Consider the following 56819-nt stretch of genomic DNA (forward strand, 5'->3'; position numbering starts at 1 on the left):
AATATTTTATTCGTGACATAAAAACGCCCCCTTAGATAAACAGATTTTTATTTTTTATCTGTCTACCTAAGGGGGAGCATATCATTAAAGGGGGATTCTTTATTTAATAAACTTGTCCATCACATCTTTATATTTTGCAAATTATTCGTCTTTCATATTGCCATTCATCTGTAAAAGGAAGTTACCTTTTGCGTATGTATGAGAGAATAACATAGGAGATGAGTTTCCTAATTCATCGTAATATTTCTTAACTTTCTCTTAGTCGTCTTTCTTTGTAATTTCGAATAATCTACTGCCTTCATTTTCACCGAGCGCAGGTACGATAATACGTTTTCCTTCTTTTCGAAGATTACCAAATTCTTTTTCTGGAAGTCCAGTTGGATTTTCTGCTTGTAGACCAGCACTTTTAAATTCAGAGATAATTGAACCTACTGTTACTTTCGTTTCTTTTTTTCTTATTTTGATTCAGTAGGTGTTTTTTTGCATTGTTATTACCATCGCAAGCAGTTAAAGAAGCTAAAGATATACATAACGCACCAATTATTAATGTTTTCTTCAAAAAATCCTCCTTAAAGTTTATTTTATTTCTGTACAATCTTGTTTCGTTAAAAAATAAGGATTTTATTCATGGATGAAAGGAGATGAATAGCAATCAACCGTTGCTATTCATCCATCTTCTACTATATAATAGCTATAGTCTACAATAAGTGAATCGTAATTTGCGGTTTTTAAGACAATCGGTGAGAAAACGCTGAAATAAGCGGTATTAGTAGGAGGACACAAATGATTACAGTAAGTAACGTTAGTTTGCGTTTTGCGGATCGCAAATTATTTGAAGATGTTAACATAAAATTCACGCCAGGTAATTGCTACGGTTTAATTGGAGCGAACGGTGCTGGTAAATCAACATTTCTAAAGATTTTATCTGGAGAAATCGAACAATCAACAGGTGACATACATATTACGCCAGGTGAGCGTCTAGCAGTATTAAAACAGAATCACTTCGAATATGAAGAGTTCCCAGTATTAGAAACAGTAATTATGGGTCACACGCAACTTTACAAAGTAATGCAAGAGAAAAATGCCATTTACATGAAAGAAGACTTTAGTGATGAAGATGGTATGCGTGCAGCTGAACTTGAAGGTGAGTTCGCTGAGCTTAACGGTTGGGAAGCTGAGTCAGAAGCTGCAATTTTACTAAAAGGACTTGGTATTGGTGAAGATCTTCATGATAAGAAACTGTCAGAATTAACTGGGGCAGAGAAAGTAAAAGTATTACTTGCTCAAGCTTTATTCGGTAAACCTGACATTCTATTACTAGATGAGCCTACCAACCACTTGGACTTAAAAGCGATTCAATGGTTAGAAAATTTCTTAATGAACTTTGAAAATACAGTAATCGTTGTATCCCATGACCGTCACTTCTTAAATAAAGTTTGTACGCACATGGCTGATCTTGATTTCGGTAAAATTCAACTTTATGTTGGTAACTATGACTTCTGGTATGAGTCAAGCCAATTAGCTTTAAAATTAACACAAGATGCTAATAAGAAAAAAGAAGAGAAAGTAAAAGAGTTACAAAACTTCATTGCACGCTTTAGCTCAAACGCATCTAAAGCGAAACAAGCAACTTCTCGTAAAAAATTATTAGATAAAATTACATTAGATGATATTAGACCATCATCACGTCGTTATCCATTCGTTGGCTTCACACCTGAGCGTGAAATAGGAAATGACTTATTAACTGTTGAAGGTCTTTCTAAAACAATTGATGGCGAAAAAGTGTTAGATAATGTGTACTTCACTTTAAATAAAGGTGATAAAGTTGCATTTATTGGTCGTAACGATATTGCGATGACAACATTATTTAAAATCCTTATGGGTGAAATGGAGCCAGATAGCGGTTCATTCAAATGGGGCGTTACAACATCTCAATCGTACTTCCCAAGAGATAACTCTAAATACTTTGAGAACAGTGACTTCAACTTAGTTGATTGGTTACGCCAATTCTCTCCACAAGATGAGTCAGAAAGCTTCTTACGTGGTTTCTTAGGCCGTATGTTATTCTCAGGTGAAGAAGTTAAGAAGAACGTTTCTGTATTATCTGGAGGCGAAAAAGTTCGTTGTATGCTATCTAAAATGATGTTAAGTGGTGCGAACGTAATCACACTTGACGATCCAACGAACCATTTAGACCTTGAGTCTATCACTGCATTAAACAACGGTTTAATTGCATTCAAAGGTACAATGTTATTCACATCTCATGACCATCAGTTCGTACAAACAATTGCAAACCGCATTATCGAAGTAACACCAAACGGTGTAATCGATAAAGAGGCTACTTACGATGAGTACTTAGAAAATGAAGAACTTCAAAAACAAGTAGATGCAATGTATAAAGGTCAATAATAAATAGTTAAAACCCTCGCTTTCTTTATGAGAGCGGGGGTTTTGTTGAAAAGAAATACAATCTTCGCATTTAAATAAAGGGGGCTAAAATGAATAATTATTCAAAAATAACATTAACGATGGTAAGGGATTTTGATGTTGCACCAGAAGAAGTTTTTGAAGCATGGATAAACCCTGATATGATCAAGAAATGGTTTTTTACGTTGGAAGGGACGAATAAAATAACAAAAAATACTCCCGGGGTAGGCGGAAGCTGGGAAATTGTCGACCATCGTAATGGAAAAGACTATCGAGCAATTGGGGAATATATTGAAATGAATCGTCCTGAAAAATTAGCATTTACATTTAAAATACCACAGTTTAGTGAATTAGAAGATACAATTGTAGTTGAAATAATGGAGAAACAACAAGGATCTGAAATGACATTTTCACAAAATATTATCGTTCCACATGAGGAGAATTGGGCAAAATCCGATGTTGAAAAAGCACTTAAAGACTATCATGATGATTCTGAGCATGGATGGAATTTAAAGTTTATGGGGCTAAAGGAATTAGTTGAAACTGGAGAAATTAGTTATAAAGGATAAGTTTGTAGAAAAAGTGTAGTTTGAGCAAATATTTTAAACTACACTTTTTTTTATGTGAAATATGTACCAAAATTGGAGATAGATTAGTTTGCAAATGAGGAAATAAAGGATTATAGTTTGTGGAGTCAGAATTAGTAGATGAGCCCCTGGAAGAAAAAAGGAAATGTTACAAATTTATTATGTTAAATAGAAACCAAGGTCAAAATGTTTAAAAAGAAATAGTTGAATAAATAAAAGTTACAAATTATAATTACTAATATTCTTCATATAGTTAAACAAATAAAATCTATTTGAAGAAGAAAAATTGAATAGAGAGACAGACTTATACAAAATAAGCCTTGGATGATCAAAAGAGGTGGAGAGATGCAACAATTTTTATTAAAGAGTAAACGAGTATTAAATAATCATTTTGGATTTTTCATATTTGCCGTTATTTTACTTTGGTTAAAAACATATGCAGCATATGTGACAGAATTTAATTTGGGGATATCGAACACAATCCAAAAATTCTTACTGTTTTTCAACCCGTTAAGCTCAGCAGTTCTATTTTTAGGTCTAGCATTATTTGCAAAAGGGAAACGAGCTTACATTTGGTTAATTGTTATTAATTTGTTAATGTCTATACTTTTATACGCAAACGTAGTATATTATCGCTTTTTCAGCGACTTTATTACGTTCCCGACATTAACACAATCGAATAACTTTGGAGATTTAGGTGGTAGTATTTTTGCATTGCTACACGTATATGATCCACTATATTTCTTAGATACGATCATTCTAATTGTTTTAGTCGCAACGAAATTTGTAAATCCTAAACCAATCCGTGTTGCGAAGCATAAATTATCGCTAGTATTTGTAGCAGGTATTTTATTCTTTAGCGTTAACTTAGGTCTGGCAGAATCTGATCGTCCTGAATTATTAACTAGAACATTCGATCGTAATTATATTGTGAAATATTTAGGCGCGTACAACTTTACGATTTATGACGGTATTCAAAGTGCGAAAGCATCAACAGAACGTGCATTAGCTGATGGGGATAATATGACAGAAGTTAGAAACTATCTTTCATCAACGTATGCAAGTCCAAATCCTGAGTATTTTGGTAAAGGAAAAGGAATGAACGTAATTTATATTCATTTAGAGTCATTCCAAAACTTTTTACTAAACTATAAGCTAAATGGCCAAGAGGTTACACCATTCTTAAATTCATTTACAAAAGATGCGAATACGTTATACTTTGATAACTTCTTCCATCAAACAGGACAAGGTAAAACATCTGATGCGGAGTTCATGTTAGAGAACTCAATGTTTGGATTACCGCAAGGATCTGTTTTTACAAATAAAGCTCATAACACATATCAATCAGCACCAGCTATTTTAGGTCAGCAAGGATACACATCAGCAGTGTTCCATGGTAACTACAAAACGTTCTGGAACCGTGATGAAATTTATAAATCATTTGGTTTTAATAATTTCTTTGATGCGTCATACTATGATATGAACGAAAAAGATGTAGTAAACTATGGCTTAAAAGATAAACCATTCTTTAACGAATCAATTCCGTTATTACAAACGTTGAAACAACCGTTCTATACGAAGTTCATTACGTTATCGAACCATTTCCCTTATCCGATTGATAAAGCGGAAGCAACGATTGAACCAGCTAAAACAGGTGATTCATCAGTAGATACGTACTTCCAAACAGCACGCTATTTAGATGAGTCTGTGAAAGGATTCATGGATTACTTGAAACAATCTGGTTTATACGATAACTCAATTATCGTTATGTACGGTGACCATTACGGTATTTCAGATAATCATAGCGCAGCAATGTCTCAAATAATGGGTAAAGAAATGAACTCATTTGAAAATGCTCAATTACAACGTGTACCTTTAATCATTCGCGTACCGGGAATGGAAGGCGGCGTACAACATCAATACGGCGGAGAAATTGACGTTCTACCAACGTTATTACACTTACTAGGTACAGATACAAAAAATTATGTCCAATTCGGATCAGATTTATTATCACCAGAGCATAAACAAGTCGTTCCGTTCCGTAACGGTAACTACGTAAGTCCAACAGTTACTGCACTTAACGGCAAATACTATGATACGGCTACTGGAAAACCTGTAGAAATAACAGATGAAATAAAACAAAATGAACAAATGGTTCAAAAATCACTAAAATACTCCGACCAAGTTGTTAACGGTGACTTATTACGATTCTACACACCAGAAGGCTTCACTCCAGTAGATCGTTCTAAGTACAACTATAACCATCATGATAAAAATAAAACGAAGGTGAAGACGACTGAAGACGGGGAAACGAAATAAATAATAAAAAATCCTACTCGTATTCCATACGGGTAGGATTTTTTGTTTTAAGAGTTACTTTCGGATTTTTGGAGTGCTACTTTTTTAGGCATAAAACATGCAATAATCAAAGCTACAAAAGATAAGACTAACATAAATACGTAGGCATCACTTGAGCTGAAGATAGAAGATAATTTTGTTACTTGCATAGTTGATATGTTCCCGTTATTACTAGATAACTGTAAAGTATGTGAAGTTGACTGAATCGTATACACTGTGATGATAACTGCTGTTCCAATAGCACCTGCTAATTGGCGAATCGTATTATTTACTGCGGAACCATGTGAACCCAGTTCTCTTGGTAAAGCGTTTAAACCTGCTGTATTTAAAGGCATAGAAATGAAGCTTAACCCAATTCGTAGAATAATGGTACGAACCATTAAATACATATAAGTTGTGGATTCGGTCAAATCAATTACACCCCACATCGAAATAATGATACATATTAAACCCATAATAAAGAGTGGTTTTGCACCGTATTTATCAAACATTTTCCCGGTGATAGGTGATAAGAAGGCATTAATGACAGCTCCGGGTAATAGAAGTAGACCGGATTCGAATGCAGTAAAACCTCGTCCATTTTGTAAGTAAATCGGTAATAGAATTAAATCCGCATACATAATCATCGTAATTAGTATATTAATGATTGAAGTAAGAGTGAAAATTTTATATTTAAATACGGATAAGTTTAGTAGTGGATCGCCAGACTTTATTTGACGTAAACAGAATAGAGTTGTAACGATTATTCCGATGATAATTGTAGTAATAACAACTGGATGATCCCATCCTTTGCTTCCTGCACTACTAAATCCAAAGATAATACAACCAAAGCCAATTGTTGATAAAATGACACTTACGATATCTAATTTTGCTTTTGTTGTTTCAGCAACATTCATTAAATATTTTAGCGCGAGAATAATAACGATTAATACAAATGGAGCTAATCCAATAAATAACCATCTCCATGAAACATATTCAATGATAAATCCAGATAATGTTGGAGCGATGGCTGGCGCAAAAATGATGGCAAATCCGATAGTCCCCATAATACTCCCACGCTTTTCACTAGGGTATAAATATAAAATAACAGTCATCATTAGCGGCATAATAATTCCTGCTCCAACTGCTTGAATCATTCTTCCTGTTAACAGAATGCCAAAATTCACGGCACATGCACAGAGAACCGTCCCAATAAACAAAGAGAGCATCGAGCTAATAAATAGCTGCCGTGTTGTAAATCGTTTCATTAAAAACGCAGTAATTGGCACGAGAACACCATTTATGAGCATAAAGCCTGTTGATAGCCATTGCACTGTTGCAGCCGTAACATCAAATACTTCCATTAAATTACTCATCGCCACATTTAATAGCGTCTGATTCAATGTTGATAAAAAACAGCCGGCAATGAGCACAACTAATATAATTTTTTTATTTCTTTCTGATATTTCCTTTTGCATTGGTAAGCTCCTTCATTGTTTTCTTGATTTATCGACAATGTGTCGATAAAATTAATGGTAACAAAATAAATTTTCTTTGACCATGAACAGTTTTGTTGAAAATGTTCACTACTCGACATATAAGGTATGCACTGTCGAATAAGTAAAGAGAAAATCTATAAAGGAGTTTCAAAATGTCTACACCTAAAAAAGAAGATCCTCGTACAGTTCGTTCAAGAGAAATGTTTAAAAATGCTGTTTTTTCTCTCCTATGTGAGAATCCTAGTACTTCAAGTTTAACGGTTCAGAAAGTCGCAACAAAAGCAGGATTAAATCGGACAACATTTTACTTACATTATCAAGATATTCAAGATTTACTAGACCAAATCACAAATGAGATTTTAAACGAGCTTTCTAATAAAATTGTTGATTTAATACATGCAAAAGATTTATCAGATAAACAAAAGCTAACACAATTACTTGATTATTTATATATCCATCGAAATTATTTATTTATATTATTTAAAATGAATCAATTTGAGGAACAACTATTTTTATTTTTAAAGCAATTAATAGAAACGAGAAGAGAGAATACGAAAAAGGATTTGCCAGATGACTATGTTGCGGTTGATATTAAAACAGCCTCTTTGGTAGGTATCATCATGTGGTGGATAAGGAATGGACTTCACTTTAGTTCAGATTATATTGCAAATCAAATTTATTTCATGTATAAATAATGATTTTAAGGATCGGAATTAATGGAACTTTATAAAACAAAAGGTTCCGAGAAAGAAGGGGATAGTCATGAATTTTAAAAATGAAAAAGTAGCATTACGCTTAGAGGTTGTGAATTACCAATTTAATGATGCAAAAGACGAGTGTGATAGAAATTGATTAAGAGTAAAGGCGAAACTATCAGAAGAAAATAAAGTTTTTGAAACGATGGATCCTTTTTTACAAACATACGACTTAAAGTACATGATAAAATGGTTTGAATCTTTACCAAACCCTACATATAACGAACTAGATTTCATGGAACCAAATTTAGCGTTTGAATTTATGGGGGAAAAATCAGGGGAGTTTAACATTGTTATTCGTTTATCGCTGGAACTTAACCCCGCATGGTGTAAGGAAGAAGAGTACGAATTTTCTATCGGTGTAATGCAAGAGGATAGAGAGAATATTATTCGTTCTATTGAAGAGCAACAACTGAAATTCCCAAAACGATAAAAAAAGACTTGATAACCTACAAGAGGGAATCAAGTCTTTTTATTACATACGATTATCATGCCAGAAGTTTAATGGGAAGTGTTCGTTCTCATTATAGGCTTCTAATTCATATCCTTTTTCTTTCAATCCTTTAATTATACCAGGTATTGCTTTTACTGATTGTGGATGAATATCGTGCATAAGGATAACTTCTGTTGGATTTGTAGCACCATGTAGAACGTTTTCTACGATTTTAGCAGATGCAGCGTCTACTGGCATTTTGTTGTATCTCCAGTCTAATGAATCAATTGTCCAGTCCCAAACTTTTAAACCATTTTCGACAACTTTGTTGCGAAGGGCTTCATTTAATCCTGGCATTGAGCCGTAAGCAGGACGTGTTAATACTGGTGATTTTCCTAGAACACCAGTGATTAAGCCTTGGTCTTCTTTCATTTCATCAACGTAATGACCTTCTGTGTAAAGCTTCTTGTAGTTATGAGTCATACTGTGCATCCCAACATAGTGGCCTTCAGCATTTTCACGTTTTACAAGATCAGGGAAAGCTTTCACGTTTGAACCAATTAGGAAGAATGTTGCTTTTGCATTTTCACTCTTTAACATATCTAAAAGCTCAGCTGTGTATTTTCCAGGACCATCGTCAAATGTTAAGTAAGCGACTTTTCTAACTTGCCCGTTATAGTGCTTTGGAGCTTCTTTCGGAGCAAGGGACGTTTGAATTTCACTTACAAGTTGAACAGATTTCGCTTCATCCTCTGTACTTGCTAGAGCGATATGTGTTGATCCATAAGCAGCTTCGTATGTAAATAATACCCCAGCGCAAATCAACAGAGCCCTTTTCACTAAAGTTGTCATCCGAATTCCATTGTGCATAATTTTCCTACTCTCTATAAAAGTTCTACTCTACTATATTAGCAATTTTAGAGGGGGAAATGCAAAAAAACTTTTTTACAAACGCAAAAAAGTTTGTTAAAAAGTATGCAAGATTTCACGGTTTTGCAGGTTTGAAAAAATGAAACAAGAATTAAATGAATGGAACTGTATGTAAAATGGTTCATTCATGTTTTTTGTTTTAGAAAGGGAGGATAAGTATGAAAAAATTAGCTTGTTTACATGCTCATCATTCAAATATTGAATACATTGACCGAGTGTTGCAATCTTTTGAAATAGAAATACTCCATTTTGTAGATCCAATCTTATCACACAGACTAAAAATAGAACGAGAACAAGCACGAAATAATTTAAAAGATAGTATAAAGTATATAGCTGAAAGTGATATAGATACACTTTTAATAACTTGTACAGATTATATCACGTTATTAGATGAGGATTTCAAAATAGACATACCTATATTGAAAATTGATGAGCCATTCTTTGAAATGATTTGTCAGGTTGAAGAGCCACAGACAATACTATTTACAAATACCCGTACTGTTTCAGGAACAATGGAACGTTTAAGACTATACGCTCAGCAGAATAATAAATCCATACAAGTAAAAGTAGAAGTGATAGAGGGGATATTTGAGTTAATTATGCAAGGTCGCAAAGAAGAGCATGATGCTAAATTAGAACAGTATCTATATGAAATTATGAAAGATAGAAACGAAATGTTTTCAGTTGCACAATTATCAATGGTAGACGCTGCTACAATGGTAGAAAATATAATAGGAAGGAACATAATAAATCCGTTGAATGCGCTAGTGGAATATTGTATACAGAGTGTGAATGAACAACCGTGTGAAAAATAAAAAAAGGATGTTTTTTGTTTTAAAGAATATCAACAAAAATTTCACATACCGTATTTAAAAAATAAATATAGGAAAACCAAAAAATAATGTAGAATATATCGTACATACATATATGAAGTCAACATAAAACATAAAAGAGGTGGGCATATGTTACTTGAAGAAGTAATGCAGCAACTGGAAGAGTATGGGACAGAACAAACTCGTAAGACATATAAAAACCATGGGGCGAAAGAGCCGTTATTTGGAGTTAGTTTTGCGAATTTAAAATTGTTAAAAAAGAAAATAAAAAAGGATCATGATTTAGCAATTTCATTATGGGAAACGAAAAATATGGACGCAAGGACTTTAGCAACGATGATTTTAGATCCGAAGAAACTAACATCAGAACAGCTAAATAGGTGGGTTCAGGATGTTGATTATTATTGTTTAATGGACGTTTTTATGACAGCTATATGTACGTCGCCAATCGCGATAGAAAGAATGGAAGAATGGACAAAGTCTGATGATGAATGGATTGGAAGAGCTGGTTGGTCATTATTAGCGAATATTGCAATAAAAAATAAAACGTTAGACAATGACTTCTTCTTACCGTATTTAGAAGTGATTAAAGTTCATATACATAATGAAAAAAACAGAAAAAGAGAAGCAATGAATAGTGCATTAATTGCGATAGGGATTCGAAATGAAGCTTTAGAGCAACAAGCGATTGAAATTGCACGTGAAATTGGAAAAGTAGAAGTTGATCATGGTGCAACGTCATGTAAAACTCCAGATGCAGAACCATATATTAAAAAGGCACGAGAAAGAGCTGAAAAAAGGAAGGTAAAATAAGAAGGGGTAAGATTATGAAACCAATTGAAGCGGCACAAAACATAATTACATCACAATTTTCGAATTGTGATGTTGCTTTACTAGGGGGAAGTGTTGCTAGAGGAGAGGCTACGAAAACATCTGACCTTGATATTGTAATATTCGACCACAGTTTGTCATCTTGTTATAGAGAATCTTTCTATAGTAATGGGTGGCCTGTTGAAGTATTTGTACATAATTTTGAAACGTATAAAACCTTTTTTAAAATGGATTGTGACCGCGGGAGACCTTCTTTACCGCAATTAGTATTAGAAGGGTTTGTTTTAAAAGGGGAAGTTGAAATTGTTGAGCGGTTAAAAAGAGAAGCGAATGATCTACTAATGAAGGGACCAGATAAATGGACTGAAGAAACGATGAAGCAGAAGCGCTATTTTATTACGGATGCTTTGGATGACTTTATTGGTGCAACAAAGAGAGAAGAAGAGTTGTTTATCGCAAACTTATTAGCTGATTTAGTACATGAATATGTTTTGAGGGTAAATGGACAATGGCTTGGAAATTCAAAATGGTTCATTAGAGTGTTGAAAAGGTATGACGAAGTATATGCAGAGAAATTTGTTATGGTTTTCGATCACTTTTATAAAACAGGTGAGAAAAAGGAATTAATCGCTTTTATAGAAAAAACGTTAGAAGAGTATGGGGGAAGAATGTTCGAAGGATTTTCTATAGGGAAATGAGAAGGGGTAGCAAAATGAATTTACCAATCGTTCAATTAAGAGAACTATTACTAGATGATGTTGAAGATAGGTACAGGTGGTCATTAGATACAGAAGTAACAAAGCACTTAGTTGTACCAGATCAATATCCACCGTTCACTCGTGAAGATACGAGAAGGTGGATTGAAACGTGTATAAGTCGAAAGAATGGATATGAACAACGGGCTATTCTAACTGATAAGGGTATACACATTGGATGGGTAGATATTAAAAATTTCGATAAAACGAATAAAAATGCTGAATTAGGGATTGCAATTGGAAATAAAGAATATTGGGGTAAAGGATATGGAATGGCAGCTCTATACAGTATGTTACAAAGCGGCTTTTTTGAATTCGAATTAGAAAAAATATGGCTACGAGTAGACGAAGATAATTTACAAGCTAGAAAGAGTTATGAAAAAGCAGGATTAGTTTGTGAAGGAATAATGAGAAATGATAGATTACGTCATGGTAAATTCATTCATCGCTATCGTTATAGTATGTTAAAAGAAGAATATCAATCTTTATTTAATAGTCTATAAAAATATTATGTAAACTTAAAGGGGATAGGGAAAATGATTCGATTACTTATGAAAGAAGATGCAGAAAAATATTGGGACTTACGTTTACAAGCATTACAAGTAAATCCAGAGGCATTTGTAACAACTTATGAAGAGGCAATTCGTCAGGAAAATCCTATTGAGCGAGTTGAAGGTAATTTGACATCTACTACTATTTAATGAAGAAAATCAATTAATTGGAGTTGTCACTTTATTAAGGGAAGAGAAAGATGCCTATAAGCATAAAGGTCATATCGTTGCGATGTATGTAGATGCACAAAAAAGACGTAACGGACTAGCACGTGAATTAATTGCAAATGCAATTCAAAGAGCGAGAGAAATAAAACTTGAGCAATTAAACTTAGGTGTTGTATCCACAAACGAACCAGCAAAAAGATTATATGGATCAATGGGTTTTAAAACCTACGGAATTGAAAAGAGAGCTTTAAAGATGAATGGTGTATATAGTGATGACGAATATATGGTGTTGTTTCTTTAAAAGAAGGGGGTTATTATGAAAGATCTCTATTTAGAAAAAGATATGAACCCGCAAGTAGCCATTTTATATGCAACAGTTCTTGATACATTTAAACGATTGCAAAATTTAGTAGAAGGTACAGAAGAGGACGAACTATCCTTTAAAGGGTCTGAAAATAATGAAAATAGTATAGGGCAGCTACTTCAGCATTTAGCAGTTGTCGATTTACACTGGGTATATCGTTTAAGCGGAGAAGAAGTTCCACAGGGGCTTAAAAATAAATATGGGCCTATGTTGAATGAAATAGGGGAATTGCCAAGTTTAAGAAAAGATACATTGCAAGAATTAATGCAAGATTATGAAGCAGTGCAACGTATGTTTTATGAGGAATGTATGAAACTAACAGAAAATGATTTAACCCGGGAAGTGTCCTATGAAAAGGGAGAAAGTGCGACTATAAGATGGGGAATATGGCATATAGCTGATCATAATCGGTACCATCAAGCACATATAAATCGATTGAGAAAATTATACAAAGAACATCACTTACATATAATCCAAATGTAAGTGTGAAAAACTCCCCTTAATTAATAGATTAGGGGAGTTCATTTTAAATTGGCTTTTGTTTCTTTTCTTCCCAAGTTAACATCAAATTTTTATGGTAGTCTTTTGGTTGCTCAATTAAATACCAGTAAATTATATGCGCAATTGTTGGCTGCCATTTTTTATGGCGTATTCTTATATTTTCGTGATGAGTATAGTGAGTGGAAATTACAGTCGCTTTTGTTTCTGGGAAACCGCTGTATACAATATCTTCTATCTCATACCAATAAACTTTATTCCCATCTAAATCAATTATTATACCTTCATCATCCCAATAAAAAACGGTGTTCTCTCTTCTTTTTTTCAAAAGATAAAAACCATAGTATAAAAAAAGGCCTGGGATGATTAAGATTAGAATACCAAGGAAGAAAAACTCATCTATTAAAGCTAAAATACAAATGAAAAGAAAAGAAAGTCCTGCAGCTAACATCATTAAGGTGAATACCATGGAAATTTTATATGTTTTAATATGATCACATCCAAATAACTAATTTATTTCTTAAGTTAAAACTCTTCATCTGTACGATATGCACCGATCATTATGCATACAGCGGATATAAAATACATACACATTTCGATTAGCGTAATTCACGAAACGAATGCTGTAGCGATTCCTCTTAGTGTTATTTTAATATATTGTATAATAAATAAAAAGATTATTATTTTTATAAGTTAATATTCTGTTGGAAAATTTTGCATTCGAATAGATTGAAAGTTATTTAATAAAAAACTATTATAAGGGGTTTTATAATGAAAGCTATTGCAGTAGGGATATTGGCATCGTTTTTCTTTGCCTTTACCTTTGTGTTAAACCGGTCGATGGACTTAGGAGGCGGGAGTTGGATTTGGAGTGCATCATTACGGTATTACTTTATGGTTCCAATGCTGCTACTTATTGTTCTGTATAGAGGGAACTTAAAACAACTCTTTCAATATATGAAAAGTAATCCGAAAGAATGGTTGTTATGGAGTATTGTTGGATTTGGTCTCTTTTATGCACCGCTTAGTTTCGCGGGTGCGTTTGGACCGGGGTGGCTTGTCGCTTCAACTTGGCAAATTACAATAGTTGCAGGGATTTTGTTAACACCATTTTTTGCGGTAGACCCATTACATAAAAAACTTCCAATGAAGGAATTAGTAATGTCAGGCATTATTTTATTCGGTGTTGTTCTTATGCAAGTAGAACATGCTTCTTCTTTAGGGATTCGTGAAACCATTTTATGCGTAGTTCCTGTACTCATTGCTGCGTTTGCATATCCACTTGGAAATAGAAAAATGATGCAAGTATCTAAGGGTGAATTAGATGTCTTCCAACGAGTTCTCGGTATGACATTAGCAAGTTTACCATTTTGGTTTTTACTTTCTGGTTATGAAGTATCTACAAGCGGTTTACCGTCAAGTAGTCAAGTTTTTCAATGTTTTATTGTAGCGATTAGTTCAGGTTTAATTGCAACAGTATTATTCTTCTTTGCGACAGATCTTGTAAAAGATGATCCGCAAAAATTAGCAACAGTCGAGGCGACACAGTCTGGTGAAGTTTTATTTGCTTTAGTAGGAGAGCTGATCTGGTTATCGGCTCCAATTCCGTCTTCTTTATCGTGGGTTGGAATGAGTCTTGTAATTGTCGGAATGATACTTCATAGTTATGTAGCTGTAGTTGTGAAAAAAGAAGAAAAAATAACGGCGTAAAAAGATTGGCTCTTTTTCAATAAAGAGCTAATCTTTTTTCATGAGAAGGGATGGAGATAGAGTGTTACAACGTGTTGAGCATATAGAAATAGATCCTATAAAAAAAGTAATAAAGCATGCGACCGGTCTGAGTGAAGAAAGCTTAATTAAAGCAGTTTCAATGTATAAAAATGATCAGGCAGTGCTATATAAATATGGGAATAAGGGTTGCATAGGTATAGCGTTAATTCATACAAATAGAGCGAGAATGTGTCACATAGCTGTTGATGAAAAATATCGTAATCAAGGAATTGCACTTCAAATGATTAAAGAAATAATTAGGGAATATGAGTTAACATATATTGAGGCTGAGACAGATACAGAGGTAGTCGGATTTTACAAGAAATGTAATTTTAAGATTGAAAGCTTAGGAGAGAAATACCTGGGATTAGAGAGGTTTTATTGTTATTTAGAGAATGAATAAAATAAATAGCTCATCATTTGTGATGGGCTATTTCATATTAGTATAAATTAAGATTGCTAGATTGAAAGTTTTTCATTGCGTTCACTTTTTTATATTTATTTCAAATTAATATACCATAATTTAACTGTTTCCGATATGATAAAAACGATAGACGTATAGTAATCGGAATGATTAAGTTAAAAATTAAGAAAAATATGATAATATATGTATGTATTAGTTTAAAGCAAAATGGGGGAACAATCGTGAAAATGAATGAAATAGTGGCGAGTACAAAACTTCCAAATACAATCGAAACAATTACAAACGATTTAAAAACCTTAGGGATAGAAAAAGGAATGACAGTTATTGTTCATTCATCATTAAGTTCAATCGGTTGGATATCTGGTGGGGCAGTTGCCGTAGTAGAAGCGTTAATGAAAGTTGTTACAGAAGAAGGAACAATAATTATGCCAACCCAATCTTCAGATTTATCCGATCCAAAACATTGGTCAAGACCACCTGTACCAGAAGACTGGTGGCAAATTATCCGGGATAATGTCCCTGCATTTGACCCACGTATAACACCTACAAGGGCAATGGGAAAAGTAGTTGAATGTTTTCGTACATATCCGAATGTATTGCGCAGTAATCATCCGCTCAGTAGTTTTGCAGCATGGGGGAAACATGCAGAGGAAATTATAGCGAATCATTCACTTTCCATAAGTTTTGGGGAAGAATCGCCCTTACGAAAAATATATGATTTAGATGGATACATATTATTACTTGGTGTCGGATATGACTCCAATACATCCGTACATTTATCTGAGGTACGTACAGGTGCACGCGAGTTAATAAAGGTAGGGGCGCCTATTATAGAAGAAGGTGTAAGAGTATGGAAAGAGTTCGTTGAAATGGATTACGATTCTGACACGTTTGTAGAAATTGGAGTTGAATACGAACGGAAAGGAACAGTTACGCGTGGGAAGATAGGGAATGCGACTTGCCGTTTTATGAGGCAACGTGATGCAGTTGACTTTGGAACAGAGTGGTTTCGTGCGAAAAATCAGTAAGGGATGGTTATGATGAAAGGGAAAAAAGTATTAATTACGAGCGGCGGTTGCCTAGAAAAATGGGATCAAGTACGCGGACATACAAATTTGGCAAAAGGTACGATTGGAAGAATTATTGCAGAAGAGCTAATGACAAAAGGAGCAAATGTAATATATTTGCATGGCTATTTCGCTGAGAAGCCAATGGATGTAAATAACCAATTAGAATTGCATCCATTTGAGGGGATTATTGACTTACAAGATAAGATGAAGAGTATTATTACACATGAAAAAATTGATGCGGTTATTATGGCTGCTGCTGGCTCAGATTGGGTTGTCGAAAAGATTTGTGATCAAGATGGAAATATTCTTAATATGAACGGAAAGATTTCCAGTGACATCGCTCCAATTATTCATTTTCAAAAAGCACCAAAAGTATTAAAACAAATAAAGAGTTGGGATCCAGAAACGATACTCGTTGGCTTTAAACTGGAAAGTGACGTAAATGAAGCAGAACTTATTGAAAGGGCGAGTAAAAGGATGGAAGATGCGAAAGCGAGTGTAATGGTAGCAAATTCACCACATTCATTATATTCTCGCGGCGCTGTGCACCATGTTATTGGACAAGACGGTAATGTGAAGTTATGTAATGGGAAAGATGAAACAGCAAAAGAAATTGTCATTATGTTAGGGCACTTATGTAATCGTATCACTTCTATGTAAATTTAAGCTTTTAGAAAGAGATGCAGTCGCATAGTATGTAATGGAGTTAATATTAAATCAGTGAGGGAACTTATCCCTCACTGATTATTAAATCGAATTAATGGAATAGGCCATTAGCTGCTCGTAAATGTGTAATACATGTTATATGCATAATGAACATTTTGTGAGGAGTGGATTTTATGGAACATTTATTGAAGCAAGCTATTAAACTTAGAAATGAAAAGAAATATGCACAGTCTAGGGAGATACTTATAGGATTAACAAATTTTACGAGGGATGCAGAAGTACTATATCAATGTGCCTGGATACATGATGTAATGGGTCTTGAAAAGGATGCGGTTCCGTATTATGAACAGGCGATTGCGAACGGACTTGATGGTGAATCCCTTTGCGGTGCGTATATCGGTCTTGGCAGTACGTATCGTTGTATAGGGGAGTATGATAAAGCGATTACTGTATTAGAAGCAGGGATAAAGCAGTTCCCGGAAAATGACGTGATGAAAGTGTTTTTATCACTAGTGAAATATAACGTAAATGATCATGAATCCGCGATGAAATTATTGCTTGAAACGGTCGTAAAAGTAGAGGAAGTAAAAGAATTTGAACGTGCCATTTTATTTTATAAAGACCATTTAAATGAGGTTTTTGAATAGAGGAGTGAAAGCATGAATGTAACCATATCGCGGGATAGAACGAGTGTTTGGTTTGGGATCGTATCATTAATTATGTTGTCAAACTATTTATTGTATGCCCTTCCAATTGTACCAGCTGCTCCGAAAGAAGTCGTGCTTGGTTCGTTATTAGATTTTATGTTTGTAATTCCAGTCATCACATATTTCTTTATTATACGGAAAAGGTATTCGTTAACATATATGTTTCCTGTAGTTATAGCAGGATACGTGTTCGCAAGATTTATAATTCCTAGTGATTATTTACAAGCTTTTTCATTTGTTTCGTATGTAATAGTTGCTGGAGAAATTTTGTTCGTATGTTTTGAACTGTTTCTGATATATAGAATTATTAGAGTTCTACCTAAAATAATAAAACGATATAAAGAATATAGAAGTGGGTATTCTTCATTTTCTTATGCGATTGATCAAGCATTTGATGATACTATGAAAAGAAGTAAGTCAGTAAATATCATTCTTACAGAGTGTAAATTATTCTATTATGCTTTTTTATCGTGGCGTGTAAAAGTATCAGAAAGTGAATTCACATACACATATCATAAAAAGACCGGTGCAATAGGTGTTTATATCATGATTATTCATGCAACTTTAATTGAAAGTATCGGTTTTCATTATTTACTTCATCAATGGAATCCAGTAATAGCTTGGATTTTACTTATCTTAAACATATATGCGATGGTTTATTTTTTAGCTGAAATACAAGCGATGCGTAAAAATCCAATTATCGTTGCGGAAGAAAAAGTAATTATTCAAATTGGATTAGGAAAGAAAATCGTTATACCATTTACACAAATTGATAACATTGCGTTTTATAAAGGCGAACCTTTAAAGAAAGAGGTTCTTGACGCAACTGTTATGGAATTTATAAAGGAACCTCCAACTTTTGAAATAACGTTAAAAGAACCAATTAAAGCGCAGCTGTTATATGGATTTTCTAAAACAGTAAGTCGTGTGCATTTAAATGTGGATGAGGAAAGAAAATTTTATGATGCGGTTACTGAAAGGTTAAAACATATGAATGGTGGATAGTGAAAAACTCCTTCTAAATATGAAGGAGTTTTATTGTGTAATTGTAGACCGTACACTTCTTTATCGCTATATAAACGGATATAATTAAGACTAGAAAATAGCATAAGGGGAAACAAAAAATGAATAAATTACGAACGCCTAAAAGTGAAATTATAGAAAGAAAAATTCGGTATGACTCAACAATAATAGATCACAATTGCTTAATACTTGAAAAGAAATCTCAAAGTACCATGTTATTTCATGAGGTTCAGTATTCATTTACGATGAATACAAATGATTCGAGTTTAACAATCCCAAAAGGAAGTTACACCATTGCATACTACTGGGAAAATCGTCCGTACAATTTATACATATGGAGAGATAAGAACGGAATGTATTTAGGCGCTTATTTTAATATTGTAAAAAATACGCACATAACAGACGAACTAGTGTCATTTGAAGACTTAATTATTGATATTTTGGTACTTCCAAGTGGAGAATACTATATATTAGATGAAGATGAATTACCTGAGCCCTTAGAAAATTTTGAAGGTGGCTATGTGGATGAAGCTCTTTATGTTTTAAAGGAAGTAATTCAAAAGTCGCTTCCTCAAATGATTGTAGAGACAGAAATGGTGCAGCTAAAATAAAGTTTAATCGATTTGAAAAGAAAATACGTGTTTAATGAGAATGAGTAGTCTCAAGTTATATGATCTAACTTTTTGGATAAATCTAAGGTTAGAAGCATATTTCTTGGGATTACTCTTTTTTTGTAGGAATTTTGTTGCTTAGTTTTTAAATTGATTTTTAAATTTATCAAATAAGATTGACTGAATCAAGTTCAGTCGTTTATGATTGAATCAGATTCAGTCGTGGCAAAAAACATATTAGGAGATGACGTATGAAAAGAATATCAAAAGAACCAGATATAAGACGCCAAGAGTTAATGGATATTGGTTTTGAACTATATATGAAAAATGGTATGGGAGGATTTAGCATTAAGGATGTTGTGAATCGTGCGGGTGTAGCAACAGGGCTGTTTTACTATTACTTTAAATCTAAAGAAGATTTTGTTGATGAGACTTTAAATAGCTTCATTGTGAAAAATATGGAGTTAATCGAAGAAATACTTATTTCAAATGAACGGTCTGTAATGCAGAAGATGAAAGATTCTCTAGATATATTTTGGACATTTATTGAAAAATTAGCACCCTATAAAAATATGAGTTCGTTTCAGACGGAACAACATTTTCAACTGGAACAGAAATTATTCACACGAATGCAACCGTTAATTCGACAAGTAATTGAAGAAGGAGTGAAAACGGGGATTTTTTATACTGACAACTCATTATTAGCTTCTGGATTTATTTTATACGGTCTTAGCAGTATTGCCCATTCAGAAGTAAAGTTGAGTCTAGATACGAAGCAAGAAATGGTTAATTTAGTATTAACTACACTACGATACGATCAAAAAGAAGGTGAATATATATGAAGATTATTATTGATGGAAACAATATTTCGCAAGAGAAACTTACAAAATGGAAAAGAGAACGTATTAAAAAAGCATTAAATACATTAGGACATAAAGAGCCTGAAATAAATGATACAGACGCCATGATAAAAAAGCTAATGGAAGTAAAGATGGGATATTCATATAGTGAGATGTATGGTAAGTTGAAATCCAAACTTAGATTAAGTGGAATAGGTATGCGTATTTGTTCAGTTTTATCTGGCGATAGACGAAAATTTTCAAAAACAAGTATCTATTTAGACGGGATTACAGCAGAAGAAGCTATAAATGGAATTGATAGTTTTATGCTTGAACAATCACGTGAAAATAATCAAGTGAATTTATCAGCTTGTCCTGATCACTATGTACTAAGAACCTTTGGGGAAAATGAATTAGAGGTTATCGAAACTACAGGTAATTCTCCGTTCCCGGTTCAATTTTTCATTGTTTTTGGTGACGAAACGGGATTAAAAACACCTAGAGATAAGTCTTATCAATACCAATCAACAGGTGTTGCACGTATGGAAGATGGTACTATTATTGGTGGAGTTCGACATCAATTTAAAGATACTGATACTGGGATAGAAGTACGTCTAGTTGTTGAGTTCCCAGCACTTTGTCCTAATAGCCTTATTAACTCACATCAAATGCATTTAGCATGTGAGTTTTCTTATTGGTTACAGCGGATTAAGGACCATGAAAAATAGTAAGTGAAAAATACCTTTCAAATAAAGAAATATACTATTTTTATGAATATAAATCGAACTGTATTTCAAACAAACAGTAACGATGTTCAAGCAAATCATATGTGTCTTTTAATAAAACCCAGTTAACTTATCGAAAATACCTTTGGTTTTTTTATATAAAAAACGAATTTATTCATTTATATGAATCAGTTCAAGGAGGGGGAAGAAGTAGCAGAACTGTTATTCCTTTTATTAAAAGATGAGAAGCAACAAGAAAATAAAATCGTTGGTGAAATGATAGCTGATGCATATGCTTTAAAAAAATAGTGAGAAATAAAAAACTCGCAATTTTTTAAGCTTGCGGGTTTTCATCGTAAACAATTAATAAATATGGTAAAATTAAGAGGTAACTTATGGTACGGTTGGTTGTTCAATTATCACTTCTCCAGGTAGGAGGGGGGGTGATAATTCGTGAGTGAAATTGCGTTGCTGCTGCAAGGTGGACTGTTTCTCGTTGCATTGTTAACGTTTATTGTCGTCTTAATTGACAAGCTCAAAAAATAACAACCCACCTATGCCTATAGAAAGTGGGTTGTTGTGTTTGTACGAAACAAATAGGATAAATGAACAATCCAATCTGCTAAGTTACGTGGACTAGTGTGTAGCCGCACACTAGTCTTTTTTATTTATATACAGTTTTTAATTGTTTTATGTGATTGTATTGTTCTTTTCGTACTCATTATAACACAGTGTCTTTTCATGAAGAAAGGAGACCGTATGTTCTGGTATCAATTAAATAGAAGGTTTAGTTTCTTTAAACAGCCCGTCCATATATTGTTTTAAGTTTTCTACAAAAAATTCTTTTTTGTCTACATTATTTACGCCGACAATTGGTGATGGAAGAGCGTACCTTTTTTCTGATAAATGAACAACAACATCAAAAATATCAAATAGGCGAATGAAGCAGAACAGCCCGTCTTTATCACTAAGTAAAATAAAGTAATGGTTTTCACTCGTTGTATTTAATGTATTCCATAAAGAACTTTTGCTTAAGTCACGGACGATACTCTTTTCCTTTAATTCCATGAAATCGGCATTTAATAGAATGTTAGAAATATCAATCGCATCTGGATCGTCAAAGTAGCCATCAATTGTTTGTACAGCAAAAGTATAGGCCATTTTTAATACACTCATTTTATATTTACGGTTATCTAAAAGTAATTCACGTTGAATAGAACTAGCTACTTTTGTTACACGCTCTTCTTTCCAAATTTCATTGTGTAGTGAAATATCGTGCTTTTTACATAGTTTCATAATTAATGCATTGGAATAAAGTATTTCATCACTTACTTCGACAACATCCGTTTCAGCGGCTGCCAGCTCTTCACCGTGTTCATTCGTATAGAGAGGGGAGTCGATTTGTTTTTTCATTTGCTCAATCTTATATTGACTTAGCTTATGCCTAATTAAAGGACGGTCAACATTTGTTGTCATATGTTCATGACAGGAATCACAAATGGAGTTTGTGAAATAATATCCACATAATATCTCTGGTATGACATATTGTTCACTAAGTTCTTTCGTATTTTTTCTGCAAATGATGCATTGTGTCATATTTATCACCTTTACCTACAAATTTGTATGTAATCTCATTGTAGTGTATTTAATGGTATTTTGGAATATTGTAAAGGAAAATATTATGTAAAATTCATGTTTATTTTGGTACAATGAAAAGAAGTGCTAGTTTAAAGGAGGATGTTTTTTTGAAATCGAAAGTGCACTTTTGGACATTAGAAGTGCTGATGGTTGTAGGAATTATATTTATTTGCACAAAAATATCGTTTCTATTTCAACCGATTGGTATCTTCATATCAACATTATTTTTCCCAATTTTAATCGCGTTATTTTTATACTTCATTTTTAATCCATTGTTAGTCTTTTTGGAGAATAAAAAAGTACCGAGAGGTTTAGCGATTTTACTATTGTATCTTTTTATCATCACATTAACTGGAGTTGCTATTGGAGTAGTCGTTCCAACGATCTCACAGCAGCTAATGGATTTAGTGAAAAACATGCCGACTTATATAAAAGAGGGAAAAGTATACATACAAGATCTATCCCATCATAAATTATTTGAATGGCTATCTACACAAAACTACGTTTCCATTGAAACAATTGAGAAAAATGCAATTGAATACTTAAAAGAAATACCAAACACAATTACGTCGAGTGCAACGGCTTTATTTGGTATTATCACGAACGTGGCATTAGTTATTTTTACAGTACCGTTCATTTTATTTTATATGTTTAAAGATGGACATGCATTTCCAGGAAAAGCCGTTAGTGTATTACCAGAGTCTTACCGTGAAGAAGGACTTCGTATCATAAAGGAAACGAACGAAACATTATCTGCATATATTCAAGGTCAAGCGCTCGTTTGTATGTTTATTGGTGCCTTTACATTTACTGGTTATTTAATCATCGGTTTACCGTATGCTTTTGTTTTAGGGATTATCGCAGCACTTACAAATATAATTCCGAACTTAGGTCCTTTTATCGGAGCAGCACCAGCTGTTATTGTAGGTCTATTCGTATCTCCGATGCAAGCTCTGTACGTAATTATTATTGTAACAATTGTACAGCAGTTTGAAAGTAACATCATATCTCCACGTATTATGAGCTCGAAATTAAACATTCATCCGTTAACGATTATTATCCTTATTTTAGGGGTAGGGAACTTTGCTGGAATTATCGGAATGATTTTAGCGGTGCCTGTTTATGCAGTAACGAAAACAGTTGTTTCGAACTTAGTGAGATTGTTTAAAACGAAACGAAGTAATCGGAAATAGAAAAAATTAGGGAAGATACACCGCTGAAAAAGTGGTGTATCTTTTCAAATTTTTAGAGTGTATGAAATGCGTATTATTATATATTTTTTACACATCAAATTAACTGCAATGCATGTATAAAGTATTCCTGTTAAACTACGTGGAATCCCTCTGAACTATCCAAATCATTTCTTTACACCGCGTTATTAACATCATAATCGACTCCTTTCGTTTCTAATATAATTTCAAATAATTATAGGTGAGTGTAGTACTTGCTTCTACGATCACGAATTTCATCTATAATCTTTTTATACTGTTTCTCTTGTTTTACTTCATCTGCAGATATAGTTTCTTTTTGAATCGTAATGGTTAAAAAGAAAAGGTGAAACTTCATACATGAATTCCTCCTTTCAAATCGGAATTACAGGTGACTACAATAATGACTTTGTCGTTCTTTGACGTTGTCCATAGCCTGTTCAATTTGTCGGTCATGAAGCGTATCAGACTCAGATAGTTTGTTTTTTTGAATGGTAATCGTTAAAAAGAATACTTTGAATTTCATTGGATTTTACCCCTTTATAATTTATTTAGTAAAGACGATTGTAATAAGAGGACTGGCGCTCTTTCACTTCGTCCATAATGTTTTTGATATGTTGTTCACGTAAGATTTCAGCTTTAGTAAATTTTCGTTTTTGAATGGTGATAGTTAAAAAAATGCTTTAAATTTCATTAAGATATTGCCCCTTTATAATTTATTTAGTAAAGACGATTGTAATAAGAGGACTGGAGCTCTTTCACATCATCCATAATATTTTTAATTTGTTGTTCACGTAAAATTTCAGCTTTTGAAGGTTTACGTTTTTGAATGGTAATCGTTAAAAAGAAAGCCTTAAATTTCATTAGGATATTGCTCCTTTTAAAAAAATTTTAATACATTTGTGTATAATACGAACTTTTAATGTCCGTTATTTTATCCATAGTTTGTTTTAATTGTTGTTTACGTATGATTTCAGCTTCAGATAACGTTTTTTTCTGAAGTGCTGTCGTAAAAAAGAAAATATGAAAAGTCATAGACGAATTCCTCCTTTCGAAAAGGAATTACAGGTGATCACAATAAAGCACTTGGCGCTCCTTAACATCATTCATAGCTTTTGCAATTTGCTCATTATGAAGAATTTCAACTTTGGAAAGTGTATTTCTTTGAATCGTAATACTTAAAAACAATACGCTAATAGTCATCGAATGTTGCTCCTTTCTTTAAAAAATAATGTATGAGACTAAAAAATCGCACAAAAAAGCCACAGGAAGATATCGTTCTCCTATGGCTGGGCGTGAAAAAGCCACAGGAAAGTATACGACCTCCTGTGGCGAATTTATGAATTAATAGAAATAAAGTACGATTTTCAATTCTCCATTAGGGTGGTCGAATTCATATTTAATTGTCCAGAAAACACAGGTGCAGTTAACGCTAAAGTTAAAGCATGTAATTGTAATTTCATCATTTCCTTCGACCTCCTTTTAGAATATTTTTCTTACGTTAGTAAGTATATACAATTAATGGATAATTGTAAACATAAAAATTGAAAATTTTTAATTTTGATTAAAATGCGTATATTTTAAAGGGTTTTTAAGGGATACATTGTATAGATTGGATAATAAATAGAACTTGGGGGTGTCTAATGAACTATATGAATAGAATAGCAGGTGTTATGCTAACAATTTTATTAGTTGTTACCGCTTGTTCTAATGGGGAACAAATAAAAGAAATATCACGTATTGAACTTGGGGCTTTTAAAAAATATACGGGGACATACGTTGGAAATAATTCCGACGTTATTGCGATTGTTACAAACTTACCTGGTGGTGAAACAGTTCAAAGTTTAAATTTAGAAAATGAAAATATTAAAGTGGAATATGGTGCAAAAGAGAATGGAAATCTTACAGAAGAAATGATTGAGACGTATTGGTTTGATGGGAAGGATACGATGAAGAAGAATTTTCTCTTTAATGCTATTTATCTTGCAGTTTTAGTACCGAATGCGAAAGGGTATGAGTTTCAGATTGAAAATCAAAGTTTTGCATTGGAAAGAGAAGAACTTTTACCCATACTGTATAAAGAATTTAATGATTTGCCAAAGGATGATCTTATATGGAATAAGGGAATCGTAATGAACTTCTTTTACGGTAATCAAGAAAAAATAGAAAAGTTAGTTAATAATAAAGATTTTCGAAAGCAATTTTTTGATGAACATCCTGTGCGGGAATCTAAGTGATATGGAGGAAGCGATGGTTATTTAACGATTGAAAATACGGACATTCTTTAAAGGGAGTCATTCAGTATCGAATGATTCTTTTTTTGATGAAAATTATGGAAAAAATATAACGTTGTGATATGGTTAATCACATAAGTAATGAACCTAAGAACCTAAGGTGGTGAAATTGTGAAACCTACTCTAGAACAAAATAAATTAATATACTTACAAATTGCAGAAACGATTGAATCTGATATTTTAAAAGACATATTGCTTGAAGAAGAACAAGTTCCATCAACAAATCAATTTGCGAAAATGCTACAAATTAATCCAGCTACTGCAGCTAAAGGGGTAAATGTATTAGTGGATGAAGGGATTTTATATAAAAAGAGAGGGATCGGAATGTTTGTTGCAAAGGGAGCAAAAGAAGTCGTACTAAAAAAAAGACAAAATACTTTTATGACCGAGTATTTACCTAAAGTGTGGGAAGAAGCAAAAGTACTAGAAATATCAAAAGACGAATTGATGGACATGATACACAAAATTACGAAGGAGGGGAAAGAGGGATGATTGCACTTGAAACGAAAGATTTAACGAAAAAATATAAAAAGAAAGTAGCAGTAAATGAAGTAACGATTTCATTGGAAGAGCATAAAATATATGGTTTGCTCGGTAGAAACGGAGCAGGAAAAACGACACTATTAAATTTACTTGCAGGACAAATTATTTCAAGTAATGGAAGTGTATCTATATTTGGCGAAAATGTTTTTGAAAATAGTAAAGCGATGCAAAATATTTGTTTTGTTAAAGTGAAAGAAGCTGCATACCTAAATAATAAGGTTAAAGAGATTTTTAATTTATGTAATATGTTTTATAAAAACTGGGATCAAGAGTTTGCTGAAGAACTTGCTAGGAAATTTCAACTTAATTTGAAAGAAAAATACCATAAATTATCGCACGGAATGCAAACTGTTGTAGGAATTATTCAAGGATTAGCAAGTAGAGCACCAATTACTATTTTTGATGAACCAACTACAGGTTTAGACGCAGCACATCGTGAGTTGTTTTATAGTTTACTATTAGAAGATTACGGTGAGTATCCACGAACCATTATATTATCAACACATTTAGTAGAAGAAGTAACTAATATTATCGAAGATGTAATCATCATAAAAGAAGGAAAGCTGGTTGTTCAATCATCAGTGGAAGATTTATTACAACAAGGTCATATTATTTCAGGGAAAAAAGATAAAGTGGACGAGTTTGCAATCAATAAAAAAGTAATAAATCGAGAAGTTTATGGAAATAAGGGGATTGCTGTTATATGGGAAGAGCTTTCTAATGAAGATTATTACTCTCTTGAAAAAGAAGGGTTAGTAATTGATAGAATTACATTACAAAAACTATTTATTCACATAACGGGTGGTGAAGTGAAATGACGATGTTAATGAAGCAGTTGAAGTTACATATAAAATATCATTATAAAGCCATTCTTATCTTTTGGACTGTAGCATTACTTATAAAAGGGACAATGACGGCAACTGATTTAAAGGGAATAAAGGTAGCATTTTTACACGATATCTTTAATAATTCATCAATTGCAATCGTAATGTTTATTGTGATAAGTGTGTTTCTTATTCAACTTGATATTTTTCCTACAGTCGTCTCGTTTGGTGTCACTAGATTGCAATTCTTGATTGGTTCAATATGTTTTATTTTATTGCAATCCGCATTGTTTTCAGGTCTTCAAGTTTTATTTTTACAAGGTACATTTTATAAAACAGAACAGATAAATTTCGGATCATATGCAATTGAACAATTCTTTGTGCAGTTCATATTTTATAGTACATTAGCTTGTTTATTTCAATCAACAACAATTTTTCAGAAGAGATTTAATTGGTTTGGATTAGCTTTTAGTATTATATTTTTATTTGGATTGGCGAGTACAATGTATGCAGGAATAGGAATAAAAGAATTGGTATTTATTAATAGTAAAATGTTGCTAGAAATACCTAATTTCATATCAGTTTCGATTGTTCTTATTTTCATATATATTGTAATTAGCGCTCTATTTATTCGTAAGGTTTCGTTTGAAGATACGATATAAATTCAATTATTTCAAGAGAGAAGGAAGAGTAAATGGGAGATACTTCTTCATTAATAACCGTCTTTTTATGCATAGCATTGCTGATTTTTTGGCGTCGTTATCGCTCCATGCACAAGCCAATAAAGGGATCGGGAAAACGTATTTTATGGCCATTACTATTTTTAACACCAGGTATTGTATGGTTTTTAGGTCCCGTACATCCAGCTATATTACAAGTAATTATAGCGGTATTCATTGGTGTAATTTTCGCTGTGCCACTTATAGTTTTAACAAATTATGAGCGGAGAGATGATGGGAATATTTATACGAAAAAAAGTGCTGCCTTTTTAATTACTTTTATTGCACTTGTCGTTTTAAGATATGGTTCAAGACAATTTATTGTAGATTTAGATCATCAAACGATAGGTTTATTATTTTACGTAGTTGCAGTATCTTATATTATTCCGTGGAGAATTGCGTGTTATATAAAGTTTAGGAAAGTTTGGCGCGAGAATAGTAATCATGCGATATAAAAATAAAACTTCTCATTTGAGAAGTTTTTATTTTTATAGACTATTTGCTTGTAATACAAGTTTCGAAACATCTTTAGCTGAACCAATTTCAAATGCTCTCATATGAGCATTTACTGCACGTTTAAATTGCTCTGTTTGTGGAGTCGATCCTACTTCATCTTCTAAATCTTGAACATGTTCAAGTACAAGTTTTAAATCATTGTTAATAACTGTTACATCTGCTTGAGTTAAATTATCACCACTCATTGATTTCCACGTATTAATGTCATTATTTAATTGATTAAGTACATTTTGTATATTTTTTTAGATTGAGAAGAATCGGTAGTGCTATAGTTAGTAACGTCCGCTTTAGTTTGTTTATTAGCAAGTTCTTCTTTCTCTCTTTGAATATTAGCCGCTACAATTTCATCCTCTTTTTCAATGTATTCAGGGACTGACATGTTATGTTTTTGAGCCATTTTTTCAAAGTGTTCGAGAACAGTTTTATCTTTTGAAAATTCTATATCAGTAGGTTCATGAGATTGATATTTTACGCCATATTGTTCATAAATAAGCATATTCACATTTTTGCCGTCAGCCATTTTTAATACATTTTCTTTTGGTTGCTCTGTACTAGTCATCGTCTTTTTTTGTTCTGAGGCTGTTGATGTAGTTTTTGATTGTTTTACATTAGCAGTTTCTTTTGTCTTTTCTTCTGTAAAACCACTAAATGCAGTAAATAGAAAAAACAAATATATTGCGCTAGCAAAAATCATTTTCCATTTTGTTTGACTACGGTATCCGAGTATTTTATTAAACCATTTACGTTTGATTTTTTCTATTTGAATAGAAGTATTTGTTTGTAGAAGTTTTTCGATATCTTTCGTTTGTTCGGTTGGAATAAACTCGAATGTTTTATGTATGCTTTTAAACATCATAACAGCTTTAATTAAGTATTGGTCAATTGAAAGTGTATCGAATTCTTTCAAGTCATATATTGCTATACTTGAGATTTCTTTCGTTTTTGATATGAATTTGAACAGTTGAATATGCTCTTTATCAATAGCTGCATAACCCTCTTTACTAGTTACGATAATGGGGGAGGAAGTATATAGTTTAGCTATAGCTTGTTTTGCTAACTAGGTTTTTTTTCTTTTTTACTCAATTATGGTCCTCTTAAAAATAATGGGATTTAGTCCGACGTTCAGTATAACAAACATATGCAGTCGTTTTAATGAATTTCATGAAATAGATTTTGGTAACTTTCACCTGTTGTTATTGAAGAGGCGATGTTCTTGTTTTATGATTAAAAAAAACAGAAATAAAAGAAGTATACTAAGTGGAGGAGAAAGAGATGCGTACAATTCTACTGTTTTTACATAACATGCCCATTGATGAAATAGAGAGTATGAGAGAAAAGCATGATCCTTTATTCGGATTAATTCGACCGCATATAACAATTGTATTTCCATTTGAAAGTTCCATTTCGAATGATGAGCTGAAATCACATATTTTGAATTTGGCAAAAGGGATAGGAGAAATTGAAATTGAGTTTGCAAGTCGTATAACAAGTGTGAGAGACTATTTGTTTTTAGGAGTTGAAAAGGGGAAAGAACAAATAGAAAAACTACATGATAAATTGTATACAGGCCCCTTATTACGATTTTTAAAAAGAGACATTCCGTACATACCACATGTAACAGTCGGAAGAGAAAGTAGCCCTGAGTTAGCAACTGAAATAGCGAAGGAGATTCCTAGTTTTCATGAGAAGTTGAAGTGTGTAATAAATAGAATTAGTGTGGAACGAATTGGTAAGAACGGAGAATCAATTATTGAATTTGAAGTACCATTGCAAAAAAGCTGACAAAAGTCAGCTTTTTTATTTCATACCATGAAGTAAAGCACCAATCGCACCACTATAACCGCCGTCTCGTAAAAAGACTGGTATTTTGTTTTGATATTCTGTATAGCTACTAATAATATTTTGAAGATGTACGTTATTACATAGAGTAGAACCGATGTAAATGATATGGTCAATATTTTTCGCTTCGGCGAATTGAAGGCTTAATGCTGTGACGACTTCACCGACAAGTCCTTGAACGGTAGCGAGTATATCTGAACTACTATAATTTGAGTCTGTAATGGTCGCTTTTCCGAAATTGCTAGCAGTTAAGTTATTATCAATAGGGGAGAGAATCCCGCCATAAATATCTCCAACTGTAATATCTAGACTTTTTCTTGAACCAATTTTCGTAAGCGGAATCACATCTTCAAAATGATCTATATTTGTTAATAGTTTTGAAAGACCCATAATAGTACCACCGCCAACTCCAGTTCCACCAGCGCGAACGTATTGCTTGTCGTGAACGTAGTGAATGGAAGTACCTGTACCGATATTTGTTAATACAAAGTTGTTAATAGCACGTTTTTCTTCTTTTAGTATGTATCGTACTCCTGCTAAAGTAGCTTCAAACTCGTTTAACTCTACTATTTCATATGAACCTGAAAGTAGTTGTTCTAACTGTTTAGCTTTACCACCTGTAATGCATAATTGTGTAATTGAATTATTATTATGAAGCCATTCTTTAATTCTTTCTTGTTCATATGAATAAAATTTTTCAAAAACTAATTTGTTCATTTCGTTAAAGTAAGCAATTTTTGTTAATGTTCCCCCAGCATCAATACCAACAACATTCCGCATTTTCCTACTCCTTACTATGTAATATGTTTAATCAGCTTGATATATTAATAGCTTTTCAATGGTAACGATTGATTGACCGTTTACAGAGGCAATTCCTTTTCCAAGAATAAAACCTCGTCTGTTACGTGTTAATTCATAATGTAAGTCAAGTTTATCACCAGGATACGCATTTGCATGAAATTCCACCCCATCTAAAGAGGAGAGGAAACCAAGTCCTTCAGATTCACCTGTACTTACAAAAGCACTAAGTTGGGCAAGTGCTTCTACAATTAACATATGAGGCATGTAGTTTTGACTTTCATTAATAAACCATTCGTTATTTGTAATTAGTTTGTATCCTGTAGCTGATTGTGATTCTTTAACGTTTGTAATTTTATCAACCATTAAAAATGGATAGCGATGGGGAAGAGTATCTTTAATATTCATACCGTACCTCCAGGAATAATAATACCCCTGCTAAAGTTAAGCAGGGGAGTTACTATTAATTTTTAACTAATTCTTCTATTTTTTCAATAGAGAAAATACCGCTATTTTTAATGTTTTCAACTGCTTCTTGCAATACTACTTTATCTTGAACTAGTGCAATACGTACAAAGCCTTCGCCGTGAGGACCGAAAGCATGACCTGGTGTGACAACGACATTCGCACGATCCATAAGTGCATAAGCGAACTTTAGAGAGGTCCATCCTTTCGGAATTTCAGCCCAAACGAACATACTCCCAGCGGGTTTATCGACATTCCAGCCAAATTGGCGGAATCCATCTACTAAAGTATCTCTACGTTCTTGGTAAATTCCACGGTTTTTCTCACAAAAAGAAGCGCCGTGTCGTAATGCAGCGGATGCAGCTTTTTGAATTGGTAAAAACACGCCGTAATCTGTATTAGACTTAAATTGCGTAAGCGCACCGACGATTTCTTCGTTACCAATCATATAACCAATACGGCTACCAGCTAAACTATAACTTTTAGATAAAGAATTAATTTCAACGCCAACTTCTTTTGCGCCAGGTACAGATAAGAAGCTAATTGGCTTTTGGCCATCAAAATAAAATTCAGCATAAGCAAAATCATGGACAACGATAATATTATGTTTTTTCGCGAATGCGATTACTTCTTTAAAGAAATCTTCATGAGCCATTGCTGGAACTGGATTCCCTGGGAAGTTCAAAATCATCATCTTAGCTTTATTGGCAATTTCTTCAGGGATAACTTCTAAGTTAGGTAAGAAATCATTTTCTTTCTTTAATGGCATGTAGTAAGATGTTGCGCCGGCCATTTGAATTCCTGTTTCATAAGCCGTATATCCTGGATCAGGAACTAATATAATATCTCCCGGATTTGCAAAAACCATCGGTAAATGAACGAGTCCGTCTTGTGAACCCATTAATAATAAAACTTCTTTTTCAGCATTTAATATAACGTTATGAGTGTTGTTGTAATATTCAGTTACAGCTTCGTGAAATTCTTGTATGCCTGTTAATGTGTATCCATAGCTTTCTTTTTCACTCGCCGTATGTACCATTGCTTCTCTTACGAAATCAGCAGGAGGCATATCAGGATTCCCGATACTTAAATCGATCATTTTATGACCTGCTGCAATTTTCTCTTTTTTATAGGCCCCTAATTCACTAAATATAGAAGATTGGAATGCTTTCATTCTAGTTGCTAACGTGTAAGTCATCAAAACCCCTCCTAAAAACAGTGTTTTCTTTCTGCGTTTTTAATTATTCTGAAAACACATGTTTACATTTTATCATTTTTTTATGAAAATTAAAACGATTGACAATTTTAGAGGGAGGATTACACCATTATATATTTTTCTATAACAGTTATGATGTTTTATAATCTTTGTTTATAATATCTCGGATGTTTTGTATTAAAAAGAATACGAAAACTATACCAAGTATGCCGCTAATCCAATAGTATGAATTCGCAGTAGTATATTTTTCATAGAATGAAATAGCATTCCATAAAATAAGGATTACGGAACAAACTGTTGATATAATTAAAAAACTTAAGCTTTTCAAAAAGCACCTCACAATAAAAAAATTGTTAATCAATTTTATATTATAATTAAAGGATTTAAAAGGGTACATATTTTTATAAGAAAACATCTATAGTGGAAAACCGCAAAAATATATTTTGCGGTTTTGTAAAATACATATAGTTAATCACTTGTTTTTTTATAAGTACACATCTTTTCTACGTTTATAAAGTATACATTTAATTTATTATCGACAACTTTCAAAGTTTGATCCGATGTAAAAGAGTTACCATAATCAATGTGATATACATTAGAATTTTTCACAAACGAACCTTTATATAAATCTTCTTTTTTCTTTGTTGTTTGCATTTCTACTAAATTTTGAACAACCTTTTCTTTCTTTTCTTCTTTTACAATTGTTTCAAATTTATATAATACAGGACATTGACCGTTTTTGTTGTCAACAACTTCCCAAGAACCATATATATCGTTATTGCTGCATCCGCTAAGTAGGACGACTAGTATAGCTATTGTAAGTAGAAACTTTTTCATTTTGTGCTCCTTTCATACTATTGTTAATAAATGTGCGAATACGATAGGGATATTGTAATAAATAAAGTTTAAATTTTTTTAAAGAAATACTTAATTTCGCATAAAAATTTGGAAAAGCATAGTAAAAAATAAAAGGCATGAATCTAGCGTAATACTAGTATTCATGCCTAGCAGGATATATTTTATTATGCTTTTTGGGGGATAAAAGTAGAGGAAATAAGGACGATTAGCCCATTTAAAATATATATAGTAGCCATGATAAATGCTAAAGTAGCAGGTCCAAACACACTTTTGTCGAAAATAGAAGCAAAGGTTAAAGTTGTCAAAAAAACAACGGGAGTCAGCAGTAAAAATACGAAACCCGCCACAATCCTTCTTTTAAAGTTATTTTGAGATAAGGAAATGGCTAAAAAATTAAGGGCGCCAAACATAACGAATGAAAACAGAAGGGTAATTAATAATTGGATACCAGCAGACATTTCCACAGCTCCTTTTTGAAGAATCTATAATTTATTGTATTCGAAAGTAGTAGGGGATACTCCTTTAAAAATTGGAACTATACAAAGCATATAAATTTCAATCCTAGAAATTGAAAAAGAATGGAGCCATATTAAAATACTGGATCCATTCTTAAGAAGTATTAGTTTTATAAATTCGCAGATTGCGAAGGTTGTTTTTCATATTGTTTCTGTTTAGATAGGGAAATGAAAATAATTAACAATGAAATGACTCCGAAAATGAGAACCATATATTGTAACCCGATCGTATCTAAGAAGAAGCCAGTTCCAAGTAAGACAATTTGGAACATAACTCTCTCAAACATATTACGGAATGAGAAGAGGCGGCCGTGATAGCTTTTTTCTACTTTCGTTTGGAAAATTGTCGACATAATAGGGAAGAAACAGCCGACACTAAAGCCAAACAAACCAAACGATGTAAGAGCCATCCATTTTATATCGCTAAAGAACAATGAAAGGTGTGCAAAAGCGGTACAAATTGCGAAGAAATATAGTAACTTTTCAGGTTTGAAATGATCAGATAAACGTTTAATAACGAAGGCACCTAACATAAATGCTACACCTTCAATTGTATATATGAATCCTTTAATCGTTGGATCGTGTTGCATTTCGCTAATGTTAATAACCATTAAATTGAATCCAGCTATAAATAATAGAGGGATAATACTTAATATAAGTGCTGTAAAAGCAATAGGAATTCCTTTTAAAATACGAAATACTTCCATAAAGCTATTATCTTTAGCTGATTGTTTACTTGATGTAGTTGACTTTTTATCTTCAAATTGTAGGAAGAAAGTTGAGAGGAATAATAAAGCGTATGCTGCCATTGAGAAGGCATACATATACTGTAAACTCATTACAACTAAAAGAATTCCACCTAGTGAAGTACCCGCAATACGAGCGATTGTACCAACATTCATATGTACACCGTTCATCTGTAATAACTCATGCTCACGAACGATTAGAGGAATTACAGATTGTAATGCAGGGAAATAAAATGCAGCTGAAATTTGAAGTGCAATCATAAATGCAATCATAAAGGCGATACTTTCATATTGAATAGCGAAAAACATAAAAATAACACTTAAAACCCGACCGAAGCCAGCATATAGAAGAACTTTTTTCTTTTCATACTGATCGATGACACGGCCAGCCATAGGACCGACTAGAACTCCTGCTAATAGTCCGATAAATAATATAACTGATTTCATGAAATCAGAAGGGACATATTTTTGCATAAATTCCAGGTTACCAAGTATACCAAGCCATAATCCTAGACCAGCAATAAACTCCCCAATTAGAACAATCCAAACGTTTTTGTTACGCCACATAATATAAAACCTCTCTGTCTTTTAAAATGAAAAACTCGTATATAAAACCTCCTTATTTATATAGTGTTTTGTACGAACTTTTTTAGAGTCAGAGTCTATATTACGTGTTTCATAAATGGATTTCAATATTTTTGATTTGTTAAAAATTTGATTTTTTAATTGAAGGAATAAGTAAATCGAAATGTGAAAAATTATGATTAAATACTAATTGAACGTAAGAATAAATATAGAGAAAATAAAAAAGCGAGAACGTATATACTACGTCTCGCTTTTTTGAAATACAAAATTAAACAACAAATTTACTTAGCAACACTTATGATCTTGTCCAATAGCTAAACCGCTAAAAGATAGTGGACCAACAACATTTGCACTTGCACCACTAGTAAGGTTTTCTACAGTTAATGAATATTCGTGAGTCCCGCAGCTAACATTTTGATCTATAGCTTGAAATGTTTGCGCGTAAAATTGCTCAGAATCTGTAGATTCAATCCCTACTTGAGCGTTGAAGATTTCTGTATTGTCACGGAAAATTCGGAATAAAACTTGTGAAATCTCAGTTATACCTTCAACTCCAACTGTAGCAATTAATTCAACTCGATTATTACGTGCATCTCTTCTTGAAATTTTTAATTTAATATTTGCTAGAATTGCTTTTTCTGGGGAATGGGGAATTACAAAAGTTGTTTCACCGGTTTTATTTAAAGGTTGAGTAGCTTGGACATATACTATAAGATTTTAAGAAAATTAAGGAGTAATGTTGAATAGAGGGAGATAATATAAAAGCATCAAGAAAAAATCCCAATTATGAGAGTCATTTTTTGATGCCTTTCATACTTTAGGCAGAATATTCTTCTTTACGCACTTCAAAGAATTCATTACGGCGTAAGTGATTAAAAATCTTTTCCGAAACCGCTTCTTCTTGAGATATTAAGAAACGATGATCAAAAGCATAGAAAGATTGACCTTTAATTAGTTTTACGTAGTATATTTTACACGCCTCCTTTAAATTAGGATTCTTAAATACTTTATATTATGATGACCTATCTGGTTGTTAATAATACTTAAAGTTTCAAAGAGGAGAAGTATAAATTCAAAAAACATTGAAATAGCTTACAAATCTGTAATGTTTTTGTCACTTTTTCCGATAGTTAAAATTAACCAATATCTCCTATACTACAAATAAGTTCCATAAAACAAGGGGGTGGAAAGATGGAGGAAGTAATTGGAGAAGTTGTAGCAGGGATTTGTGAATTTGTAGTCGAAGTTACTGCGGATGTTTTAGGGAGTTTAGTTTCCGGAAATGATGAAGAGAAAGAAGTATTATGAAATTTTGTAAAGAATTTAAAGACGAATAACGTGTAAAGGCTGATTTCTAAAGGGAAGTCAGCCTTTATATTTTTTACATTATATTAATATTATTTAAATATTCATTTGTTATGATGTTAATGAAAACAATAAAGGAGCTGATCGATATGAATGTACTGAATTCTGGATTTGATGTATCCGATTCTCGTACGATTGTGGCGAATATAGATGAAAAGGAATATCACTTTATTTTTCGTGAACATCCACTAATAGGAAAGGTTATAGCGCTTTCTGACAATGGGAAAGAATATGGTTTAATAGATAAGCAAATCGCTAGTAGGGACAGGTTTATTAGATCAGAACTTACTAAGTTGCATCATTTCAACATAGATATACTTTATGATACTCCAGGATGGATAGGGGTTGGTATGGATCAATTTGGATTGTATGCGAGAGAGGCTACTTATAAGGAAGTGGAAGTTCTTATGAAGTTAAAGGAGGATATAAATTTTTTAGACATAAATGTATGCACTCTAATGTAAGAGATGTTTTTCAAGGTTACGGGATAAGTTCTCGTAACCTTTTTTGTTTTGTAATTAAAAACGTAAGAGTTATGTTTTGGGGATACTAGTATTCTTATACAAGGAATGGAGCCTAAAAGAGGATTTGAAATTATATAAAGAGAACTTATTAATTATATGAATACTTATAGAAAGAAGATGATAAAAATGAGTAAAGAAGAGCTTGTGAAACAACAATTTGGTAGTAATGCAGAAAAGTATGTGAAAAGTAAAATACATGCAAATGGACCGGATTTACAATATGTAGTTAAGCAAGTTGAAGCTCGTCATAATACTCGTCTTCTTGATATTGCTACTGGTGGTGGACATGTTGCTAATTTGTTAGCCCCAATGTTTAAAGAGGTAGTCGCTCTTGATTTAACAGAAAAAATGTTAGAAAAGGCAAAAGGTTTTATAATAGGGAACGGACATGAAAACGTATCTTTTGTAGCAGGACATGCAGAAAGGTTACCATTTGCTGAAGAATCTTTTGATACAATTACATGCCGAATTGCAGCACATCATTTTGTTGACCCTTCGCAATTTATTTTTGAAGTACATCGAACGTTAGAGGATGAAGGATTATTTATATTAATTGATAATGTTTCACCAGAAAATAATGAGTTTGATACATTTTATAACTTTATCGAAAAGAAACGTGATCCAAGCCATGAACGAGCTTTGAAAAAAACAGAATGGATTACTTTATTAGAAAAACATGGTTTACAAATGCAGTCATGTCTTACTTTTGACAAAAAGTTTGATTTTGACTGGTGGTGCAATATGATGGATGTGCCTGTGCAAAAGCGTCTAAAGTTAACAGAATGTATGATGAAAACATCAAACGAAATGCAGGAATTCTTCAACATTCACTTTGATAATAATAAAGTAGAGTCGTTCTATACTGAAATGGCACTGTTCGTCTGTAAAAAAAGTTCAACATTAAAAAGATAAATTTCTTGCAGACTTTCTGAAGTACGATATACTTAGTACAGAGAAAATGAGAATTGAGGAATAGCAATAATGATTCGTGTACGTATTGAAGGAACTGAGGAAGAAATGCTTGAATTTTTGCAAAGAATGCCTGATATTCCTGGGTTTGAAAAAACACATATGAGAGAACCGAGAAAAGGGAATAATCCGAAATATGATTCAAGCAAAAGTGTACTAGCATATTTATCTTATAAAAAGATTGAAGTCGCCAATAAATAATAAATAGGCGGCTTTTTTAATTATCTCTTTTTCACCGCCTTGTCTTTTTCGCATAATAATGATAGTAGATTATGCTGGAGAGGGGTGAGGAAAGTTAATAAAAAAATAATCTTTTTCGGAGATTTTGGAATTGATGATGCAGTAACGTTAATTTATGCGAATAAAACATGCAAATTAGATATTATAGGTATTGTTGCAGAGTATGGAAATGTATCAAGAGAAATTGTAACGGAAAATGTGTATTTTTTAGAAAAATACTATGCTACAGAAGTGAAGATTATTGAAGGTGCCAGTAGACCGATGACAGCTGAAGAACCTTTATTTTTCCCTGAAATTCATGGAGATCACGGTTTAGGTCCAATTATTCCACCGAAAATGAGAATTTGTAACAGCGAGAATTTTTGCGAATTGATTAAATTAATTGGGCCTTGTCCTGAAAATATTATTATTGTGGCGACGGGACGATTAACGACACTTGCAACATTATTTTTATTGTATCCAAATTTAATGAATCGAGTATGTTCCTATTATATAATGGGCGGTGCTTTTCTATTTCCAGGTAATGTTACACCAGTATCTGAAGCTAATTTTTACGGCGATCCAATTGCGGCAAATATCGTAATGAAATATGCGAAGAATGCTACTATATATCCGTTAAATGTAACGCAAGCAGCACTTATTACTCCTGAAATGGTCGATATTATTGATAAAGAAGGGACAGGACAGGCGAAACTTATTAAACCAATGATTGATTTTTATTTTGAAAATTTTTATAAAAAAGAATATCCAGGTATTGCTGGGAGTCCGATTCACGATTTACTTCCGTTCATTTCTTTTATAAATGATGATATTTTTGAATATAAAAAATCATCAGTTTGGATTAGTACGACGAACGATGTAACGAGAGGTCAAAGTGTTGCAGATTTTAGAAAAATAGCTGAGCCAACGACGTTTGATAATCGTCCTATACAAAGAATTGCCGTTGGATTTAATTATCAAGCGTTTAAAGACGAATTTATGAGAACAATATTGAAGCCAGATTGTCCTTAATAGGTTGAGCAGATTAGAATGATTTTCATAAGACGAATAACTTACGAAAAATGAAACATAACTAATGGTAAGCAATTGTTTCAGATTATATTTTTATAGGTTAAATATATAGGAGGTAATGATATGATTTGGTATTTAATCGTCGGTGGTATATTAGGATGGTTTGCAAGTTTAATCACTGGAAAGGATGTACCGGGCGGTGTAATTGGTAATATTATTGCTGGTATTATCGGTTCTTGGCTTGGTTCGTTATTACTTGGAAAATTCGGTCCTGTTATTGGTGGCTTTGCGATTATTCCAGCTTTAATCGGTGCGATTATTTTAATCTTCATCGTGAGTTTTCTGTTGCGAGCAATCCGGAAATGAAGATAGGTGGACTGTTTACATTTGTAAGCAGTCCATTTTATATGTTATGCTACTGTTATACAATCAGGAGGTGTCAGCATTGAAATCATTCACAGTAAATTTCCATCAAGAAGATAATGCAAAAGCGACAACAGTACATAAATTAAGTGAAGAGGACTTCAATAAAGCAACAGAAAAAGGTACTCGTCATCTATTTGATTTAGATACAAACGTTGGCTTCTTCGTATTCTTTGATGCAGAAGATGCAGAAGGAAATGATCAATACTTAATGTTACAATATGAAGGAGATCATGAAGAACCAAGTGCTTGCTACGGATTTGATTTAAAACTATACTATCAATTTTTAGCATTATACTTAAATGATCTTGAATTCCAAGGTGAAACAAATGAAGAAGAGGAAGAGTATGGTCCAATTCATCATTTAGCTCACTTACTTTACCATATCGTTGAAGACGGTAAATCAATTGAAGTGTAAAGATACATATTTTGAAGCTGTCCTTGATTAGGACAGCTTTTTTATTTATATGTCGTGCCTTTCAGGAACTGTGGCCGATATAGGTTGAGAATAGAGATTCATTTTGGAGAACTGCTTTATTTCTTCCGTGTTTCAGTGGTAAAACTTCTGATATAATTAGCGTAACTAAATTAATGGAGGCTATTATTATGCCCGTAGATGTAAAACATTTTATTAAAGTAGCAGGATTAACTGTTATCACGTCATTAAGTGGAGACAATACATTCGCTCACAATTTCGAAACCGTAAAAAGTATTTTCACTACATATGTAAAGAAGTTAAGATTAACCTTTTAATGTAATTTTTGTAATTTGAATAGACGCAATATTTAGGGGAGATAATTTGTTTACAATAGAAAATTATACAAATTCTTTAAAAAAAGGGCTTGAAGAAAAATCGATTGATTTGATTCGAAATATTAGAGAGACACTTCGGTTTAATTATTATGAAGGGATAGATATAATAGATTTCACAGCTTTTGTTCAGTCATTTGAAATGTCAATTGTCATGTTTTCGATGGATAGAGGAGCAAATGAAGTTTTTTATGAAGGAATGGATAGCGGTGTCTTTTCTGGTAGTCACGATTTGATAGATGATGTGGAATATTATAAATTCCATGACGAAGAATCAGACGAATTTTGGGAATTTTATGAAGAAAATGATGGGGAGTTATCAGAAATTGAAAAGAAAGCTATAGTGGAATGGTTTGCTATGTGCTGGAACAAAGCAGGTGGTACGAGTGTTAAATTACCGTCCTACTTTAGTTTTCATGATTATGATGAATGTTTTGATTTACATAACAACAGATGGATTTCTGACGGCGGTAAATGGTTTGATTAAACTTCAGAACTCCATAATATTGAACCAGCAGGGAATGAGTATTCACTGCTGGTTTTTTGCATTTATAGGAGTTTTTGTGACAGTTTAATTTAAGTTATTAATGAAGGATATAAAGAGTATGGAAAGAAGGTGTATACAAGGAGATGAATAAGATGATTAATAATACAATTCCAAGCTTTTTGAAGCTTTTGGAAAGCGATGATATAGGATTTCATGATTTGAACAAATATTATGATATGTATCCAGAAGCATTCGAAGAATATTTTAATTATCACTGTCCTAAGACAGAAGAACGTCTTTCTAGTGCGATTAAAAAATATCCTGAAAAACTAGAAGACATTCGTATTATTTCGGAAACTTTACCATCTATTATTCAAGAAATGAGTGAGGAGTATCGCATTCAATTTGGTTTTAATATAGATTTAACTTTTCATCTATTTGTAGGTGGATTTGGTTCCAATGCATTTGTAGAAAGAGATATTATTGGGGATATATTTTTTGCGGCAGAAAAATTATCTCCTGAAAGGGAGCATCTTCGTGTTATCGTTGCCCATGAAATCGGACATATATATCACAATTTCGTATTGCAAGAGAGTGGAATGGATTGGACTAAAGCACAATGGACTGATGCAGCGGTTAGTTTATATCGTGAGGGAGTCGCGACATATTTATCGCAAAGAATAGCTAAAGGATTAAGTAAATCAGTCTATTATTCATATGATAATGATGGAGACGATTGGTTGTTTTGCTATGAAAAACATAAAGGTCAAATTAAGAAACATTTTTCACAAGATTATGTTAAAGGATGGACAGATGAAAAAGAGAAAGAATGGTTCCGTTTATCAGGGGGGAACTATTTCGGATACAACCGACTCGGTTATTTTTTAGGAACATCATATATAGAGTATATAGTCCATACTTTCGGAGAAACCGATACACTTACTTTTTGGAGCAAAAATAATTTAAAGAGCAGTGTTATGGAATGGTTGCAAAAGTGAATATGTTGAAGAGGGAGGCTGAAAATGATGAAAGTATATATGAAAGTGCTTATATTATTCCTAACTTTAACGTGTGTAGCGGCTTTAACCGCGTGTAATACCGCTGAGGAAAAGAAACAAACTAATTCAACATCAGAAAATAGTACGGAAAAAAAGAGAGATACGTCAGAAACGGATAAAAAGAATGAGGACACCGCTCAAAAAAAAGAGAAAGAGTCTGTGCAAAAACCAAAAGGTGAAGATTCGGTAAAACCTTCAACGGAGTCTAATACGAAAAATACAGTACTTAATCAAAAATCAATTAACCATGTAAAAGATTTATTTGAGCAAGCGAAAGTAGGTAAAGTACCTAATGTTCCGTACGCGGCGCATACAGGTGATATAGAAGAAATAGAGCAGGCGTGGGGGAAAGCTGATAAGACTGATCAAGCGGGGAACGGGATGTATGCAACTTTTACAAGTAAAAATGTGGCATTTGGCTTTAACAAAGGATCACAAGTATTTGACGTTCGATCGTATCATTCAGAACTCAAATCGATTACGTTACAAGAAATCGAAAAGGCTTTAGGAAAACCAGCGTCTGTTAAAGTAAATGGTAATGACAAAATATACGTTTATAAAGTAAATGACCAATTTGAATTGAAATTTATAATTCCGAAATCGACTGGTAAAGTGCATCATATTTCTGTGTTCTCACCGGAGGATAGCATAAATAATATGGCAGGTTAAATGAAGAGCTGTTCCTATAGGGACAGCTCTTTTGCTTTTGTTCTCTCTAATGACTGAACGAAAGCTGTTTGAATGATACCGCCAATTATTAATAAGAAAGCACAAATATAAAATAGAGTACTACCGCTTAATTTACTTAATAGCAATGCACCTACAAAAGGCCCGCAAGTTCTTGAAATATCCCAATGTATACCGTATATAGAAAAATATAATCCGCGTTTATGACTTGGAGCGATTTGTGAAACGAATCGTAGTAAGTGATTCAAAGCTATACTTTGCCCAATCACTAAAAAGAGCAATGTGAAGAATAATGACCATATTGTTGTGGAATAACCGTAGCCAATCGCAGCTAACGTATAGCAAGTATAGGAAATAATAATGATTTTAGGCATAGAAAATCGTTCTGACCATTTCACAAGGAAAATTTGGAGCATAACTTCCATGACTGCTTTACAAGTTGAGATAAACACGAGTACAAATAGAAAATTTGGAAATACACTTTCGGCGAATATACGATAATTCGATTCGGTTTGAGCGTAGAAAAAACTAATCGGTAGCGTAGAAACCATAAGTCCAAACACAGCATAATGTTTCGAAATAAATTGTTTTGGCGAATATACTTCTTTAGTTTTATTAACGTTTTTCATGAGTGGAACCGTTTCAGGAAGCTGCGTCCAAACGAGAACAGCATAAAACGTTAGAGCTACACCTTGCAAAATAAATAAATATTCAGGGTGACTAGTATAGAAAAAGGCACCAATTAATGGTCCGATTACAGAGCCAATCGCTCCAGTAGTATGCAGAACAGCAAATATTTCTGCCTGTTGTTCTTCCTTCGTTAAGTCAGCGATTTGTGCGCGCTGTGCCGGAATATATAAAGAACGACCAATACCATTAACTACATACAATAAGGCGAAAAAGGCGACCGATTCAGCAAAAACAAATCCGCTTACGGCAAAAGCTTGTAAAAGTAATCCGAGTAACATTATTTTCTTTCGGCCGTATTTATCTGTTACACCCCCAGCGATTAATGTAAACACAATATCAGCGAGAGGCTGTAATCCGAAAAGAAGCATTGTAACTATGACATTACCATTTAAAGCCTTATTAACATGAACAATAAAGATGATAGCTAACATTGCTTCAGTCGTTCGGACTAACAATTCACCGAACAATCGAATGAGAATAGGCTTATTATAACGTTTTAAAAGATACTTCATTTTTATTTCCTCCTTTCTATATTGAAATGATAAGATGGAAGCTAGAAATGAAAAAGGGTAGAATGAAAGAGGAAGATTTTTCATCTTTTAGGGGGCGTTTTATGACTGTTTTGGAGCAATATATGCACCTTTGGCTCCAGTATGGAAAAGGGAGAGCAGAGGGAGAAAAATTTGAAATAACAATACAAAATATATCTGAAACATTATTTTGTACAGAGCGAAATAGTAAACTCATCATCAAAAAATTAGAAGAATTAAATTGGATTATGTGGTTTCCAGGCAGAGGGAGAGGGAATCGCTCAAAGTTGTTATTTCAAAAACATCCACTTTCTTTAATTTTAGAAAGAGGAAAAGAAATAACGAGGCAAGGGGACGTAAAAAGCGGAAGTGCATTTATTGAGAGATATATCTCGTATTTTCCATTACTTCAAACGCAATTTCAAACGTGGATTGATTCGATATTCGGTTATCAAGTCGAAAGGACATCTAAAGGGAGAAGAGATGTGCTGCGTTTGCAAGTCCAAATGAACCTAGATATTGCATTAGACCCTGTATACGCAACGATGCGTTCGGAATGTCATATGGTAAAACATATATACGACACATTAGTGTATGTAGACGGAAATACAAACAGTGTAGAGCCAAGACTTGCGTTTTATTGGGAATATGATGACCAGAAATATATATGGACCTTCTACTTACGAAAAGGTGTTAAATTTCATAATAGAAAAGAACTAACCGCTTATGATGTTGAACAGACATTTAAACGATTTATGAAAGTGAAAAATAATCCGCATGCTTGGATGTTACAACACGTTGAAAGTTTACATATTCTTGATGACTATATTGTACAGATTCGTTTATCTACAGATAATAAGGTGTTTTTACATTCTTTAAGTACAGAACAGTGTTCTATTGTAAATGAAGATGGAGACGGGAAGTTAATTGGTACTGGACCGTTTCTGTTATGTGAAAAGAATGAGGATGTATTCATATTAGAAGGAAATGATTTATATTTTCGCGAGCGACCATTTCTGGATCGAATTGAATTATGGAATGTAGAGCACAAAGTTAATACGTACGATATATTAGCGAAAGCACGTTTTAAAAATATAGTAAAGCGTCATAAAGAACTATCTAGACTTGAGTCGAATGTAACTTACATTACGTTAAATACAGTAAAAGAAGGACCTATGCAAAATGCGATGTTTCGGAGAGCTTTATATAAAATTATTCATGGTAATAAAATTGTTGAAGAATTACAGGGAGAGCGTGGGGAAGTAGCGGATGAATTAGTACTCATAAAGAACGGTACAATTCAAATTAACAGGGATATACATACACTTATTAAATGCAGCTCTTACCGTAATGAAACACTGCGATTATATACATTTACAGGGAAAGATCACGTTGAAGATGCACATTGGATACAAAAAGAATGTGCAAAATACGGAATTAAAATTGATATTGAGTTTCTTGAACAAGAAGAATTATTGCAAATGAGTACGATACAAAAGGCCGATATAATGCATGATAGTGCGACAATTAGCGAGCGCATTGAAGATAGTTTACTATATATGTTTCTTACCAAAAACAGTTTTATAAATCAGCATAGTAATATAAGCTTTAACAAAGTATTGCGGCCATATTTTACAGAAAATCAATTAGAGAAACGGGTGACACTGTTACGCGATATTGAGGGCACACTGTTACGTGAAATACATATCATTCCTTTATATCGTAATAAACAGCGAGTAAGTTCACACGAAAAAATACAAAATGTAATGATTAATTCACAAGGCTGGATTGATTATTACGATATATGGTTTAAAGCTTGAAAAATATAGGTTCTCACGCATTTTAAAGAGATGTGTGAGGACCTTTTTTGTAGGTAAGACAGGTTTGTTTCACACATTGTTATGCCACTTGTGATAGAAGTTCGTTTACAACGTAACAGTGTTATGTTACATTGTTATCAGGAAGGAGTGTTATACAGTTGAGTACAGATTTAATTTCAAAAAAAGATTTATTAGAACTAACTGGTATTTCATACGGACAGTTATATAGGTGGAAGAGAAAAAGTTTAATACCGGAAGATTGGTTTGTACGAAAGTCAACGTTCACAGGTCAGGAAACATTTTTTCCGAAAGAAAAGATATTAGAACGTATTGATAAAATTCAAACGATGAAAGAGGATTTATCACTAGATGAATTAGCAAATATGTTTTCACCGAGCGTGACAGAAATTCATTTAACAAAAGATGATTTGTTACGTAAGGGTATTGCATCAGAGCCAGTTTTACAATTCTTCATAGAACAAACGAATAAAACAACAGAATTTCAATTTGTAGATATTCTTTATGTGTATATGTTAGAAGAACTACTTCAATCAGGAGACGTTAGTTTAGAAGAGGGGAAAATGGTCTTACAAGTATTACGTGAAAATTACGAAGCGATTAAACATAAGAATTGTGACTTAGTTATTATTCGGAAGTTAGGGATTTCTACATGCTTCTTAGTATCAGGCGTTGAGGATTTAATTTTTGAAAAGGGAACAAAGATTGTTTTACGTGTAGCAATTATGAAATATACCGAAGCATTAAAAAGTAAACTGTTGTAGTGGAGGAGAAATAATGCGTACAGAAAATTTAATTATAAACGGATATGGTTCATCAAACGGTGGAGAGTTTCATAAAGTGCAACTAAATGGAAAAGGAACTGTTAACGGAAACGTTGAATGCGACCAATTTGAATGTAATGGTTACGGAACTGTTACTGGTGATTTGAAAAGTGGCAATGCGAGAATTAGCGGATCAGGCAAAGTTGATGGTACAGTTAGCGCAGAAATGATGCGAATCGATGGGAAAGCGACAATTACACAAGATGTAAAGGCGAACAGTTTAAAAATTGCAGGAAAAGGTACGATAGGTGGAAATGTCACCGGTGAAGAATTTAAAATCAATGGGCAAGCGACGATTGATGGTAATTGCGAGGTTGATGTTTTTTCTTCAGAGGGACAGTTCACGGTAGGTGGTTTATTAAGCGCAGATGAAATTAATATTAATATTCACGGTACATGTAGAGTGAAAGAAATTGGCGGACAAACGATTAAAGTAGGACATAGATTGAGTACTTTTAGTAAACTTTTTAAAACAGTATTTGGCTTGCAGTTAGAGGCTGAATTGTTAGAAGGTGACAATATCGATATTGATTATGCTCACATAAAAACGGTAAGGGGAAACAATGTTGTAGTAGGACCGAACTGTGAGATTGAACTTATTGAATATACTGGTGTTCTTACTGTTGATAAAAGTGCAAATGTAAAAGAAATTAAGCAGGTTTAAAGGAAGGGAGAAATGAGTATGGGACATCAACATAGCCTTACTGTAAATGGTTCTGGTAGTTCAGCAGGCGGAGATTATAACAAAGTAAAGATACGCGGCGAAGGAACAATTTCTAATGATATGAGTTGTAATGAATTTAAAACGTACGGCACGAGTGATGTACGCGGTAATATGAAAGTTAAAAACTATGTCGTGTATGGGGACAGTGAAGTACAAGGAAACGTAGATGCGGAATGTATAAAAGTATATGGCAATACACAAATGCATGGTGATGCTCATATTGAAAAAACAAAAGTAAGAGGTATGATTGAAGTAAAAGGAAGGTTTTCAGGTGATTTCGTAGATGTGAAAGGTGCTTTAAATGTGAAGGGAGATATTGAAGTAGAAGAATTATCACTAACTGGTGGTCTTGAAAGTGATGGATTACTTAATGCTGAAAATATTGAAATCTCAATTCGTTATGAAGGAAGTAAAGTGAGAGAAATCGGTGGGAAAAAGATTACAGTGCGTAAAAAATCGAGATTTATTCCTTTTACAAGTCATGCAGGAAGTCTTCAAACATCAATTATTGAGGGTGATGATATTTATTTAGAACATACAATAGCAGACGTAGTAAGAGGAAATCATGTTATAATTGGCCCTGGCTGTGAAATTAGTGTAGTAGAATATCATACTAGTTTTAATCAGAAAGGTAATACAGTCGTAAAAGAACATAAACAAATATAAGTAGTATGAGGGAGAGTAAAGTTATGGTTGAGAATAATAATAAGCTCGGCTTTGTTGTGGCGGGCTTATTGCTAGGTATTTTAATGGCATCAATGGATAATACCATTGTCGTAACAGCGATGGGAACAATCGTTGGTGACTTAGGAGGCCTTGAAAACTTTGTATGGGTCGTTTCTGCCTATATGGTCGCAGAAATGGCAGGCATGCCGATTTTCGGTAAACTATCAGATATGTATGGTAGAAAGAGATTCTTTATTTTCGGTTTAATCGTCTTTATGATTGGTTCGGCACTTTGTGGAACTGCTGAAAATATTACACAGTTAGGTATTTATCGTGCTATTCAAGGTATTGGCGGCGGGGCACTAGTGCCGATCGCATTTACTATCGTTTTTGATATCTTCCCTCCAGAAAAACGCGGGAAAATGGGTGGATTATTCGGAGCAGTATTTGGTTTGTCAAGTATTTTCGGGCCATTACTTGGCGCATATATTACGGATTATATTAGCTGGCACTGGGTGTTTTATATTAACTTACCACTTGGAATTTTAGCACTTATTTTTATTACATTCTTTTATAAAGAGTCACGAGTTCATAGAAAGCAAAAGATTGATTGGTTTGGCGCCATTACTTTAGTTGGTGCAGTAGTTTGTTTAATGTTTGCCCTAGAACTAGGCGGACAAAAATACGATTGGGATTCTAGCTTTATTTTAAGTTTATTTGCTGGGTTCGCTATTTTAGTAATTGCTTTTATTGTTATTGAACGAAAAGTAGAAGAACCAATCATTTCATTTGAGATGTTTAAACAACGTCTATTCGGAATGAGTACCATTATTGCGTTATGTTACGGGGCTGCATTTATGTCAGCAACTGTATATATTCCGTTATTCATTCAAGGTGTATACGGTGGCACTGCAACAAACTCGGGATTATTACTTTTACCAATGATGTTAGGGTCAGTCGTAACAGCGCAATTAGGCGGATTTTTAACGACAAAACTTAGCTATCGAAACATTATGATTATTTCTGCGGTTATTATGCTACTTGGATTATTCTTATTAAGCACGTTAACACCAGAAACAAGTCGTGTATTATTAACGATTTATATGATTATTATCGGATTTGGAGTCGGTTTCTCATTCTCTGTACTAAGTATGGCAGCTATTCACAACTTCGGTATGGAACAGCGCGGATCTGCGACTTCAACGAGTAATTTCATTCGTTCATTAGGAATGACGCTTGGTATTACAATCTTCGGAATGATCCAAAGAACAGGTTTCCAAGATCAATTAGAAGAAGCGTTTAAAGGGATGAGCGGAGGAATGAATACAAACGCTTTAGGAGATTCAAGAGCTATTTTATCAGAAGCGGCGAGATCTCAAATTCCGCCGCAAATATTAGATAAAATTATTGACGCTCTTTCTAGTTCAATCGTTCAAACATTTATGTGGGCGTTAGTACCAGCAGGTTTAGCATTCATATTCATTTTCTTTATGGGAAATGAGCGTATGGTATTACAGAAAAAACAAAAGAATAAAAAGAGTGAAGTATCAAAAGCGTAATGAAAAAGCTCCTTTCAAATTGAAAGGAGCTTTTTCGTATGTACGGATTCAGATTAGCCTTCGATAATTTCGTATTCTTCGTCTGCTAATAATAAAATTTGTGTTTTCTTACCTTTGTTTTGAACTTCGATTACATCGTATGTACCTAAGTCTCTTAGTTTGCTTTGAGAAGCGTTAACCATAACTTCCATAGAATCAATTAAGATATCTTCTTCAATGTATGATTCAGGCAATGCCATATCTTCAGTTTCTAATACACATGCGTATAGATTTTGTAAGTTTTCAGCAGTTGGGTTTTGTTCCTCAACATCAATGATGTTTTTTACTGCTTCCATATTTTCTTCTTTTGCTTGGTACACTTTAATTTTAGCCATTGTTTTAATCTCCTTTATAACGTAATCGTAGAGGCTACACCTCATTATAACGCTTTTTCATTGAAAGATGAAATTGTTATATGTATTTATAGTAAAAATTATGTGTTATTACTTATTATTGGCGTAATTTTATGAGTAGGCAACCATATTCCTACGTTAAAGTTATATTGTCCAAGCTTTTCTCACATTCCGCTCATATTATATGTATTAGATAAAAACATATAGGGAAGGGATGGAGTGAAAGTGGGTTGTGGGTCGAGACGAAATTGTCAATGTGGTCAAAAAAGCATATGTGAATTTCTGCAAAGTCTAGAACCGTTTACTAAAGTGGAGAGTATTGTAATAGCTGGAAACGAAATTGTTGTATCTTATTTTCTTTCATTTAATAAGAAGAATGGTATCGTATCCTTCGTACAAGAGGGTAATGAGGTTATTTTTGTAGATTGCTCTAGGATTGATGCAATTCGAATAGGGAAAATTTGTAGTTGTAAAACGAAAGTTAAATTTATTGAAGAGGATTTTAGTCTACTTGGAAATGTTTGCCCGCAATGTTTAACGGAAGGAAGTACACTCTTTTTTGACTTTCACAATCCAGAATTGAATTTATCACTACAAGCAAAAACAATTGATGCGCCTAGTTGTATGGAGTTTACAGATGAACTTGGGAATGTCGTAAAGCAAATTACTATAGTCGGTGAAGCGATTGTTTCTAAAGATTTTGTTCAAGTGCCAGAACTATTAAACTTTCGATTAGTTTTATCTGATACGGCTGCGAATCCTTTAAAGTTTGGAATACTGTTCATTAATTTCCCTGATCTTACTTTTATTATTCTTTTCGCATCGAGTGGATATCTCAACATTTCGAACTGTTTGAAAATCGAGAGTGGAACTGGAAATGCTGAAATAGAAGAGATGAAAAAGATGGTAACGAATGACGATAATACGTACACATCAATTATTCAGGTGACTAAAATATATAAAAATGGTGCTACAGAATCCTTTACTTCTAAGAAGGAGATATAACGTATTTATATTGATTAACCCTCTTACAAGATAATGAGGGTTTTTACATATACTAGGTGGATTGAAATAACGCAAAAATCACATAGTTAATATGAATGTTAGAAGTATATAGAGCGGTTAGTTGTACGATTAATTGCTATGTGTAAATTCCTATCATGATACGTTCTTTTACAACAAATTATGAAGGTATCCATAACAGTTAAACTAAGAAACATTATTTAAGTATTACTAAATGTAATGAAAGAGCTCATACAATTTTTGTAAAGTAATTAAGAAAAGGGCCATTGAAGTAGCCCTTTTCTTAATTATGAGAATTGCTAGTGGTAGTCATTATTGAGTTTAAATAGTTATTTAAAATTGAGTAATTTATTTACTAAATTCTTTTTGAGCGGCCCTATAACTTCCGATGATATTTTGATAACTTGGAAGATGCTTAGCAAGTAAAGCTCCAAAGCCCTCAATATCATTTCGCCAGTCGCGCTGTAATTCAGCTGCAACGCTAAACCAGTTCATTAATTGGACTCCCCCATGAGCCATACGCATAAGAGTGGCATCAGCAACTTGTTTATTAAAAGTTCCAGATGCATCCGTTACAACAAATACCTCATACCCTGCATTTACAGCTGATAGAGCTGGGAATGCAACACAAACATCAGTAACTACGCCGGCGATAATTAGCTGTTTTTTACCTGTTGCTTCAATAGCTTTTACAAACTCATCATTGTCCCATGCGTTAATTTGTCCTGGACGCGCTATTTTAGGCGCATTTGGAAAAAGTTCAATTAATTCTTGCATGAGTGGGCCATTAGGGCCATCTTCGAAGCTAGTTGTTAAAATAACCGGTAAATCAAAAAACTTAGCGGTATTAGCAAGAGCTAAAACATTATTCTTGAACTCATCAACACCATAGTCACGCACTAGGCTAGAAATCAGACCAGTTTGATGATCTACTAGAAGAACAGCGGCATCACTTTTTGAAAGACGAGAATAGAAATCAGACATTTTATAATCCCCCTTAAAAAGCTTATTTATAAATTAATCTTACAGTTATTTATCTTGATTTGGTATGCATGCAAAAATTTATCAACAAATAGAATTTATTAAAATATTGGGATGTATGTATTTTTATATTGAGGAATTATAAATTTTTCGTTTTGGGGAACAATGTATTAATTGAGTGGATAGCTATGTGGTAAGGTCCTAATGCTATCTATTATTTGTGAATAGTAATGTTTTTACCTGTAAATAGAAAATGAGATATGAGGACTAAAATGAATCTGAAAATAGCAATTCTTGATTGGAAAATCATTTCAATGTAATTAGATGTTATAATAAATTTGCATTTACGTATAATTTATAATTATTTGATATTTGAGTTTCATAGACATTTGCTTAGAGAATAAATAAGTGTGTATAAGAATACTAATAAAAGTTAACTCATGAAAATGTTGAATCTAGTTGATTTTAAAGAAAGCGGGAATGTAAATGATATATGAGGCAAAAATACATACAAGAAAAAAATTAGTTTCTATGTTCGAGGATTTTAATAATGTTGTTCTACTTTCTTATTTACAAGGACATATGGGCACCGCTTGGGTGAACGATCTTGAAAATCCGACAGTAGCGCAAATTACGGTAGGGATTTTTACATTTTACGCTGGGGATCCAAATGCAAAAGAGACAGAAGAGTTATTATGTAACATCCCTGAAAGAATTTTAGTAATCGTAAATAGTGATCAATGGAAAAAGCGTTTAGAAATATTCCATGAAAGAAAAATAGATAAGTTTTTACGATATAAATTTAAAAGAAATCCAGAAGTGTTTAATCATACAAAATTACAATCTGTTATATCGGCACTTCCAAAAGGATATGAATTAAGAAAGGTAGATGAGCATATCGCGAATAACCCATCATTACACAAGGTTTCTGAAGATTTTATAAGCCAATTCCGTTCAATAGATGATTATGTAAATCGAGGTATAGGTTATAGCATTCTGTATAAGGGAGAAGTCGTATGCGGTGCGTCATCATATAGTATTTATGATGATGGTATTGAAATCGAAGTTGCTACTGACCCAAATCATAGAAGAAAGGGACTGGCAACTGTAGTTAGTGCAGCCTTAATATTGGATTGTTTAGAAAAGGGGAGGTATCCAAACTGGGACGCAGCGAATAGTACTTCTGCCAAACTAGCAGAAAAGTTAGGGTATGTTTTTGATAAGGCGTATGATACTTATTTTGTGAATAATAGGTAAATGAATGGTGTGTGTACAAATTATACAACGTAATAAAGCTAGCCAACCTTATTAAATTAATGTTTATTAGACTTATTTTCTATAATCGCAAATATAAACTATCCGAAGGTGATTTTACCAAAGTTAAAGGCATTGAAACAGATGTTAATTAATGAAGTTAAGGGAAAGAATGACAATCGGATTGGTTCTATTAGAAGAATTGATAAATTTGAAAAAAAGAAACAATATCAATGGTAAGATTGAGGGAGTTCGCAAAATTTGGGAATAAAAACCGAATTTTTTAAGTCGGTTTTTATTTTTTACTAATAGAGTACGACCAATATTGATTTTTTGTTGTATAGATAGTATTAAATGAAAAAAATCCTATTCCATTACTTTTGAATATAATTAACACATCAGTTCCTACTTCCACTATGAGGGTTCAGAAATTCTCTTTTTGTATAGGTAGATAATCATAAAGGCTCAATATATTTAGTTTTGTGTGTTTTAACTATCCAAAAATTGCTATTTTTTTGTAAATGATGAAAGTAACTATTACAGGAACCCACGCATTAATAGAATAGATACATATACAGTATAGAGAGTTAAAAAACTCCAAAATATTGTATAAAGGAGATTATAAAATATGAGCGAACAATGCCCAATTAATGTACCATGTCAGGTAGATGGACAAACTCAAACACCATTAAGTGATGCAGCTGCAACACCAATTCTTACTCCAGGAGCACCGATTGTAAAAATACCAGTTGTGTTAGCAGAAAGAACAATTCAAATTGTTGTAGAATCTGATATTTCATTAGATCCTCCAGCAGTTGAAATTAAACGTATCTTAAAAAATGCATTTTTAACACAATGTAAGTTAGTTCCTGTAGCATTTACTCCAGTACCAGGTACAAATTATCGCCGAGTTACAAGAGCAAAATTATTTGTACAAGGATATATTCGTAAAAACATTGAATATGCAAATGATGAGTGTAATGGAGTTCTATATGACCGCATTGCTAATGTTCCATTTTCTGGTTTTGCTGATTTAACAGCTGGTGATTTTCTATCACAAGCTATAGTAGCTGCTTCCTCAGATACTACTTCTCACTTTATTAATCCTAAAAATGGTGATCTACCACGTTTAGACAAATACTTCTTCGAAAATACAGTTTTTTACAATGAACAACCGTATTGCGAATTAGTCAGCGCTCAATTTTTCGAATTAGACTTTTCCCCTTGTCCAACAGAATTAAATGAGCCATTTGAAACTCTTCGTGAAAAAATTGTATTAGATCTTACTTTAAAAGTTTTACAAGTACAACAAGTACAAGTATAAAACTAAAAAAGCATTGTCTTTATTAAAAAGACAATGTCTTTTTTATTATTATAAAACATATATAATGATGAAATGGTCGCGTACAAATACCAGATTTATATGGATTTCATCAGATAGGGGGATGGTGATGAACAAGCCATGGGTTGATAAGGAAATATGGAACAAAGTATACAAATGGAAAATGCTGAATGTTCAAGATGATTCGCGCGAGATAAGAGAAAAAAAGGAAAGTATAGAAACTGAATCAGAGAAAGAAGGTATAGCAATTGAATTAGAGAAAGAAAGTGAAGAAACTGAATCAAAAAAAGAAGATAAAGTAATTAAATCAGAGAAAGAAAGTAAAGAAACAGAGTCAAAAAAAGAAGATAAAGCAATTGAATTAGAGAAAGAAAGTGAAAAAACTAGATCAGCAAAAGAAGACAAAGTGAATGGATTAGAGGAAGAAGAGGTGGAAATTAAATCAGCAAAAAATGAATCAAAGAAAGTAAGTATAGATTCAGGATCAAAAATAGAGACCTCTGTGCGTTCAATAGTAGTGAAAACTCCATTTTATATTATTTCGGATGTGACTAGTTTTATAAAATTCCCTAATATGAATGTGAGGAACCAAGAAACATTTGTCTTTCGTAATGAAAAAGATGCAAGAGGACGGGAGCTGGATACTAAGCTATTAACTACAGAACAACATTATCATGAAGAAGTTTATTGTAATTTAGTTTCTTCAAACCTTCATGAAAAGAGAGTGCTTTTAGAATTTCCTAATCAAAAAATCAAAGGTAATACTGAAGAGAATTGGATAGGAACATCTTCGTGGATCCCTATACACGGTATAATTTTAGAGAAGGAAGATGAAGGAGGAGTAAATAATTATATACCTGCGAAATTACCAATAGAAATAGGGAAGTATAAAGGTGAAATTAATTTACGAGAAAAAGTGGTATTTAAAGAAAAAGTTATAGAAATAAAAGAGGTGTCACAGGAAATTATTTTAACAAAAAAAGAATTCTTATTGCCAAAAATAATAAAGAAAGGAAATAATCCATCTATAATTGAAAAAGGGAGCTTACTTGTAGAAGGTTATATTTCTCAATGTATTGAATTTATATCGGAACGAAGTACACCACATAATAACGCGTATCAATTAATGCAAAATATTGTATTGGAATTAACTGTGGAATTATTACAAGAACAGGAAGTGTGGGTGCGGATTAAATAAATGATCATCTCCATTAATTAGTTAAAAATTTCCTCAGGAATATGTAATAGGGAAACTTAAAAATAGTGCTAGCAAGTTTGTAAACGAGCTAGCTAATAAGCGTTTGGGAAAGATGTGAAATACAACTGATGGAGCGATTTAAAAAACTAGGTACTTAAATTGATGAAAGGCATAAATCTTTATTAAAACATGTGGTGTAATACAAAGTGTATCCACTCCTATTATAGAAAACTCACAACTTAAATAGTAATACATGTTTATCATAATTTTTTAAACACCAATTATATTTTTTTAGAATAATTGGATGGACAACCTCTTGCGTAGTATCGACTTCAGTAAAACCGTATTTTTTATAAAAGCTTTTTAATTCTTCGAAAGGGAGACAGAATACATATTGCATATGTGATTCCTTTGCTGTTTGCACTAAAAATGAAACGAGTTCTCCTGCTAATTGTAACCCTCGAAATTTAGGTGCTATGAAAATACCACCCATTTCCATAGTCTCTCCATCGATTTGGACTAAACGACCTACACCTGCATACTCATTGTTATATGTAATGATTGCAACTTTATCCCGCTTTAAATCACTTGGTAAAAATCCTATTGATTCGTATTGCTTATTAATCCATTCTAAATCTTTAGAAGTAGCTAGTTGTA

Annotated in this window: 68 protein-coding genes and 5 pseudogenes (1 of these 73 running past the window's edge); 48 read left to right on the forward strand and 25 right to left on the reverse strand. The window is 33.0% G+C overall.

The window, feature by feature from the left end; genetic code table 11:
- Window positions 1-141: 141 nt before the first annotated feature.
- Window positions 142-559, reverse strand: a pseudogene (locus JDS80_RS32345) (stress protein).
- Between the two features lie 224 nt (window positions 560-783).
- Here JDS80_RS32345 and JDS80_RS15815 point away from each other — a divergent pair.
- The 3 genes from JDS80_RS15815 to ltaS all read left to right on the forward strand — a co-directional run bounded on the left by JDS80_RS15815 (window position 784) and on the right by ltaS (window position 5333).
- Window positions 784-2409 carry an ABC-F family ATP-binding cassette domain-containing protein gene (locus JDS80_RS15815; RefSeq protein ID WP_000633869.1) on the forward strand — a complete coding sequence of 542 codons (1626 nt, stop codon included), beginning with the start codon at window positions 784-786 and terminating at the stop codon, window positions 2407-2409.
- Between the two features lie 89 nt (window positions 2410-2498).
- Window positions 2499-2996, forward strand: a complete 498-nt coding sequence (locus tag JDS80_RS15820; protein WP_199639216.1) for an SRPBCC family protein — start codon at window positions 2499-2501, stop codon at window positions 2994-2996.
- Between the two features lie 363 nt (window positions 2997-3359).
- Window positions 3360-5333 carry a lipoteichoic acid synthase gene (gene ltaS / locus JDS80_RS15825; RefSeq protein ID WP_199639218.1) on the forward strand — a complete coding sequence of 658 codons (1974 nt, stop codon included), beginning with the start codon at window positions 3360-3362 and terminating at the stop codon, window positions 5331-5333.
- Window positions 5334-5380: 47 nt separating this feature from the next.
- Here the strand turns inward: ltaS and JDS80_RS15830 are convergent, their stop codons facing one another.
- Complete coding sequence (locus JDS80_RS15830; protein WP_199639220.1) at window positions 5381-6829, reverse strand: DHA2 family efflux MFS transporter permease subunit; 1449 nt, start codon at window positions 6827-6829, stop codon at window positions 5381-5383.
- Window positions 6830-7002: 173 nt separating this feature from the next.
- Here JDS80_RS15830 and JDS80_RS15835 point away from each other — a divergent pair, with 173 nt between their 5' ends.
- The gene (locus JDS80_RS15835; RefSeq protein ID WP_199639222.1) at window positions 7003-7545 is read left to right on the forward strand and encodes a TetR/AcrR family transcriptional regulator; all 543 of its coding nucleotides are present in this window, start codon (window positions 7003-7005) and stop codon (window positions 7543-7545) included.
- Window positions 7546-7612: 67 nt separating this feature from the next.
- Window positions 7613-8038 (forward strand): annotated as a pseudogene (locus JDS80_RS15840) (WapI family immunity protein).
- 42 nt (window positions 8039-8080) lie between these two features.
- On the opposite strand, the gene JDS80_RS15845 reads toward JDS80_RS15840, so the two are convergent.
- Window positions 8081-8908, reverse strand: coding sequence for a peptidoglycan-N-acetylglucosamine deacetylase (locus JDS80_RS15845; protein WP_199639224.1), 828 nt, complete (start codon window positions 8906-8908; stop codon window positions 8081-8083).
- A gap of 218 nt (window positions 8909-9126) precedes the next feature.
- Here JDS80_RS15845 and JDS80_RS15850 point away from each other — a divergent pair, with 218 nt between their 5' ends.
- The 6 genes and pseudogenes from JDS80_RS15850 (at window position 9127) to JDS80_RS15875 (ending at window position 12953) form a co-directional block, all read left to right on the forward strand.
- Window positions 9127-9783, forward strand: a complete 657-nt coding sequence (locus JDS80_RS15850; protein WP_199639226.1) for a hypothetical protein — start codon at window positions 9127-9129, stop codon at window positions 9781-9783.
- Window positions 9784-9930: 147 nt separating this feature from the next.
- Entirely contained in the window at window positions 9931-10614 is a 684-nt protein-coding gene (locus JDS80_RS15855) for a DNA alkylation repair protein (protein WP_199639228.1), read from the forward strand.
- Between the two features lie 14 nt (window positions 10615-10628).
- Window positions 10629-11330 carry a nucleotidyltransferase domain-containing protein gene (locus tag JDS80_RS15860; protein WP_199639230.1) on the forward strand — a complete coding sequence of 234 codons (702 nt, stop codon included), beginning with the start codon at window positions 10629-10631 and terminating at the stop codon, window positions 11328-11330.
- 14 nt (window positions 11331-11344) lie between these two features.
- Complete coding sequence (locus JDS80_RS15865; RefSeq protein ID WP_199639232.1) at window positions 11345-11890, forward strand: GNAT family N-acetyltransferase; 546 nt, start codon at window positions 11345-11347, stop codon at window positions 11888-11890.
- Between the two features lie 33 nt (window positions 11891-11923).
- Window positions 11924-12407 (forward strand): annotated as a pseudogene (locus JDS80_RS15870) (GNAT family N-acetyltransferase).
- 15 nt (window positions 12408-12422) lie between these two features.
- Entirely contained in the window at window positions 12423-12953 is a 531-nt protein-coding gene (locus tag JDS80_RS15875) for a DinB family protein (RefSeq protein ID WP_199639234.1), read from the forward strand.
- Between the two features lie 43 nt (window positions 12954-12996).
- Here the strand turns inward: JDS80_RS15875 and JDS80_RS31255 are convergent, their stop codons facing one another.
- Window positions 12997-13422, reverse strand: a complete 426-nt coding sequence (locus JDS80_RS31255; protein ID WP_242477366.1) for a hypothetical protein — start codon at window positions 13420-13422, stop codon at window positions 12997-12999.
- A gap of 317 nt (window positions 13423-13739) precedes the next feature.
- Here JDS80_RS31255 and JDS80_RS15885 point away from each other — a divergent pair, with 317 nt between their 5' ends.
- The 11 genes and pseudogenes from JDS80_RS15885 (at window position 13740) to JDS80_RS31470 (ending at window position 21349) form a co-directional block, all read left to right on the forward strand.
- On the forward strand, window positions 13740-14678 hold the full coding sequence (locus JDS80_RS15885; protein WP_199639236.1) for a DMT family transporter: 939 nt from the start codon (window positions 13740-13742) through the stop codon (window positions 14676-14678).
- Between the two features lie 61 nt (window positions 14679-14739).
- Window positions 14740-15141 carry a GNAT family N-acetyltransferase gene (locus JDS80_RS15890; RefSeq protein ID WP_199639238.1) on the forward strand — a complete coding sequence of 134 codons (402 nt, stop codon included), beginning with the start codon at window positions 14740-14742 and terminating at the stop codon, window positions 15139-15141.
- A 248-nt stretch (window positions 15142-15389) separates the two neighbouring features.
- Window positions 15390-16190, forward strand: coding sequence for an AAC(3) family N-acetyltransferase (locus JDS80_RS15895; protein ID WP_199639327.1), 801 nt, complete (start codon window positions 15390-15392; stop codon window positions 16188-16190).
- A 12-nt stretch (window positions 16191-16202) separates the two neighbouring features.
- Window positions 16203-16892, forward strand: a complete 690-nt coding sequence (locus tag JDS80_RS15900) for a phosphopantothenoylcysteine decarboxylase domain-containing protein (RefSeq protein WP_199639240.1) — start codon at window positions 16203-16205, stop codon at window positions 16890-16892.
- Window positions 16893-17071: 179 nt separating this feature from the next.
- Entirely contained in the window at window positions 17072-17545 is a 474-nt protein-coding gene (locus JDS80_RS15905) for a tetratricopeptide repeat protein (protein ID WP_199639242.1), read from the forward strand.
- A 12-nt stretch (window positions 17546-17557) separates the two neighbouring features.
- On the forward strand, window positions 17558-18610 hold the full coding sequence (locus tag JDS80_RS15910) for a hypothetical protein (protein WP_199639244.1): 1053 nt from the start codon (window positions 17558-17560) through the stop codon (window positions 18608-18610).
- A gap of 119 nt (window positions 18611-18729) precedes the next feature.
- Window positions 18730-19239 (forward strand): ribonuclease FAU-1 family protein, encoded by a 510-nt coding sequence (locus JDS80_RS15915; protein WP_199639246.1) that lies wholly within the window; start codon window positions 18730-18732, stop codon window positions 19237-19239.
- Between the two features lie 251 nt (window positions 19240-19490).
- Entirely contained in the window at window positions 19491-20081 is a 591-nt protein-coding gene (locus tag JDS80_RS15920; protein WP_097830462.1) for a TetR/AcrR family transcriptional regulator, read from the forward strand.
- The gene (locus JDS80_RS15925) at window positions 20078-20806 is read left to right on the forward strand and encodes a hypothetical protein (RefSeq protein ID WP_199639248.1); all 729 of its coding nucleotides are present in this window, start codon (window positions 20078-20080) and stop codon (window positions 20804-20806) included. The genes JDS80_RS15920 and JDS80_RS15925 overlap by 4 nt, the downstream gene beginning before the upstream one ends.
- 192 nt (window positions 20807-20998) lie before the next feature.
- Window positions 20999-21112: pseudogene (locus tag JDS80_RS15930) on the forward strand (alkanesulfonate monooxygenase); the annotation flags it as partial.
- A gap of 144 nt (window positions 21113-21256) precedes the next feature.
- Entirely contained in the window at window positions 21257-21349 is a 93-nt protein-coding gene (locus tag JDS80_RS31470; RefSeq protein ID WP_001289319.1) for a putative holin-like toxin, read from the forward strand.
- Window positions 21350-21577: 228 nt separating this feature from the next.
- On the opposite strand, the gene JDS80_RS15935 is transcribed toward JDS80_RS31470, so the two are convergent.
- Window positions 21578-22399 carry an HNH endonuclease gene (locus tag JDS80_RS15935; RefSeq protein WP_199639252.1) on the reverse strand — a complete coding sequence of 274 codons (822 nt, stop codon included), beginning with the start codon at window positions 22397-22399 and terminating at the stop codon, window positions 21578-21580.
- Between the two features lie 149 nt (window positions 22400-22548).
- Here JDS80_RS15935 and JDS80_RS15940 point away from each other — a divergent pair, with 149 nt between their 5' ends.
- On the forward strand, window positions 22549-23634 hold the full coding sequence (locus JDS80_RS15940; protein ID WP_071746287.1) for an AI-2E family transporter: 1086 nt from the start codon (window positions 22549-22551) through the stop codon (window positions 23632-23634).
- A gap of 232 nt (window positions 23635-23866) precedes the next feature.
- On the opposite strand, the gene JDS80_RS15945 is transcribed toward JDS80_RS15940, so the two are convergent.
- The 6 genes and pseudogenes from JDS80_RS15945 to JDS80_RS15970 all read right to left on the reverse strand — a co-directional run bounded on the left by JDS80_RS15945 (window position 23867) and on the right by JDS80_RS15970 (window position 24852).
- Window positions 23867-24007 (reverse strand): YrzI family small protein, encoded by a 141-nt coding sequence (locus tag JDS80_RS15945; protein ID WP_071746286.1) that lies wholly within the window; start codon window positions 24005-24007, stop codon window positions 23867-23869.
- Window positions 24008-24034: 27 nt separating this feature from the next.
- Entirely contained in the window at window positions 24035-24175 is a 141-nt protein-coding gene (locus JDS80_RS15950) for a YrzI family small protein (protein WP_000669808.1), read from the reverse strand.
- A 25-nt stretch (window positions 24176-24200) separates the two neighbouring features.
- Window positions 24201-24343 (reverse strand): annotated as a pseudogene (locus tag JDS80_RS15955) (YrzI family small protein).
- 26 nt (window positions 24344-24369) lie between these two features.
- Window positions 24370-24513 (reverse strand): YrzI family small protein, encoded by a 144-nt coding sequence (locus JDS80_RS15960; RefSeq protein WP_071746263.1) that lies wholly within the window; start codon window positions 24511-24513, stop codon window positions 24370-24372.
- Window positions 24514-24540: 27 nt separating this feature from the next.
- Entirely contained in the window at window positions 24541-24684 is a 144-nt protein-coding gene (locus tag JDS80_RS15965; RefSeq protein ID WP_098890406.1) for a YrzI family small protein, read from the reverse strand.
- A gap of 27 nt (window positions 24685-24711) precedes the next feature.
- Window positions 24712-24852 carry a YrzI family small protein gene (locus JDS80_RS15970; RefSeq protein ID WP_002147210.1) on the reverse strand — a complete coding sequence of 47 codons (141 nt, stop codon included), beginning with the start codon at window positions 24850-24852 and terminating at the stop codon, window positions 24712-24714.
- Between the two features lie 440 nt (window positions 24853-25292).
- Between JDS80_RS15970 and JDS80_RS15975 the strand changes: the two genes are divergently transcribed.
- From JDS80_RS15975 to JDS80_RS15995, 5 genes are all read left to right on the forward strand, one after another.
- The gene (locus JDS80_RS15975; protein WP_071746261.1) at window positions 25293-25886 is read left to right on the forward strand and encodes a DUF4825 domain-containing protein; all 594 of its coding nucleotides are present in this window, start codon (window positions 25293-25295) and stop codon (window positions 25884-25886) included.
- Window positions 25887-26054: 168 nt separating this feature from the next.
- The gene (locus JDS80_RS15980; RefSeq protein WP_071746260.1) at window positions 26055-26435 is read left to right on the forward strand and encodes a GntR family transcriptional regulator; all 381 of its coding nucleotides are present in this window, start codon (window positions 26055-26057) and stop codon (window positions 26433-26435) included.
- On the forward strand, window positions 26432-27304 hold the full coding sequence (locus JDS80_RS15985; protein WP_071746259.1) for an ABC transporter ATP-binding protein: 873 nt from the start codon (window positions 26432-26434) through the stop codon (window positions 27302-27304). The genes JDS80_RS15980 and JDS80_RS15985 overlap by 4 nt, the downstream gene beginning before the upstream one ends.
- A complete protein-coding gene (locus JDS80_RS15990; RefSeq protein ID WP_071746258.1) occupies window positions 27301-27972 on the forward strand; it encodes a DUF4052 family protein in 672 nt (223 codons plus the stop codon). The genes JDS80_RS15985 and JDS80_RS15990 overlap by 4 nt, the downstream gene beginning before the upstream one ends.
- 32 nt (window positions 27973-28004) lie before the next feature.
- Window positions 28005-28484 (forward strand): CcdC family protein, encoded by a 480-nt coding sequence (locus JDS80_RS15995; protein WP_098890405.1) that lies wholly within the window; start codon window positions 28005-28007, stop codon window positions 28482-28484.
- A gap of 33 nt (window positions 28485-28517) precedes the next feature.
- Here JDS80_RS15995 and JDS80_RS31475 read toward each other — a convergent pair whose 3' ends face one another.
- Complete coding sequence (locus JDS80_RS31475; protein ID WP_242477367.1) at window positions 28518-28730, reverse strand: hypothetical protein; 213 nt, start codon at window positions 28728-28730, stop codon at window positions 28518-28520.
- A 26-nt stretch (window positions 28731-28756) separates the two neighbouring features.
- Window positions 28757-29452 (reverse strand): hypothetical protein, encoded by a 696-nt coding sequence (locus JDS80_RS31480; protein WP_242477368.1) that lies wholly within the window; start codon window positions 29450-29452, stop codon window positions 28757-28759.
- Between the two features lie 365 nt (window positions 29453-29817).
- Here JDS80_RS31480 and JDS80_RS16005 point away from each other — a divergent pair, with 365 nt between their 5' ends.
- A complete protein-coding gene (locus JDS80_RS16005) occupies window positions 29818-30327 on the forward strand; it encodes a 2'-5' RNA ligase family protein (protein WP_071746256.1) in 510 nt (169 codons plus the stop codon).
- Between the two features lie 15 nt (window positions 30328-30342).
- Here the strand turns inward: JDS80_RS16005 and coaW are convergent, their stop codons facing one another.
- The 8 genes from coaW to JDS80_RS31485 all read right to left on the reverse strand — a co-directional run bounded on the left by coaW (window position 30343) and on the right by JDS80_RS31485 (window position 36537).
- Window positions 30343-31164 (reverse strand): type II pantothenate kinase, encoded by an 822-nt coding sequence (coaW, locus tag JDS80_RS16010; RefSeq protein ID WP_071746255.1) that lies wholly within the window; start codon window positions 31162-31164, stop codon window positions 30343-30345.
- 27 nt (window positions 31165-31191) lie between these two features.
- Window positions 31192-31590 carry a 3-hydroxyacyl-ACP dehydratase FabZ family protein gene (locus JDS80_RS16015; protein WP_071746254.1) on the reverse strand — a complete coding sequence of 133 codons (399 nt, stop codon included), beginning with the start codon at window positions 31588-31590 and terminating at the stop codon, window positions 31192-31194.
- Between the two features lie 55 nt (window positions 31591-31645).
- A complete protein-coding gene (locus JDS80_RS16020) occupies window positions 31646-32845 on the reverse strand; it encodes an LL-diaminopimelate aminotransferase (protein WP_142347593.1) in 1200 nt (399 codons plus the stop codon).
- Window positions 32846-33331: 486 nt separating this feature from the next.
- Window positions 33332-33700 carry a hypothetical protein gene (locus JDS80_RS16030; protein WP_071746251.1) on the reverse strand — a complete coding sequence of 123 codons (369 nt, stop codon included), beginning with the start codon at window positions 33698-33700 and terminating at the stop codon, window positions 33332-33334.
- A gap of 185 nt (window positions 33701-33885) precedes the next feature.
- On the reverse strand, window positions 33886-34179 hold the full coding sequence (locus JDS80_RS16035; RefSeq protein WP_199639254.1) for a hypothetical protein: 294 nt from the start codon (window positions 34177-34179) through the stop codon (window positions 33886-33888).
- A 167-nt stretch (window positions 34180-34346) separates the two neighbouring features.
- Window positions 34347-35549, reverse strand: coding sequence for an MFS transporter (locus tag JDS80_RS16040; protein ID WP_071746249.1), 1203 nt, complete (start codon window positions 35547-35549; stop codon window positions 34347-34349).
- A gap of 303 nt (window positions 35550-35852) precedes the next feature.
- A complete protein-coding gene (gene exsC / locus JDS80_RS16045; protein ID WP_098890304.1) occupies window positions 35853-36278 on the reverse strand; it encodes an exosporium protein ExsC in 426 nt (141 codons plus the stop codon).
- Window positions 36279-36384: 106 nt separating this feature from the next.
- Window positions 36385-36537 carry a YqbF domain-containing protein gene (locus tag JDS80_RS31485; RefSeq protein WP_071746284.1) on the reverse strand — a complete coding sequence of 51 codons (153 nt, stop codon included), beginning with the start codon at window positions 36535-36537 and terminating at the stop codon, window positions 36385-36387.
- A 484-nt stretch (window positions 36538-37021) separates the two neighbouring features.
- On the opposite strand from JDS80_RS31485, the gene JDS80_RS16055 reads away from it, so the two are divergent.
- The 10 genes from JDS80_RS16055 (at window position 37022) to JDS80_RS16100 (ending at window position 43123) form a co-directional block, all read left to right on the forward strand.
- Window positions 37022-37396, forward strand: a complete 375-nt coding sequence (locus JDS80_RS16055) for a hypothetical protein (RefSeq protein ID WP_199639256.1) — start codon at window positions 37022-37024, stop codon at window positions 37394-37396.
- 186 nt (window positions 37397-37582) lie between these two features.
- Window positions 37583-38368, forward strand: coding sequence for a class I SAM-dependent methyltransferase (locus JDS80_RS16060; RefSeq protein WP_071746245.1), 786 nt, complete (start codon window positions 37583-37585; stop codon window positions 38366-38368).
- Between the two features lie 69 nt (window positions 38369-38437).
- Complete coding sequence (locus tag JDS80_RS16065) at window positions 38438-38626, forward strand: DUF3970 family protein (RefSeq protein WP_000621876.1); 189 nt, start codon at window positions 38438-38440, stop codon at window positions 38624-38626.
- A gap of 84 nt (window positions 38627-38710) precedes the next feature.
- Complete coding sequence (locus tag JDS80_RS16070; protein WP_199639258.1) at window positions 38711-39676, forward strand: nucleoside hydrolase; 966 nt, start codon at window positions 38711-38713, stop codon at window positions 39674-39676.
- Between the two features lie 123 nt (window positions 39677-39799).
- The gene (locus JDS80_RS16075; RefSeq protein WP_000638425.1) at window positions 39800-40042 is read left to right on the forward strand and encodes a GlsB/YeaQ/YmgE family stress response membrane protein; all 243 of its coding nucleotides are present in this window, start codon (window positions 39800-39802) and stop codon (window positions 40040-40042) included.
- A 79-nt stretch (window positions 40043-40121) separates the two neighbouring features.
- A complete protein-coding gene (locus JDS80_RS16080) occupies window positions 40122-40517 on the forward strand; it encodes a cytosolic protein (RefSeq protein ID WP_071746243.1) in 396 nt (131 codons plus the stop codon).
- A gap of 188 nt (window positions 40518-40705) precedes the next feature.
- Window positions 40706-40852 (forward strand): chorismate mutase, encoded by a 147-nt coding sequence (locus JDS80_RS16085; protein ID WP_199639260.1) that lies wholly within the window; start codon window positions 40706-40708, stop codon window positions 40850-40852.
- Window positions 40853-40898: 46 nt separating this feature from the next.
- The gene (locus JDS80_RS16090; protein ID WP_199639262.1) at window positions 40899-41396 is read left to right on the forward strand and encodes a hypothetical protein; all 498 of its coding nucleotides are present in this window, start codon (window positions 40899-40901) and stop codon (window positions 41394-41396) included.
- Window positions 41397-41548: 152 nt separating this feature from the next.
- A complete protein-coding gene (locus tag JDS80_RS16095; RefSeq protein WP_199639264.1) occupies window positions 41549-42394 on the forward strand; it encodes a DUF5700 domain-containing putative Zn-dependent protease in 846 nt (281 codons plus the stop codon).
- Between the two features lie 24 nt (window positions 42395-42418).
- Window positions 42419-43123: a YjgB family protein gene (locus JDS80_RS16100; RefSeq protein WP_071746239.1), complete on the forward strand. Its 705-nt coding sequence runs from the start codon at window positions 42419-42421 to the stop codon at window positions 43121-43123.
- Between the two features lie 14 nt (window positions 43124-43137).
- Here the strand turns inward: JDS80_RS16100 and JDS80_RS16105 are convergent, their stop codons facing one another.
- Window positions 43138-44343 (reverse strand): MDR family MFS transporter, encoded by a 1206-nt coding sequence (locus JDS80_RS16105; RefSeq protein WP_071746238.1) that lies wholly within the window; start codon window positions 44341-44343, stop codon window positions 43138-43140.
- 62 nt (window positions 44344-44405) lie between these two features.
- On the opposite strand from JDS80_RS16105, the gene JDS80_RS16110 reads away from it, so the two are divergent.
- The 5 genes from JDS80_RS16110 to JDS80_RS16130 all read left to right on the forward strand — a co-directional run bounded on the left by JDS80_RS16110 (window position 44406) and on the right by JDS80_RS16130 (window position 49972).
- On the forward strand, window positions 44406-46181 hold the full coding sequence (locus tag JDS80_RS16110; protein ID WP_084667476.1) for an ABC transporter substrate-binding protein: 1776 nt from the start codon (window positions 44406-44408) through the stop codon (window positions 46179-46181).
- A gap of 158 nt (window positions 46182-46339) precedes the next feature.
- The gene (locus tag JDS80_RS16115; protein ID WP_071746236.1) at window positions 46340-46963 is read left to right on the forward strand and encodes a YhbD family protein; all 624 of its coding nucleotides are present in this window, start codon (window positions 46340-46342) and stop codon (window positions 46961-46963) included.
- A gap of 13 nt (window positions 46964-46976) precedes the next feature.
- Window positions 46977-47687, forward strand: a complete 711-nt coding sequence (locus JDS80_RS16120) for a bactofilin family protein (protein WP_199639266.1) — start codon at window positions 46977-46979, stop codon at window positions 47685-47687.
- Between the two features lie 18 nt (window positions 47688-47705).
- A complete protein-coding gene (locus JDS80_RS16125) occupies window positions 47706-48413 on the forward strand; it encodes a cytoplasmic protein (protein WP_071746234.1) in 708 nt (235 codons plus the stop codon).
- Between the two features lie 23 nt (window positions 48414-48436).
- Window positions 48437-49972 carry an MDR family MFS transporter gene (locus JDS80_RS16130; RefSeq protein ID WP_199639268.1) on the forward strand — a complete coding sequence of 512 codons (1536 nt, stop codon included), beginning with the start codon at window positions 48437-48439 and terminating at the stop codon, window positions 49970-49972.
- 53 nt (window positions 49973-50025) lie between these two features.
- Here the strand turns inward: JDS80_RS16130 and JDS80_RS16135 are convergent, their stop codons facing one another.
- The gene (locus tag JDS80_RS16135; RefSeq protein ID WP_001062735.1) at window positions 50026-50346 is read right to left on the reverse strand and encodes a hypothetical protein; all 321 of its coding nucleotides are present in this window, start codon (window positions 50344-50346) and stop codon (window positions 50026-50028) included.
- Window positions 50347-50589: 243 nt separating this feature from the next.
- On the opposite strand from JDS80_RS16135, the gene JDS80_RS16140 reads away from it, so the two are divergent.
- Window positions 50590-51369, forward strand: coding sequence for a BC_2878 family exosporium-associated protein (locus JDS80_RS16140; protein ID WP_199639329.1), 780 nt, complete (start codon window positions 50590-50592; stop codon window positions 51367-51369).
- 366 nt (window positions 51370-51735) lie between these two features.
- On the opposite strand, the gene ycaC is transcribed toward JDS80_RS16140, so the two are convergent.
- The gene (gene ycaC, locus JDS80_RS16145; protein ID WP_199639270.1) at window positions 51736-52371 is read right to left on the reverse strand and encodes an isochorismate family cysteine hydrolase YcaC; all 636 of its coding nucleotides are present in this window, start codon (window positions 52369-52371) and stop codon (window positions 51736-51738) included.
- A 483-nt stretch (window positions 52372-52854) separates the two neighbouring features.
- Between ycaC and JDS80_RS16150 the strand changes: the two genes are divergently transcribed.
- From JDS80_RS16150 to JDS80_RS16160, 3 genes are all read left to right on the forward strand, one after another.
- Window positions 52855-53625 carry a GNAT family N-acetyltransferase gene (locus tag JDS80_RS16150; RefSeq protein WP_071746231.1) on the forward strand — a complete coding sequence of 257 codons (771 nt, stop codon included), beginning with the start codon at window positions 52855-52857 and terminating at the stop codon, window positions 53623-53625.
- Window positions 53626-54250: 625 nt separating this feature from the next.
- Window positions 54251-54946: a CsxC family protein gene (locus JDS80_RS16155; protein WP_001294986.1), complete on the forward strand. Its 696-nt coding sequence runs from the start codon at window positions 54251-54253 to the stop codon at window positions 54944-54946.
- 127 nt (window positions 54947-55073) lie between these two features.
- Window positions 55074-56162, forward strand: a complete 1089-nt coding sequence (locus tag JDS80_RS16160) for a BC_2427 family protein (protein ID WP_199639272.1) — start codon at window positions 55074-55076, stop codon at window positions 56160-56162.
- Between the two features lie 232 nt (window positions 56163-56394).
- Here the strand turns inward: JDS80_RS16160 and JDS80_RS16165 are convergent, their stop codons facing one another.
- Window positions 56395-56819 carry the 3' portion of a GNAT family N-acetyltransferase gene (locus JDS80_RS16165; protein ID WP_071746228.1) on the reverse strand. 7 nt of this gene lie beyond the right edge of the window, so only the last 425 of its 432 coding nucleotides appear in the window; its start codon lies off the right edge, out of view — the gene reads right to left on this strand; it ends in the stop codon at window positions 56395-56397.

This window comes from Bacillus cereus group sp. N8 (assembly GCF_016483685.1).
Classification (GTDB): domain Bacteria; phylum Bacillota; class Bacilli; order Bacillales; family Bacillaceae_G; genus Bacillus_A; species Bacillus_A proteolyticus.

Excerpts from the sequence above, each read along its gene's own strand:
- JDS80_RS15815 (WP_000633869.1), top strand. The coding sequence starts at position 784 with ATGATTACAGTAAGTAACGTTAGTTTGCGTTTTGCGGATCGCAAATTA.
- JDS80_RS15820 (WP_199639216.1), top strand. The coding sequence starts at position 2,499 with ATGAATAATTATTCAAAAATAACATTAACGATGGTAAGGGATTTTGAT.
- ltaS (WP_199639218.1), top strand. The coding sequence starts at position 3,360 with ATGCAACAATTTTTATTAAAGAGTAAACGAGTATTAAATAATCATTTT.
- JDS80_RS15830 (WP_199639220.1), bottom strand. The coding sequence starts at position 6,829 with ATGCAAAAGGAAATATCAGAAAGAAATAAAAAAATTATATTAGTTGTG.
- JDS80_RS15835 (WP_199639222.1), top strand. The coding sequence starts at position 7,003 with ATGTCTACACCTAAAAAAGAAGATCCTCGTACAGTTCGTTCAAGAGAA.
- JDS80_RS15845 (WP_199639224.1), bottom strand. The coding sequence starts at position 8,908 with ATGCACAATGGAATTCGGATGACAACTTTAGTGAAAAGGGCTCTGTTG.
- JDS80_RS15850 (WP_199639226.1), top strand. The coding sequence starts at position 9,127 with ATGAAAAAATTAGCTTGTTTACATGCTCATCATTCAAATATTGAATAC.
- JDS80_RS15855 (WP_199639228.1), top strand. The coding sequence starts at position 9,931 with ATGTTACTTGAAGAAGTAATGCAGCAACTGGAAGAGTATGGGACAGAA.
- JDS80_RS15860 (WP_199639230.1), top strand. The coding sequence starts at position 10,629 with ATGAAACCAATTGAAGCGGCACAAAACATAATTACATCACAATTTTCG.
- JDS80_RS15865 (WP_199639232.1), top strand. The coding sequence starts at position 11,345 with ATGAATTTACCAATCGTTCAATTAAGAGAACTATTACTAGATGATGTT.
- JDS80_RS15875 (WP_199639234.1), top strand. The coding sequence starts at position 12,423 with ATGAAAGATCTCTATTTAGAAAAAGATATGAACCCGCAAGTAGCCATT.
- JDS80_RS31255 (WP_242477366.1), bottom strand. The coding sequence starts at position 13,422 with ATGATGTTAGCTGCAGGACTTTCTTTTCTTTTCATTTGTATTTTAGCT.
- JDS80_RS15885 (WP_199639236.1), top strand. The coding sequence starts at position 13,740 with ATGAAAGCTATTGCAGTAGGGATATTGGCATCGTTTTTCTTTGCCTTT.
- JDS80_RS15895 (WP_199639327.1), top strand. The coding sequence starts at position 15,390 with ATGAATGAAATAGTGGCGAGTACAAAACTTCCAAATACAATCGAAACA.
- JDS80_RS15900 (WP_199639240.1), top strand. The coding sequence starts at position 16,203 with ATGAAAGGGAAAAAAGTATTAATTACGAGCGGCGGTTGCCTAGAAAAA.
- JDS80_RS15905 (WP_199639242.1), top strand. The coding sequence starts at position 17,072 with ATGGAACATTTATTGAAGCAAGCTATTAAACTTAGAAATGAAAAGAAA.
- JDS80_RS15910 (WP_199639244.1), top strand. The coding sequence starts at position 17,558 with ATGAATGTAACCATATCGCGGGATAGAACGAGTGTTTGGTTTGGGATC.
- JDS80_RS15915 (WP_199639246.1), top strand. The coding sequence starts at position 18,730 with ATGAATAAATTACGAACGCCTAAAAGTGAAATTATAGAAAGAAAAATT.
- JDS80_RS15920 (WP_097830462.1), top strand. The coding sequence starts at position 19,491 with ATGAAAAGAATATCAAAAGAACCAGATATAAGACGCCAAGAGTTAATG.
- JDS80_RS15925 (WP_199639248.1), top strand. The coding sequence starts at position 20,078 with ATGAAGATTATTATTGATGGAAACAATATTTCGCAAGAGAAACTTACA.
- JDS80_RS15935 (WP_199639252.1), bottom strand. The coding sequence starts at position 22,399 with ATGACACAATGCATCATTTGCAGAAAAAATACGAAAGAACTTAGTGAA.
- JDS80_RS15945 (WP_071746286.1), bottom strand. The coding sequence starts at position 24,007 with ATGAAGTTTCACCTTTTCTTTTTAACCATTACGATTCAAAAAGAAACT.
- JDS80_RS15950 (WP_000669808.1), bottom strand. The coding sequence starts at position 24,175 with ATGAAATTCAAAGTATTCTTTTTAACGATTACCATTCAAAAAAACAAA.
- JDS80_RS15960 (WP_071746263.1), bottom strand. The coding sequence starts at position 24,513 with ATGAAATTTAAGGCTTTCTTTTTAACGATTACCATTCAAAAACGTAAA.
- JDS80_RS15965 (WP_098890406.1), bottom strand. The coding sequence starts at position 24,684 with ATGACTTTTCATATTTTCTTTTTTACGACAGCACTTCAGAAAAAAACG.
- JDS80_RS15970 (WP_002147210.1), bottom strand. The coding sequence starts at position 24,852 with ATGACTATTAGCGTATTGTTTTTAAGTATTACGATTCAAAGAAATACA.
- JDS80_RS15975 (WP_071746261.1), top strand. The coding sequence starts at position 25,293 with ATGAACTATATGAATAGAATAGCAGGTGTTATGCTAACAATTTTATTA.
- JDS80_RS15985 (WP_071746259.1), top strand. The coding sequence starts at position 26,432 with ATGATTGCACTTGAAACGAAAGATTTAACGAAAAAATATAAAAAGAAA.
- JDS80_RS15990 (WP_071746258.1), top strand. The coding sequence starts at position 27,301 with ATGACGATGTTAATGAAGCAGTTGAAGTTACATATAAAATATCATTAT.
- JDS80_RS15995 (WP_098890405.1), top strand. The coding sequence starts at position 28,005 with ATGGGAGATACTTCTTCATTAATAACCGTCTTTTTATGCATAGCATTG.
- JDS80_RS31475 (WP_242477367.1), bottom strand. The coding sequence starts at position 28,730 with ATGAGTGGTGATAATTTAACTCAAGCAGATGTAACAGTTATTAACAAT.
- JDS80_RS16005 (WP_071746256.1), top strand. The coding sequence starts at position 29,818 with ATGCGTACAATTCTACTGTTTTTACATAACATGCCCATTGATGAAATA.
- coaW (WP_071746255.1), bottom strand. The coding sequence starts at position 31,164 with ATGCGGAATGTTGTTGGTATTGATGCTGGGGGAACATTAACAAAAATT.
- JDS80_RS16015 (WP_071746254.1), bottom strand. The coding sequence starts at position 31,590 with ATGAATATTAAAGATACTCTTCCCCATCGCTATCCATTTTTAATGGTT.
- JDS80_RS16020 (WP_142347593.1), bottom strand. The coding sequence starts at position 32,845 with ATGACTTACACGTTAGCAACTAGAATGAAAGCATTCCAATCTTCTATA.
- JDS80_RS16030 (WP_071746251.1), bottom strand. The coding sequence starts at position 33,700 with ATGAAAAAGTTTCTACTTACAATAGCTATACTAGTCGTCCTACTTAGC.
- JDS80_RS16035 (WP_199639254.1), bottom strand. The coding sequence starts at position 34,179 with ATGTCTGCTGGTATCCAATTATTAATTACCCTTCTGTTTTCATTCGTT.
- JDS80_RS16040 (WP_071746249.1), bottom strand. The coding sequence starts at position 35,549 with ATGTGGCGTAACAAAAACGTTTGGATTGTTCTAATTGGGGAGTTTATT.
- JDS80_RS16055 (WP_199639256.1), top strand. The coding sequence starts at position 37,022 with ATGAATGTACTGAATTCTGGATTTGATGTATCCGATTCTCGTACGATT.
- JDS80_RS16060 (WP_071746245.1), top strand. The coding sequence starts at position 37,583 with ATGAGTAAAGAAGAGCTTGTGAAACAACAATTTGGTAGTAATGCAGAA.
- JDS80_RS16065 (WP_000621876.1), top strand. The coding sequence starts at position 38,438 with ATGATTCGTGTACGTATTGAAGGAACTGAGGAAGAAATGCTTGAATTT.
- JDS80_RS16075 (WP_000638425.1), top strand. The coding sequence starts at position 39,800 with ATGATTTGGTATTTAATCGTCGGTGGTATATTAGGATGGTTTGCAAGT.
- JDS80_RS16085 (WP_199639260.1), top strand. The coding sequence starts at position 40,706 with ATGCCCGTAGATGTAAAACATTTTATTAAAGTAGCAGGATTAACTGTT.
- JDS80_RS16095 (WP_199639264.1), top strand. The coding sequence starts at position 41,549 with ATGATTAATAATACAATTCCAAGCTTTTTGAAGCTTTTGGAAAGCGAT.
- JDS80_RS16100 (WP_071746239.1), top strand. The coding sequence starts at position 42,419 with ATGATGAAAGTATATATGAAAGTGCTTATATTATTCCTAACTTTAACG.
- JDS80_RS16105 (WP_071746238.1), bottom strand. The coding sequence starts at position 44,343 with ATGAAGTATCTTTTAAAACGTTATAATAAGCCTATTCTCATTCGATTG.
- JDS80_RS16110 (WP_084667476.1), top strand. The coding sequence starts at position 44,406 with ATGAAAGAGGAAGATTTTTCATCTTTTAGGGGGCGTTTTATGACTGTT.
- JDS80_RS16120 (WP_199639266.1), top strand. The coding sequence starts at position 46,977 with ATGCGTACAGAAAATTTAATTATAAACGGATATGGTTCATCAAACGGT.
- JDS80_RS16125 (WP_071746234.1), top strand. The coding sequence starts at position 47,706 with ATGGGACATCAACATAGCCTTACTGTAAATGGTTCTGGTAGTTCAGCA.
- JDS80_RS16130 (WP_199639268.1), top strand. The coding sequence starts at position 48,437 with ATGGTTGAGAATAATAATAAGCTCGGCTTTGTTGTGGCGGGCTTATTG.
- JDS80_RS16135 (WP_001062735.1), bottom strand. The coding sequence starts at position 50,346 with ATGGCTAAAATTAAAGTGTACCAAGCAAAAGAAGAAAATATGGAAGCA.
- ycaC (WP_199639270.1), bottom strand. The coding sequence starts at position 52,371 with ATGTCTGATTTCTATTCTCGTCTTTCAAAAAGTGATGCCGCTGTTCTT.
- JDS80_RS16150 (WP_071746231.1), top strand. The coding sequence starts at position 52,855 with ATGATATATGAGGCAAAAATACATACAAGAAAAAAATTAGTTTCTATG.
- JDS80_RS16155 (WP_001294986.1), top strand. The coding sequence starts at position 54,251 with ATGAGCGAACAATGCCCAATTAATGTACCATGTCAGGTAGATGGACAA.
- JDS80_RS16160 (WP_199639272.1), top strand. The coding sequence starts at position 55,074 with ATGAACAAGCCATGGGTTGATAAGGAAATATGGAACAAAGTATACAAA.